The 56,685-nt window shown below is 67.4% G+C and carries 56 protein-coding genes and 1 pseudogene (1 of these 57 only partly in view); 44 read left to right on the top strand and 13 right to left on the bottom strand.

Annotated features, from left to right (window positions below; all coding sequences use genetic code 11):
- On the top strand, positions 1-514 hold the 3' end of the coding sequence (locus J3476_RS19640) for a dihydrodipicolinate synthase family protein (protein ID WP_207068039.1). It extends 674 nt beyond the left edge of the window; only the last 514 of its 1,188 coding nucleotides appear in the window; the start codon falls outside the window, past its left edge; the stop codon is at positions 512-514.
- A complete protein-coding gene (locus J3476_RS19635; protein ID WP_207068038.1) occupies positions 514-1,350 on the top strand; it encodes a sugar phosphate isomerase/epimerase in 837 nt (278 codons plus the stop codon). Before J3476_RS19640 ends, J3476_RS19635 begins: the two co-directional genes overlap by 1 nt.
- A gap of 92 nt (positions 1,351-1,442) precedes the next feature.
- On the opposite strand, the gene J3476_RS19630 is transcribed toward J3476_RS19635, so the two are convergent.
- Entirely contained in the window at positions 1,443-2,204 is a 762-nt protein-coding gene (locus J3476_RS19630; RefSeq protein WP_207068037.1) for an enoyl-CoA hydratase, read from the bottom strand.
- Between the two features lie 44 nt (positions 2,205-2,248).
- Here J3476_RS19630 and J3476_RS19625 point away from each other — a divergent pair, with 44 nt between their 5' ends.
- Together J3476_RS19625 and J3476_RS19620 are read left to right on the top strand one after the other, a co-directional pair.
- Positions 2,249-2,515 (top strand): DUF2277 domain-containing protein, encoded by a 267-nt coding sequence (locus J3476_RS19625; RefSeq protein WP_163674290.1) that lies wholly within the window; start codon positions 2,249-2,251, stop codon positions 2,513-2,515.
- 77 nt (positions 2,516-2,592) lie between these two features.
- Positions 2,593-3,147: a DUF1802 family protein gene (locus J3476_RS19620; RefSeq protein WP_207068059.1), complete on the top strand. Its 555-nt coding sequence runs from the start codon at positions 2,593-2,595 to the stop codon at positions 3,145-3,147.
- Here the strand turns inward: J3476_RS19620 and J3476_RS19615 are convergent.
- Complete coding sequence (locus J3476_RS19615; RefSeq protein WP_286183368.1) at positions 3,136-4,788, bottom strand: CocE/NonD family hydrolase; 1,653 nt, start codon at positions 4,786-4,788, stop codon at positions 3,136-3,138. The two genes, J3476_RS19620 and J3476_RS19615, sit on opposite strands and share 12 nt — an antisense overlap.
- A 30-nt stretch (positions 4,789-4,818) precedes the next feature.
- Positions 4,819-5,436 carry a TetR/AcrR family transcriptional regulator gene (locus tag J3476_RS19610; protein WP_207068036.1) on the bottom strand — a complete coding sequence of 206 codons (618 nt, stop codon included), beginning with the start codon at positions 5,434-5,436 and terminating at the stop codon, positions 4,819-4,821.
- Positions 5,437-5,476: 40 nt separating this feature from the next.
- Between J3476_RS19610 and J3476_RS19605 the strand changes: the two genes are divergently transcribed.
- Both J3476_RS19605 and J3476_RS19600 read left to right on the top strand, forming a co-directional pair.
- Positions 5,477-6,622, top strand: coding sequence for a sulfotransferase (locus tag J3476_RS19605; protein WP_207068035.1), 1,146 nt, complete (start codon positions 5,477-5,479; stop codon positions 6,620-6,622).
- Complete coding sequence (locus J3476_RS19600; protein ID WP_207068034.1) at positions 6,612-7,676, top strand: hypothetical protein; 1,065 nt, start codon at positions 6,612-6,614, stop codon at positions 7,674-7,676. Before J3476_RS19605 ends, J3476_RS19600 begins: the two co-directional genes overlap by 11 nt.
- On the opposite strand, the gene J3476_RS19595 is transcribed toward J3476_RS19600, so the two are convergent.
- On the bottom strand, positions 7,670-8,254 hold the full coding sequence (locus J3476_RS19595) for a DUF3558 domain-containing protein (RefSeq protein WP_207068033.1): 585 nt from the start codon (positions 8,252-8,254) through the stop codon (positions 7,670-7,672). The two genes, J3476_RS19600 and J3476_RS19595, sit on opposite strands and share 7 nt — an antisense overlap.
- A gap of 149 nt (positions 8,255-8,403) precedes the next feature.
- Between J3476_RS19595 and J3476_RS19590 the strand changes: the two genes are divergently transcribed.
- The 15 genes and pseudogenes from J3476_RS19590 to J3476_RS28000 all read left to right on the top strand — a co-directional run bounded on the left by J3476_RS19590 (position 8,404) and on the right by J3476_RS28000 (position 26,135).
- A complete protein-coding gene (locus tag J3476_RS19590) occupies positions 8,404-9,381 on the top strand; it encodes a metallophosphoesterase (protein ID WP_207068032.1) in 978 nt (325 codons plus the stop codon).
- Positions 9,378-10,055: a 4'-phosphopantetheinyl transferase gene (locus J3476_RS19585; RefSeq protein ID WP_207068031.1), complete on the top strand. Its 678-nt coding sequence runs from the start codon at positions 9,378-9,380 to the stop codon at positions 10,053-10,055. The genes J3476_RS19590 and J3476_RS19585 overlap by 4 nt, the downstream gene beginning before the upstream one ends.
- Positions 10,052-10,945, top strand: a complete 894-nt coding sequence (gene truB, locus J3476_RS19580) for a tRNA pseudouridine(55) synthase TruB (RefSeq protein WP_207068030.1) — start codon at positions 10,052-10,054, stop codon at positions 10,943-10,945. Before J3476_RS19585 ends, truB begins: the two co-directional genes overlap by 4 nt.
- A 727-nt stretch (positions 10,946-11,672) precedes the next feature.
- Entirely contained in the window at positions 11,673-14,324 is a 2,652-nt protein-coding gene (locus J3476_RS19575; RefSeq protein WP_207068029.1) for an Ig-like domain-containing protein, read from the top strand.
- Between the two features lie 241 nt (positions 14,325-14,565).
- Positions 14,566-17,205, top strand: coding sequence for an Ig-like domain-containing protein (locus J3476_RS19570; protein WP_207068028.1), 2,640 nt, complete (start codon positions 14,566-14,568; stop codon positions 17,203-17,205).
- A gap of 116 nt (positions 17,206-17,321) precedes the next feature.
- A complete protein-coding gene (locus J3476_RS19565; protein WP_207068057.1) occupies positions 17,322-17,948 on the top strand; it encodes a TetR/AcrR family transcriptional regulator in 627 nt (208 codons plus the stop codon).
- A gap of 138 nt (positions 17,949-18,086) precedes the next feature.
- A complete protein-coding gene (locus J3476_RS19560) occupies positions 18,087-19,277 on the top strand; it encodes a lipid-transfer protein (protein ID WP_207068027.1) in 1,191 nt (396 codons plus the stop codon).
- A gap of 50 nt (positions 19,278-19,327) precedes the next feature.
- Positions 19,328-19,768: an SRPBCC family protein gene (locus J3476_RS19555; protein WP_207068026.1), complete on the top strand. Its 441-nt coding sequence runs from the start codon at positions 19,328-19,330 to the stop codon at positions 19,766-19,768.
- Between the two features lie 11 nt (positions 19,769-19,779).
- Positions 19,780-20,646, top strand: a complete 867-nt coding sequence (locus J3476_RS19550) for a MaoC/PaaZ C-terminal domain-containing protein (RefSeq protein WP_207068056.1) — start codon at positions 19,780-19,782, stop codon at positions 20,644-20,646.
- A gap of 47 nt (positions 20,647-20,693) precedes the next feature.
- Complete coding sequence (locus J3476_RS19545) at positions 20,694-21,566, top strand: SDR family oxidoreductase (RefSeq protein ID WP_207068025.1); 873 nt, start codon at positions 20,694-20,696, stop codon at positions 21,564-21,566.
- Positions 21,567-21,568: 2 nt separating this feature from the next.
- Positions 21,569-22,819 (top strand): acyl-CoA dehydrogenase family protein, encoded by a 1,251-nt coding sequence (locus tag J3476_RS19540; RefSeq protein ID WP_207068024.1) that lies wholly within the window; start codon positions 21,569-21,571, stop codon positions 22,817-22,819.
- Positions 22,816-23,655, top strand: a complete 840-nt coding sequence (locus tag J3476_RS19535) for an alpha/beta fold hydrolase (protein WP_207068023.1) — start codon at positions 22,816-22,818, stop codon at positions 23,653-23,655. Before J3476_RS19540 ends, J3476_RS19535 begins: the two co-directional genes overlap by 4 nt.
- Positions 23,652-25,292 (top strand): AMP-binding protein, encoded by a 1,641-nt coding sequence (locus J3476_RS19530; RefSeq protein ID WP_207068022.1) that lies wholly within the window; start codon positions 23,652-23,654, stop codon positions 25,290-25,292. Before J3476_RS19535 ends, J3476_RS19530 begins: the two co-directional genes overlap by 4 nt.
- Positions 25,289-25,738, top strand: a pseudogene (locus tag J3476_RS28205) (SDR family NAD(P)-dependent oxidoreductase); the annotation flags it as partial. The gene J3476_RS19530 and the pseudogene J3476_RS28205, both read left to right, overlap by 4 nt.
- A 94-nt stretch (positions 25,739-25,832) precedes the next feature.
- Positions 25,833-26,135: a hypothetical protein gene (locus J3476_RS28000; protein WP_286183366.1), complete on the top strand. Its 303-nt coding sequence runs from the start codon at positions 25,833-25,835 to the stop codon at positions 26,133-26,135.
- A gap of 18 nt (positions 26,136-26,153) precedes the next feature.
- Here the strand turns inward: J3476_RS28000 and J3476_RS19520 are convergent, their stop codons facing one another.
- Both J3476_RS19520 and mntR read right to left on the bottom strand, forming a co-directional pair.
- Entirely contained in the window at positions 26,154-26,585 is a 432-nt protein-coding gene (locus J3476_RS19520) for an SRPBCC family protein (protein WP_207068020.1), read from the bottom strand.
- A gap of 9 nt (positions 26,586-26,594) precedes the next feature.
- Positions 26,595-27,314: a metal-dependent transcriptional regulator gene (gene mntR, locus J3476_RS19515; protein WP_207068019.1), complete on the bottom strand. Its 720-nt coding sequence runs from the start codon at positions 27,312-27,314 to the stop codon at positions 26,595-26,597.
- Between the two features lie 81 nt (positions 27,315-27,395).
- Here mntR and J3476_RS19510 point away from each other — a divergent pair, with 81 nt between their 5' ends.
- From J3476_RS19510 to bla, 6 genes are all read left to right on the top strand, one after another.
- Positions 27,396-28,370 (top strand): bifunctional riboflavin kinase/FAD synthetase, encoded by a 975-nt coding sequence (locus J3476_RS19510; RefSeq protein WP_207068018.1) that lies wholly within the window; start codon positions 27,396-27,398, stop codon positions 28,368-28,370.
- A 200-nt stretch (positions 28,371-28,570) separates the two neighbouring features.
- A complete protein-coding gene (gene rpsO, locus J3476_RS19505; protein ID WP_207068017.1) occupies positions 28,571-28,840 on the top strand; it encodes a 30S ribosomal protein S15 in 270 nt (89 codons plus the stop codon).
- Between the two features lie 31 nt (positions 28,841-28,871).
- Positions 28,872-29,375, top strand: a complete 504-nt coding sequence (locus tag J3476_RS19500) for a hypothetical protein (protein ID WP_207068016.1) — start codon at positions 28,872-28,874, stop codon at positions 29,373-29,375.
- A 303-nt stretch (positions 29,376-29,678) separates the two neighbouring features.
- Positions 29,679-31,946 carry a polyribonucleotide nucleotidyltransferase gene (locus tag J3476_RS19495; RefSeq protein ID WP_207068015.1) on the top strand — a complete coding sequence of 756 codons (2,268 nt, stop codon included), beginning with the start codon at positions 29,679-29,681 and terminating at the stop codon, positions 31,944-31,946.
- Positions 31,924-33,270, top strand: coding sequence for a pitrilysin family protein (locus J3476_RS19490; RefSeq protein WP_207068014.1), 1,347 nt, complete (start codon positions 31,924-31,926; stop codon positions 33,268-33,270). The genes J3476_RS19495 and J3476_RS19490 overlap by 23 nt, the downstream gene beginning before the upstream one ends.
- A gap of 6 nt (positions 33,271-33,276) precedes the next feature.
- Entirely contained in the window at positions 33,277-34,182 is a 906-nt protein-coding gene (gene bla, locus J3476_RS19485) for a class A beta-lactamase (RefSeq protein WP_207068013.1), read from the top strand.
- Between the two features lie 3 nt (positions 34,183-34,185).
- Here bla and J3476_RS19480 read toward each other — a convergent pair whose 3' ends face one another.
- The gene (locus tag J3476_RS19480; RefSeq protein ID WP_207068055.1) at positions 34,186-34,971 is read right to left on the bottom strand and encodes an IS5 family transposase; all 786 of its coding nucleotides are present in this window, start codon (positions 34,969-34,971) and stop codon (positions 34,186-34,188) included.
- Between the two features lie 125 nt (positions 34,972-35,096).
- On the opposite strand from J3476_RS19480, the gene J3476_RS19475 reads away from it, so the two are divergent.
- Positions 35,097-36,530, top strand: coding sequence for an RNA-guided endonuclease TnpB family protein (locus tag J3476_RS19475; RefSeq protein ID WP_207068012.1), 1,434 nt, complete (start codon positions 35,097-35,099; stop codon positions 36,528-36,530).
- A 57-nt stretch (positions 36,531-36,587) separates the two neighbouring features.
- Here the strand turns inward: J3476_RS19475 and J3476_RS19470 are convergent, their stop codons facing one another.
- Positions 36,588-37,148 carry a DUF4334 domain-containing protein gene (locus J3476_RS19470; protein ID WP_207068054.1) on the bottom strand — a complete coding sequence of 187 codons (561 nt, stop codon included), beginning with the start codon at positions 37,146-37,148 and terminating at the stop codon, positions 36,588-36,590.
- A gap of 46 nt (positions 37,149-37,194) precedes the next feature.
- Between J3476_RS19470 and J3476_RS19465 the strand changes: the two genes are divergently transcribed.
- Positions 37,195-37,569 (top strand): YchJ family metal-binding protein, encoded by a 375-nt coding sequence (locus J3476_RS19465; protein ID WP_207068011.1) that lies wholly within the window; start codon positions 37,195-37,197, stop codon positions 37,567-37,569.
- Positions 37,570-37,572: 3 nt separating this feature from the next.
- Here J3476_RS19465 and ald read toward each other — a convergent pair whose 3' ends face one another.
- The gene (gene ald / locus J3476_RS19460) at positions 37,573-38,688 is read right to left on the bottom strand and encodes an alanine dehydrogenase (protein ID WP_152516753.1); all 1,116 of its coding nucleotides are present in this window, start codon (positions 38,686-38,688) and stop codon (positions 37,573-37,575) included.
- A 105-nt stretch (positions 38,689-38,793) separates the two neighbouring features.
- Between ald and J3476_RS19455 the strand changes: the two genes are divergently transcribed.
- Positions 38,794-39,309 carry an Lrp/AsnC family transcriptional regulator gene (locus J3476_RS19455; RefSeq protein ID WP_152516754.1) on the top strand — a complete coding sequence of 172 codons (516 nt, stop codon included), beginning with the start codon at positions 38,794-38,796 and terminating at the stop codon, positions 39,307-39,309.
- A 31-nt stretch (positions 39,310-39,340) separates the two neighbouring features.
- Here the strand turns inward: J3476_RS19455 and hypB are convergent, their stop codons facing one another.
- On the bottom strand, positions 39,341-40,144 hold the full coding sequence (gene hypB / locus J3476_RS19450; protein ID WP_207068010.1) for a hydrogenase nickel incorporation protein HypB: 804 nt from the start codon (positions 40,142-40,144) through the stop codon (positions 39,341-39,343).
- A complete protein-coding gene (locus J3476_RS19445) occupies positions 40,137-40,511 on the bottom strand; it encodes a hydrogenase maturation nickel metallochaperone HypA (protein ID WP_207068009.1) in 375 nt (124 codons plus the stop codon). The genes hypB and J3476_RS19445 overlap by 8 nt, the downstream gene beginning before the upstream one ends.
- A 170-nt stretch (positions 40,512-40,681) precedes the next feature.
- Between J3476_RS19445 and hypF the strand changes: the two genes are divergently transcribed.
- The 4 genes from hypF to hypE are packed head-to-tail and all read left to right on the top strand — an operon-like array spanning position 40,682 to position 45,513.
- Positions 40,682-43,039, top strand: a complete 2,358-nt coding sequence (hypF, locus tag J3476_RS19440; RefSeq protein ID WP_207068008.1) for a carbamoyltransferase HypF — start codon at positions 40,682-40,684, stop codon at positions 43,037-43,039.
- On the top strand, positions 43,012-43,308 hold the full coding sequence (locus J3476_RS19435) for a HypC/HybG/HupF family hydrogenase formation chaperone (RefSeq protein WP_207068007.1): 297 nt from the start codon (positions 43,012-43,014) through the stop codon (positions 43,306-43,308). The genes hypF and J3476_RS19435 overlap by 28 nt, the downstream gene beginning before the upstream one ends.
- The gene (gene hypD, locus J3476_RS19430; protein WP_207068006.1) at positions 43,305-44,438 is read left to right on the top strand and encodes a hydrogenase formation protein HypD; all 1,134 of its coding nucleotides are present in this window, start codon (positions 43,305-43,307) and stop codon (positions 44,436-44,438) included. The genes J3476_RS19435 and hypD overlap by 4 nt, the downstream gene beginning before the upstream one ends.
- Positions 44,431-45,513, top strand: a complete 1,083-nt coding sequence (hypE, locus tag J3476_RS19425) for a hydrogenase expression/formation protein HypE (RefSeq protein WP_207068005.1) — start codon at positions 44,431-44,433, stop codon at positions 45,511-45,513. The genes hypD and hypE overlap by 8 nt, the downstream gene beginning before the upstream one ends.
- A 55-nt stretch (positions 45,514-45,568) precedes the next feature.
- On the opposite strand, the gene J3476_RS19420 is transcribed toward hypE, so the two are convergent.
- Positions 45,569-46,630, bottom strand: coding sequence for an AraC family transcriptional regulator (locus J3476_RS19420; RefSeq protein WP_207068004.1), 1,062 nt, complete (start codon positions 46,628-46,630; stop codon positions 45,569-45,571).
- Between the two features lie 236 nt (positions 46,631-46,866).
- Here J3476_RS19420 and J3476_RS19415 point away from each other — a divergent pair, with 236 nt between their 5' ends.
- The 10 genes from J3476_RS19415 (at position 46,867) to J3476_RS19370 (ending at position 56,224) form a co-directional block, all read left to right on the top strand.
- The gene (locus J3476_RS19415; RefSeq protein WP_207068003.1) at positions 46,867-47,427 is read left to right on the top strand and encodes a DUF1641 domain-containing protein; all 561 of its coding nucleotides are present in this window, start codon (positions 46,867-46,869) and stop codon (positions 47,425-47,427) included.
- A gap of 92 nt (positions 47,428-47,519) precedes the next feature.
- On the top strand, positions 47,520-48,485 hold the full coding sequence (locus J3476_RS19410) for a hydrogenase (protein ID WP_163674343.1): 966 nt from the start codon (positions 47,520-47,522) through the stop codon (positions 48,483-48,485).
- 33 nt (positions 48,486-48,518) lie between these two features.
- Complete coding sequence (locus J3476_RS19405; RefSeq protein ID WP_207068002.1) at positions 48,519-50,129, top strand: nickel-dependent hydrogenase large subunit; 1,611 nt, start codon at positions 48,519-48,521, stop codon at positions 50,127-50,129.
- Positions 50,130-50,205: 76 nt separating this feature from the next.
- Complete coding sequence (locus tag J3476_RS19400; RefSeq protein WP_207068053.1) at positions 50,206-50,979, top strand: hydrogenase maturation protease; 774 nt, start codon at positions 50,206-50,208, stop codon at positions 50,977-50,979.
- 5 nt (positions 50,980-50,984) lie between these two features.
- Complete coding sequence (locus J3476_RS19395; protein ID WP_207068001.1) at positions 50,985-51,248, top strand: hypothetical protein; 264 nt, start codon at positions 50,985-50,987, stop codon at positions 51,246-51,248.
- Between the two features lie 58 nt (positions 51,249-51,306).
- Entirely contained in the window at positions 51,307-52,524 is a 1,218-nt protein-coding gene (locus J3476_RS19390; protein WP_207068052.1) for a hypothetical protein, read from the top strand.
- A complete protein-coding gene (locus J3476_RS19385; RefSeq protein WP_207068000.1) occupies positions 52,521-53,381 on the top strand; it encodes a NifU family protein in 861 nt (286 codons plus the stop codon). Before J3476_RS19390 ends, J3476_RS19385 begins: the two co-directional genes overlap by 4 nt.
- Positions 53,378-54,586 carry an NHL repeat-containing protein gene (locus J3476_RS19380; RefSeq protein WP_207067999.1) on the top strand — a complete coding sequence of 403 codons (1,209 nt, stop codon included), beginning with the start codon at positions 53,378-53,380 and terminating at the stop codon, positions 54,584-54,586. Before J3476_RS19385 ends, J3476_RS19380 begins: the two co-directional genes overlap by 4 nt.
- Positions 54,583-55,410 carry a hypothetical protein gene (locus tag J3476_RS19375; protein ID WP_207067998.1) on the top strand — a complete coding sequence of 276 codons (828 nt, stop codon included), beginning with the start codon at positions 54,583-54,585 and terminating at the stop codon, positions 55,408-55,410. Before J3476_RS19380 ends, J3476_RS19375 begins: the two co-directional genes overlap by 4 nt.
- A 142-nt stretch (positions 55,411-55,552) precedes the next feature.
- A complete protein-coding gene (locus J3476_RS19370; protein WP_207068051.1) occupies positions 55,553-56,224 on the top strand; it encodes a GNAT family N-acetyltransferase in 672 nt (223 codons plus the stop codon).
- Here J3476_RS19370 and J3476_RS19365 read toward each other — a convergent pair.
- On the bottom strand, positions 56,202-56,591 hold the full coding sequence (locus J3476_RS19365) for a hypothetical protein (protein WP_286183360.1): 390 nt from the start codon (positions 56,589-56,591) through the stop codon (positions 56,202-56,204). The two genes, J3476_RS19370 and J3476_RS19365, sit on opposite strands and share 23 nt — an antisense overlap.
- Between the last annotated feature and the right edge of the window lie 94 nt (positions 56,592-56,685).

Raw genomic sequence — 56,685 nt, 5'->3', positions numbered from 1 at the left:
GGTGCGGCAGCACGCCGACAAGATCGACGGGGTGAAGGTGTCGCTGCTGGACGCCGCGCATGAGGTGGCGTTGCGCCGCGCGCTCCCCGAAGGGGTTCGGCTCTACACCGGTGACGACTTCAACTATCCCGAGTTGATCATGGGCGACGGACAGCATCATTCCGATGCGCTGCTGGGTGTCTTCGCGGCGATCTTCCCGGCCGCCTCGACTGCGCTGCAACACCTGGACGCCGGCGACAGCACCGCGGCCCGGCGGATTCTCGAGTCGACCAGCGCGCTCGGTCGGCATCTGTTCGCCGCGCCCACCTTTTACTACAAGACGGGTATTGCATTCCTGTCGTGGCTCAACGGCCGCCAGCGAGGCTTCAGTCTGATCGGCGGGCTGGCCAGCGGGCGGTCGGTCACCCACCTCAGCGAAGCCTTTGTGCTCGCAGACCGCGCCGGTCTGCTGGCCGACCCGGAGCTCGCCGCCGATCGGATGCGAACGTTCCTCGCGCTCAACGGAGTCGGCTGATGTCCGCCTGGTGCGACCGGCTGTCGTTGAACACCATGACCACCAAGGGCTGGACACTGCGGGAAGCGGTCGAGGCCACCGCCTCGGCCGGTCTGCCTGCGATCGGGGTGTGGCGTGACCGGGTCGCCGAGGCCGGCGTCGACGAGGCTGCGAAGATCGTGCGTGACAACGGTCTTCGGGTGTCCACGCTGTGCCGTGGCGGATTCCTGACCGGAGTCGAGAATTCGGGCGCCATCCTCGACGACAACCGGCGCGCCATCGACGAGGCCGCCGCGCTCGGCACCCGCGAGCTGGTGATGGTCGTCGGCGGGCTGGCCGGGCGTGATCTCGTCGGTGCCCGCGCCCGGGTCGCCGAGCGCCTCGCCGACCTCGTTCCCTACGCGGTCGACCGTGACGTGCGGTTGGCGCTCGAACCCCTGCACCCCGTCTTCTGCGCCGAACGGGCAGTCATCAGTACCCTCGGCCAGGCATTGGAGCTGGCCGCCCCGTTCCCGGCGCATGCCGTCGGCGTCGTCGTCGACACGTTCCACGTGTGGTGGGATCCCGGGCTGGCCGAGTCGGTGGCCCGGGCCGGGGCCGCCGACCGGATCAGCAGCTACCAGATCTGCGACTGGCTGGTGCCGATGGCGGCCGATCCGCTGGTGTCGCGCGGGATGATGGGCGACGGCGTCATCGACTTCGCCGCGATCAGCGCCCTGGTCGATCAGGCCGGCTATCGGGGAGACATCGAGGTCGAGATCTTCAACGAAACCGTCTGGGCCACCGAGGGCCTCGCGGTCTTGGACACCATGAAGGAGCGCTACCGGGATCTGGTCTGGCCGTCGCTGCGGAACTGAGCGACATGGCGGGCGCGTCGACGGTCGACCGGCGCGCCACGACACGCCCGCGCCTACTGTGCAGACGTGCGCCTTCGCGGTGCGAGACGGGGCTAACGCACCTGTGAGCGGCCCCGCTCGATGACCGAGCCGCGACTGGCAGCGATGTCATCGCCGCTGGTGGACTTCATCCACTCCCGCGCCGACGCGGCCTCCATCCACAGCCCGGTGCTGTTCTGGGCCTCGTCGATCTGGTGATACGACGCCATCAGCGCCCGCACCGCCTTCTGGTTGTTGCCGACGATCGACGCCGCGATCCGGCGCGCGGTGTCGAGCAGCTCGGCATGCGGCACGACCTGGGTCACCAGCCCGGTGCGCAGCGCCTCGTCCGCCGACAGGTAGTCACCGGTCATGCTCATCCGCCGGGCCATACCGACCCCGACCTTCTGCGGCAGCCGCACCGACAGACCCCAGGTCGGGAGCAGGCCGACCCGGGCATGGGTGTCGGCGAAGCGCGCCTGGTCGGAGGCGATGAGGATGTCGCAGTACAGCGCGATCTCCAGGCCCCCGGTGACGGCCGCGCCGTTGATCGCGCCGATCACCGGCTTGGTCATCGGCGGCCAATTCGGGGAGATGTCGGGCAGCTCGGTGGTGTCGCCGAGTTCCTTGAGGTCCAGTCCGGCGCAGAACACCGGGTCGGCCCCGGTGAGGATGACGACGTCGACGTCATCGTCGCTCTGAGCTTCGCGCAGTGCCGCGAACAGCCCGGTGCGCAGCGCCGCCGACAGCGCGTTGCGGGCCCCGGGCCGATTCAGGGTCAGCGTGCGGATTCGGTCGGTCGTCTCGACCAGCAGGACATCGGACGTTTCGGTCATCCGCTCACCGTATCGACACCCGTCAAGCGCCTATCGTGGAGGTCATGTGCCGAAACATCACCGAGCTGCGCGGGCTGCAACCGGCGGCCACCGCCGTGGAGATCGAGGCCGCGGCGCGCCAGTACGTCCGTAAGGTCAGCGGCATCACCAAGCCGTCGGCGGCCAACGTCGACGCGTTCGAGACCGCGGTCGCCGAGGTCACTGCGACCACGGAACGCTTGCTGGCCGGTCTGGCTCCGCGCAGGCAGCCGCCGAAAACGGTTCCACCGCTGCGCCGCCCGGAGGTCCGGGCGCGCCTCGGCCTGGCATGACCGGCGAGGCCAGGCCGATCTCCGGGCCGATGTCGGCGTCGACGCCGGCGCCGGTCTCGAAGCCGGCCTCCGGGCCGATGTCGGCGCCGACTCCGGCGCTCAAGGAGTGGAGCGCGGCCATTCATGCCCTCCTCGACGGCAGGCAGACGCTTCTGCTGCGTAAGGGCGGCATCCACGAGAAGCGGTTCGAGGTCGCCGCGTCGCGATTCCTGCTGTTCCCGACGATCGCACACAGCCACGCCGAGCGGGTGCGGCCCGAGCATCGCGACCTGCTAAAGGAGTCGGCGCGCGACAGCACCGACGACGAGGTGCTGGTGCGTGCCGGCGCCCGCGTGGTCGCCGTCGTCGAGGTCCGCCGCCCGGAGAACCTCGAACAGCTCGCGTCGCTGCACATCTGGACCGACGAGTCGGTCCGCGCCGACCGGCTGGACTTTCGCCCCCGGCACCGGCTCACCGCCGTGGTGGTGTCGGCGGCGGCGTTACGTGAGCCGGTGCGTTTGCAGCGCACCCCGGATTACCGCGGCTGCGCGAGTTGGGTCCAGCTGCCGGTGCGACCGGACTGGGCGGACCCGGTGCACGACGAGACCGTCCTGGAGGGGATCGCCGACCGGGTGCGTGGCTCAGTCGGTTGACGGTGGCCGGCTGTCAGCCGGCAGGACCAGGCGTGATTCGCCGCCGAGACGCACGGTGTGACGTGCCGTCGCCAGCGCGGTGCCGGTGGCGACGGACTCGCCGGTGCCCAGGTTGCGCACGAAACGCGGGTGCGACCCGCCCGCGATGAGCACCCGGATCCGGGCGCCTGCCGGAAAGGTGTGCGCGACGGCGTCGAGTTCGAGGCGCACCGTGCCGGTGTCGGGTGCTGAAGCCAGGTAGCCGTCGCTGATGTTCCGCGACCGGCCCTGCGCGTCCACCTGGCTGAGCCGGACGAAGACATCGTTGTTCGGGTTGGAACAGGAGTGCGACAGGTCCACGACCGGGGCGCCGACAACACACAGGTCGGTGGGTAGCGGCGCACTGGTGAAGGTCAGCACATCGGCGCGGCGCGCCAGTTCGGTGTCGTCGCGGTAACCGCCGACGGGGGACAGCAGCCGTCCTCCGACCGTCGGGGTCGGGTCGGCGGGGTTGTAGACGAAGACCTCGTCACCGCCCTGGGCCGGCGCGGCGCCGGCCAGACCACCGCCGGGCTGCAGGTAGAGCACCTGCTCGGGCATCGGCGGCGGCCAGTCCGCGAGCTCCAGCCAGCCCTGCCCACCGACATGCACACGCACCGGGCTGGGGCGTTGGGAGGGCTGATCACCCAGATGGGTACCGAGCCAGTCCAGCGTCTCGCGGATGACCGTCGGAGCGGCCTTGGTCATCATGTGTCCGTGGGTCCACGGCCCGACGGTCAAGCCGACGGGTACGTCGCGGTCGCGCAACCTGGCGAACTGGGTCAGGGTCTGTTCGAGGAACAGATCCTGCCAACCGGACAGCAGCAGCACCGGAATGTCCGTGCGCTCCAGAGCCTCTCGTAGATGCAGCCGCGTCCAGAACTCGTCGTCGGCGTCGGGGTGCTCGAGCCAGGACTCGAACCACAGCGCACCGTCACCGAGCAACGCGCGGCTCGCTTCGCCCAGCGGCAGACCATAGGACGCGCGCGTCACACGGCGTTGCGCCCGCGCCTGCCGAAGCAGGGTCAGCAGCCGGTTGGGATCCTCCTGATGGGCGACCAGGTCGCTCCAGCCGAGGAAGTCGTTGAGGCCGAACGACCCTGTGCCCCAACGTGGCCCGCTGACGTCGTGCGGACCGACCGTGATCACCGCCGCCTTCATCTCCGGTGGCGGATCGCTGAGCAGCGCCCACTGGGTGAAGCCAAGATACGACAGTCCGACGGTGCCGAAGGTGCCGGTGAACCAGGTTTGTTCACGCAGCCACGCGACGGTGTCGGCGCCGTCGGGGATCTCGTGCACCATCGGCGAGAACTCGCCGCCCGAACCGAACGTGCCCCGCACGCTCTGCACCAGCACGTGATAGCCGCGGGCGGCGTAGACCGAGCCGAACAGCGCCGCGAACGGGAAGCTGCGCCCGTAGGGGCCACGCACCAGCAGCGTGCCAGCCGGGGTGGCGAGCTGCGGCTCGTAGTGGTCGGCGATCAGGTCGACGCCGTCGCGCATCGGAACACGCAGGCCGCGGTGGACGACGACACCCGACGTCGGTTCGGGCAACCCGAGCACCTTGCCCAGCGTGCGTCCGATCCGGGCCGCCATCCCGCGAGGCGGTGTCGGCTCGGTCATAGCCGGCGTTGTCGCGTTCACCCCGACAGGCTACGCAAGAGGTGACTGCCCGCCGTCGATTGCCCGAACCATCTTGGCGATCAGCCAGCGCATCGCCTGGGACGCAGTGGAACCCTCCAGGCCCCACACCCCGACCATGCGCTCGTAGGCCTCGACGTTCCAGAGCAGGTCCAGAAGCGCCGCGGCGGCCCGTTGCTCGGTGTCACTCCACTGCGCCGCGGCGGTGGCCACCGCCGACTGCAGCGCCGCGCGACGACGCTCGTCGACGGTGTTGAACGTGGGATCGTCGGTCGCCTGCGCCGATCGCCGAACCGAGAACCGCTGCAGGGATGCGAAAATCCGGGTCGTCACTTCGTCCAAGGTGGTCAGGTCGATGTCCTCATAGGAGATTCCCGCCTCGTCTTCGAGCCGTTGCATCACCGCGTCGTGCAGCAGTTGCTCGGAGGGGAAATGGCGATAGACGGTCCGTTCGCCGACCGCGGCGCGTTCGGCCACCGCCTTGAACGTGAGCCCCTGCCAGTTCCAGCTCTCGAATTCGTGGACCAGCTCGCTACCGGCGGCCACGATCTTGTCGCGGGTCTGATCAGCTTTTTGCCGACGGCTGGTGTTGTCGTAGTTCCGCCGCGGAGGGATTGACGAACCGCTCATAATCGTGACAGCTTACTGTCACGAAAGTGGGAGGCAAACGATGGCCGCATCGCAGGTGTCGTCGGACGAGTTGCTCGGTGCTGCGATGCGACAGACCGGTCTCGCCGATTTCGGCGACGACTGCTTTCGTGAGGGTCTGGAGATCCTCTTGCGTGCCCTGGCCGCCGAGGCCAAGCTCAACACCCGGGGCGAGGCCTACATCTACGACCGCATCCGGCTGTTGCTGTGCCAGCGGTTGCAGGTGGAGGACTGGCTCGCCCGATACCCAGAGATTGCCGACCAGCCCGTGACCGCGCCGGTGTTCGGCCTGGGATTGCCCCGTACCGGATCGACAGCCCTGTCCTTCCTCCTGGCCCAGGACCCCGGCGTCCGCTATCTACGCCTCTGGGAGTCGACTCGGCCGTGCCCGCCGCCGTCCACCGTGCTCGGCGACGATCCCCGCATCCCGGCCGGGCAGCGGCCCGTTGTGGTCGGCAGCAGACACCACGTGCCCAGCGACACACACGGCCCGACGGAGTGCCTGGATCTGATGGCACTGAATTTCACTTCGCAGATCTTCCAGGCCTTCGCGCAGATCCCCTCCTACTCTCGGTGGCTGCTCCACAGTGCCGATCTCACGCCTACGTACCGCTACGAGCGCAGGGTCCTGCAGTTGCTGCAGTGGGGCGAACCCACCAGACCGTGGCGACTGAAGACGCCCGCCCACATGACTTCTGTATCCCAATTGGACCGCGTCTTCCCCGACGCGCGCTTCGTCATGACGCACCGCGACCCCACCGACGTGATGCTCTCGGTGGCCGATGTCTACGCCGACATAGTCAGCGGGTTCAGCGACCACGTCGATCGTCCTTACCTCGGTGAGCTCAATGTGGAGGTGTGGTCGACCGCGGTGGCCCGCACCATGGAGTTCCGGGCGAACGGCGGAGATGCCCGCTTCTACGACATCGACTTTCGCGACATGCAGGTCGATCCCGTCGGCGAGGTGCGCCGCCTCTACGACTGGCTCGAAGTGCCGGTCTCCGAAGAGTTCGAGCATCGGATGGCTGTGTGGTGGCACGCCAACGCCGAGAGCCAGGACCCTCACCCGAAGCGCGACCCCGGGGATTTCGGCCTTGATGTCGACGTGATTCGGCCGCGATTCGCCACCTATGTCGACACCTATCTCAGGAGTAGCGATGACCACTGACCTCGCCGGCGGAATCGACGCCGGTCGCGAGTACGTGTTCGCCGAGCGGCCGGATGACCCCGAGATGCGGGACTCGGTCAGCTTCTGGGTGTTCGACGACAGCGGTGCGGTCGGCCTGCCGCGCATCGGCATCGAGGCGGTCGCGGCGCACTGGGGGAGCCACCAGATCCAGGTCAACCTCGCCTTCCCCGATGGTCGGGTGTACCGGTTGCGCGACAACGCCCCGGCCCGTTCGCCGTTCGCGCCCGACGGCACGCCCGCGGTGCTGGGCGCGGGCCCGATCGCGTTCAGGTGCGTCGAGCCGTTCGACGTCTGGACCGTGGCCTTCGACGGTCACGCGATTCAGACCACGTCGGCCGACCTGATCGCTGGACGCAAGACCGGCCCACTGGTGAACCTGCGGTTCGCCATCGAGGCCAGGATGGCTGCACCGCCGTGGGTGCAGGGTGCGTTGCGGACTGACGCGGATACGCAACTCAAGACGTCGATCGCCGGTGACCTGATGGGCGGGCCCCGCTACGAACAGTTGTTCCGCGCTGCCGGGTCGGTCGAGGTGGCCGGCGAGTGTCACGACCTCACGGGGAGCGGACTGCGGATCCGCCGCCAAGGGGTGCGCCGGCTGGAGGGATTCTGGGGGCACTGCTGGCAGTCGGCGCTGTTCGGCAGCGGTCGGGGCTTCGGTTATATCGCCTATCCGCCCCGGCCCGACGGAGAGCCGACGTTCAACGAGGGCTATCTGTTCGACGGCGACGGACCACTGATTCCGGCGCGGGTGGTGTCGGCGCCGTGGCTGTCTCGGCTGCAATCCGTGGGCGAAGACGTATCGCTGGTCCTCGAGACCGAGCGCGGGACCGTCCGGATCGCGGGGGAGACGGTGCTGTCGAACCATGAGATCACCGACCCGAAGGATGTGCCGCCCGATGTCCTCGCCACGATGGCCAACTGGACGTTCCCGGCGTTGCAGCAGGCCGGCGTGCGGTATCGCTGGGACGACGAGGAGACGATCGGGATGCTGGAGCGGTCCATACCCCGCGAGCAGCTTGGGAATCAGTAGATGTAGAACGGGCTCAGTTCATGCGCGCGCTGCAGGTTCGTCTGCATGCAGTCCGGGTCGGGCTCGGAGTAGATCGGCGAGTAGAACAGCGATTGCTGGATGACGCCGTAGCTGGTCTTGAATGCCACCATGCAGGTGATCCACCAGCGGTTGTTCCAGTCGGTGGGCTTCATCACCCAGTACTGCGCCGCGCGATGGCCGTTGATGTCGAGTTCGACCGCGTCGGCCGGCAAGGTCTGTTCGAAGGTCCGCCAGACGAACGCCTCGACGGCCATCTGGTAGTTCCCGGCGTCGTACTTGCAACGCAGACTGTCCTCGGGCGTGGGCGGGGTGAAAGCCAGGCCGATGCGCTGGACCACGTCCAACGGGATGTCCCGGCAGGGATCGAAGGGATCCGGGTCGACGAGGTCGATCACCGGATACTTGATGGTCGTCGACACCGCCGGCAACGGCGCGCCGGTCGCACGCAGTTCGACCCGGTCGCCGGCCACCGGGCCGGCCGGAGTCGTCTGCCAGACCACCACCACCGCGGCGACCAGCGCACACAGCGCCGAGAAGAGCCGCAGTTTGGCGACCATCGCACCCCCTCGAGGTTCCGGGCCGGTGAGATGTCCGGTCCCGCTCGCATTCGTCCGTCCTGCGGGGCAGTGTAACGGCCGCCACGCGCCGGGGGACCGGAAGCCTAGAACACGTTCTAGTTGCCCGGCGAACGGGTGGCGAGCGCGTGATGGGTGCACCAGTACTCTGGTCTGTTGTGACCAGTGACGACCGACGTCCGACGCTGTGGGCGGTCAGCGACCTCCACACCGGGCACACCGGCAACAAGCCTGTGGCTGAGTCGCTGCATCCTGCCTCACCTAAGGACTGGTTGATCGTGGCCGGCGACGTCGCCGAACGCACCGACGAGATCCGGTGGGCACTGGACCTGCTGCGCAAGCGGTTCGCCAAGGTGATCTGGGTGCCGGGCAACCACGAGCTGTGGACCACCAATCGCGACCCGATGCAGATCTTCGGCAAGGCGCGTTACGACTACCTCGTCAACATGTGCGACGAGATGGGCGTCCTCACTCCCGAGCACCCCTATCCGGTGTGGACCGAGGAGGGTGGCCCGGCGACGCTGGTGCCGATGTTCCTGCTCTATGACTACTCGTTTCTGCCGCAGGGTGCGGGCACCAAGGCCGAGGGGCTGGCGATCGCCAAGGAGCGCAACATCGTCGGCACCGACGAATACCTGCTCTCGGCCGAGCCGTACTCCACTCGCGACGCCTGGTGCCGTGAGCGGGTGGCCTACACCCGCAAGCGGCTGGAAGATCTGGACTGGATGACCCCGACCATCCAGATCAACCACTTCCCGATGGTCCGTGAACCCTGTGACGCGATGTTCTACCCGGAGTTCGCGCTGTGGTGCGGCACGACGGCGACGGCCGACTGGCACACCCGCTACAACGCGCTCTGCTCGGTGTACGGACACCTGCACATCCCACGCACCACCTGGTACGACGGGGTCCGCTTCGAGGAGGTCTCGGTCGGCTACCCCCGCGAGTGGCGCCGCCGCAGGCCGTACCGGTGGTTGCGGCAGATCCTCCCGGATCCCAAGTACGCGCCCGGCTATCTCAACGAGTTCGGCGGGCATTTCCAGATCACCCAGGAAATGCGTGATCACGCAGCCAAGGTGCAACAGCGGATCGTGAGCAGGCGGGCATGATCGCCGCCACCCTGCTGGCCGGGGTGCTGCCCGGTTCGATAACCGCCCTGGCGGCCGCCGAGCTGTACACCGACCCCAAGGAACTGGCTCCGCTGCCTGAAGAGGAGCCGCTGATCGCCAAGTCGGTTCCCAAGCGGCGCAACGAGTTCATCACCGTGCGCTACTGCGCACGTCAGGCCCTGGTGGATCTCGGTGCCGACCCGGTCCCGATCCTCAAAGGGGAGAAGGGCGAACCCTGTTGGCCCGACGGCATTGTCGGCAGCCTGACACACTGTGAAGGATTCCGCGGGGCCGCGGTGGGCCGCCGCGAAGAGGTGCGGTCCGTCGGGATCGACGCCGAGCCGCACGACGTGTTGCCCAACGGGGTGCTCGACGCGATCAGCCTCCCCGTCGAACGGCATGAACTCGCCGCGCTGCCCGACGACGTGCACTGGGATCGGGTGTTGTTCTGCGCCAAGGAAGCGACCTACAAAGCGTGGTACCCCTTGACGCGACGGTGGTTGGGCTTCGAGGACGCACACATCCGCTTCGACGTCGACGGGTCCGGACACGCGGGGACGTTCACCTCCCAGATCCTCATCGACCCGGAAGCGCTGTCGGGCCCGCCGCTGACGGCGCTGACAGGTCGGTGGTCGGTGCGCAACGGGATCGCGTTGACGGCGATCGTGCTGTGACAGCGGTGCCTCCGGGCCTGGTGGTGGTCGACAAGCCCGGTGGGATGACCAGTCACGATGTCGTTGGCCGGTGCCGGCGGATGTTCGGTACCCGCAAGGTCGGGCACGCGGGCACACTGGATCCGATGGCCACCGGGGTGCTGGTCATCGGTGTGGAACGCGCCACCAAGATCCTCGGTCTGCTGACGGCCACGGCGAAGTCGTATTCGGCGACGATCCGGCTCGGCGAGACCACGACCACCGAGGATGCTGAAGGCGATGTCGTGCAACGTGTTTCGGCCGTCGCTGTGACCGACGACCGCGTCGCGGCCGCCGTCGCTGCACTGCGCGGCGACATCGAGCAGGTTCCCTCTGCGGTGAGCGCCATCAAGGTGGACGGCAAGCGGGCCTACCGGATGGTGCGCGAGGGACAGAGCCCCGAGCTGGCACCCCGGCCGGTGCGGATCGACCGTTTCGAGGTGCTCGCGGTGCACCGGGATCGCCCAGGCGGGGTCGTCGACGTCGACGTCGAGGTCGACTGCTCCAGCGGCACCTACATTCGCGCTCTGGCCCGCGACGTCGGCGCCGCGCTCGGTGTCGGAGGCCATCTCACAGCGCTGCGGCGCACCCGGGTCGGAGATTTCGGCCTCGAGCAGGCCCGGACACTGGAGCAACTCGCCGAGGCGCCGGAATTGTCCTACTCCCTCGACGAGGCGTGCCTGCGGGCTTTTCCGCGGCGCGACCTCACCGCGGCCGAGGCCATCGACGCCGGCCACGGACGTCCGCTCACGCCGGCAGGCATCTCCGGCGTCTACGCCGCGGCGGCCCCCGACGGGAGCGTGATGGCGCTGTTGCAGGACGCCGGAGCGAAGACCAAGTCGGTGGTGGTGATCCGGCCCGCGACGCTGTAACCGTCGCACCCCCAGTGGCGCGTGCCGGGTCGCGTAATTTACATACACTCCAGTTGGGAATCTGCAGTCTCACTGAGTGGCCTGGCGCGGCAATGACGTGCCCAATCCTGTCCCAAACTCGCTATTTGCGCAGCTGAGGACGTAATTCATGTAGCTATTTTATCGACACTATCGACAATTACTGTGCGTAATGCTTGCTCTGATACAGCGCGATCGGTATGTTAAATGCGATCTACAACACAGCGGCACAGCGAAGTGACCGGTACCACTGCCTGCGGTCCAACGCTCGCCGCATTCCAGGATCGGATTGAGCACCATGACCCATCATCACGAGACCGTTACCCCGAGTCCGACGTCAACCCGGCACCCGGGTGGTGACACGCGGTCGACGCTGCGCCCGTGTTCCGGGGAATCCGGTGTCGACGGTGAACTGACCGGGGTGGATCTCGGCCACGTTTGCAAGCGCACCGTTCAGGTCGGCGGTCTGGCACTAGCGGCATACGTCATGACTGCTCTGGCAGCTGGTCACGGAGTTGCCGCTGCCGACACGGGGGAGACGGGTCGAGTTGCTCCGGCGAGTAGTTCATCGGCGCACAGCGAAACGTCGAGCGCGGACAACGCCGGTAGGGGCTCGGTTGAGTCGACCTCCACCAGCGACGTCGAAGACAGCACCTCCGAATCGCCGCCGGACGGCTCGACGGACAGCGAAAACGACGCGCTCGAAACGTTGGCAGAGGCTGACCTGGCCGCCGAGCTTGACGCCGACACCGACCTCGACGCCGCGACCGAGAGTGATGTCGGCCCCGAGGTCGACCCCGATGTCGACCCCGAGGTCGACATCACCACCGACATCGATGTGGGCACCGATACGGACGTCGACGTCGAGCTCGACGATCGTTCCGGGACTGCACCAGAACCGGATTCAGATCGTGATTCCTCTGGCGACGACTACGCCGGCGTCACCGCCGAGGACCACGAGGTCCAGTCCGACCCTTCAACCGAGCCTGTCGCCGATGCGGAATCGACACTCGTCGGGGACCCCGAGGCGGTAGGCAGGCGCGCGGAAGACGACGCGGAGGTCGGCGCGGTCGATGCCACGGCCAACGCCGTCACTGCACCGACAGCGGCGCAGCCGCTCGACGCCCCGCCGGCCGAGGTCGCCCTCGGCCCAAATGCAACCCCGGAGCCGACGCCCCCGGCCCCGGCACAGGCCACGACGGACTTCTCCCTGTTCGGTTGGGTTCGGCGGACCTTCTTCAACCGTCCGCCGACCGTTCGCTACGACGCCACTCTCAACTCTCAGGACATGACCGACGGCGTGATCACCGGCAATCTCGGCGCCCTCGATCCCGACAGCGACCCACTGACCTACTCGCTCATCAGAGATCCCCGGTTCGGCACGGTCAACATCGACCCACTCACCGGCAATTTCGTCTTCACGCCCACTGCAGCTTTCGCCGAATTCGGCGGAACCGACTCGTTCACCGTCAGGGTCAGTGACAACCGTTTCCATCTGATGTCGTACCTGTTCAAGCGTGACAAAGGCAGGCCCACAGCCAGGATCGTCCTCAGCGTTGCCGCAGTGGGCGATCCTGCGTCGTCACCAGCGTTGGAGCCCTTCGTGGTCGACAAGGTCGTCGAATTCGATCTCCCCGACGGGGTCACTGTCACGGGTGCGGAACTGAGTCCGGACAGCGAACACCTCATCCTCGAGGTGGAGGTCGACGGCAACACGCACATCGCCGTCACGGACCTCGATGGCGGAGGTTACCAATGCATCTCCTGCGGGGTGGCCGACAACACCGCCAAGGCCCGGGCGTTCTACGACAACCAGAGAATCTGGTTCGCCAACACGTCGGGACAGCAATCAGCCGGTGAGCCGCTGGGCGGCGCCGGCGCGATCACCTACTCGGTGCTCGAATGCGAAGGCTCCATCTACGCCTGCCACAACCCGACGGTCAAGAAGGTCAAGTTCCCGTCGGACAAACGCCTTCTCCCCGTGCAGAATCGTGAGGCCAAGCCAGACCCGTTCGGCGAGTACGTGACGTGGACGGAGAACACATTCTTCCGCGGCCCGCGGATGAGCATTGCCAGGCTCGTTCCCACCGCCGACGGATACAAGCTCGTCGATCAGCGAATCTTCAGTCCGCAGTGGCTCGAGAATGCCGACTACGCAGAAGACTTCGCCGACGCCACCCGCTTCTACGAGGGAGCGAGTTGGCACGCCGGTGGCCGCTATCTGAAGTATCAGACCACCTCCACCGGCTTGAACTACGACATCTACCTGTTGGACACGGCTACCGGCGAGCGGCGGCAACTCACCACCGACCTCGACTACAACGAATCCGGCGACATCGCCCCGGACGGGAACTCCATCTATTTCAGCTCCGCTCGCGGTCTGGACCGCATGGACGTGTTCACCGCTCTGGAACGCCCGTCGCTGATCGACAGTGCTGCCTTCCCGCAGATCGGACGGGTGAGTCTGTGGAACAACCGCCGCTCGATGAACGAGCCCTGGCTGATGAATCTCGCCGCGGGTCAGCAGCAGGGCGGCTACTCGGGTCAGCCGATCATCGTCGACCCCGATTGGACGATCCGCGGATGGAGCTGGTTTCCCGACTCCACGCGCGCGGTGATCAACGAGCAACAGCGTCCCGACACCGTGACCCCCGGGGCGCCCGACACCCCCTGGCGAGTCAGCATCATCAGTTTTCCCACCCGCACACCGACGACCCCGCTGCCGCCGGTACACCAAGATCCTGAAGCCATCGCGCGCTGGTCGATACCGGTCGAGGACTACAACCCGATGATGGGCCGGCAGGACACCAGAGTGCTCAGAGGCGCGCATTCCGGAACCGCCACCCTCCGATACAGCGGAATCTTCGCGTGGGGAACCTACTCCGTCACCTACAAGAACTACTCCGACGATGGGAAGACGTTCATCAACGGCACCGAGAAGGTCACCATTCTCAATCCGGTGGGCAACTCGGTGTGGAGCGCTGATCTGACCAGCGAGGGCGAGCGTACCGGATTCTTGAAGGGCAGCATCAAGGTCGGAAAGAAGAATTCGTTCTCCGGAGAGGTCTCCTCCGAGATCAATGGTGTCACCTACAGCGGGGTGCCGACCCAGACCGACTTCCCGGGCGTCAACCAACCCCAGCTGGCCATCTCGCCCTCCGGCGACAGGATTCGCGTGACTGCCACGGTGGCGGAGGACAGTCAGGCCCGTCCTGTGCGCGGTGCCACGGTGACCGTGGGCTCCGTCACCATGATCACCGACGACCACGGCTATGTTCAGATTCCCTTCGGTGCAGGAGATCTCGTCATCGCCACTGCCGGCGGCTTCCAGGGCGCCAGTCATCAGGTTCCTGGTCCGTGATGACAGCCACGACCTGACGCCCCGGATCAGACGCGCAGGGTCGGTCCAAGAACCCTCGGACCATCGAGGTGACTTCGAGATCGTGAGAGCAATGTCCCTGCACAGTCGTCACCGCCATCCACCGAACGTGAGAACGCTGTTTCTCGAGAATCAGTGAAACATCCACTTCAAGTGGACAAGCCACATCGATACCGGATAACAGAATCGACCTCAGTGTCACCGACCATGTGATGGAGACAACATGTCAAACACCCCCAACGACGACGCTCCGCTCGACGGTTCATCGAAGGGTGAGCAGGAGTCAAAGCTGTTCGACACACTGGCTTTTGCGGTCCGCTGCGGTGGAATTGCGGCAGCCATGGCGATCGCAGCCTTGGTGACCACCGGCTATGGGTACGCGGGCGCCGATACATCCGTGACCGGGAGCTCCGACGCCGCGCAGACTTCCGAGCGTGCGAGCGATTCCGGGAACGCGCCCGGCTCGGGCCTCGACAACGCGGAAACCCCCGGCTCGGCCGAACAAGACTCGTCTGATCGCGACTCCGATGGCCAGGACGCCGAGGACGACGCACCCGAGATCGACGGGATCGAGGACGCCGATGAGCCTGGGGACAGTCACGAGATCGATCAGTCCGACGAGGTCGGCGACAGTCACGAGGTCGAAGTCAGTGACGAGAGCGACGACGGTGCCTCTGAGGGCGACGACACGACGACCCTCGACGATGAACCGGGGACCTCTGAGCACTCTGAAATCGTCGATGCTGTGGCGGCATACGCCACGGTCGTTGACGGGTCGGAAGTTCCTCTCGTCGACATCCCGGTGGTGTTGGCAGAGGAGGAAGCAACTGAGACCGGCGGCGGACCCACGACATTCCCCAGCCGAGCCGCACAGGGAGTATCGCCGTCCGCCGACGAAGTGCTTGCCGATGACCCCCGATCCGCGGAAGGGGGCAGTCAGTCTGACGTCGTCTCCGTCACGTACCTGACGAACCCCGGTGTCGGCGGGCCCCTTGCGAGCCAGATGGTTGACGAACCCGTGCAGACGCTGTTCGCCTGGTCGTTGCTCGGCTGGGTCCGGCGCAACTTTTTCAATCAGGCCCCGGTGCTCGACTACGACCCGTCGTCGAACGTGCAAGGGCCATTGGGTGTGATCACCGGTGATCTCGGTGCCACGGATCCAGAGGGAGACACCCTGACCTACACCGTGATTGCCCGGCCCAAACACGGCACGGTGGTGATCGACGATGTCACGGGAACGTTTGTGTATACGCCGGACCTGGAGTATGCGATGGGCGGCGGTGTCGACTCCTTCCGCGTGCGTGTGACGGACGGCAAGCTCAACCTGCTGCATTTTCTACGTCCCGACTTCGGTATGCCCCGCTTGACCGTCGGCCTCGACGTGCAGAGCATTCAGCCGAGCGCCGACCGATTCGTCGTTCCGCTCCCCGACGACGTGGTACAGCCGCAGAATCCCACCTACACCCACGACGGCACGGCGCTCATCTTCCGCGCGACGCCGGCGGGGGCCACTCGAACGGAGATCTATCGGGTCGGCACCGACGGGTCCGGATTGCAGTGCCTGACCTGCGGTCTGGCACCCGAGCTCACCGACAACCTGTCGAAACCCTTCGCCTTCGACGACGGCGAGCGCATACTGCTGAGCGCAGGGACCCAGTCTGACTCCGGTGGTGAGACAGCCGACCACTACATCCTCGAGTGTGCCGGGGGAGTGAATGCCTGCGGCGCGGGCTCCCAGCTGCTCGAGATCACGGTGCCGACCAGCGTTCCCGCGAACGTCGTTGTGATCCAGAAGCAACGGGAGCTGCGGATCGCCCCGGACGGTGTGCACGTCGGCTTCACCCAACTGCTCGGATCGGGCACCGCGACCCAGCTGGTCTCCAGTGTGGGCCGATTGGAGCGGACTGATACCGGTTACGTCATCGTCGATCCCCACGTGGTGTATGTGGGCGGAGAGCTGAAGAACTTCACCTCCGACGGCAAGGGCGTGATGGTCACCGATTTCTCCGGGAAGTACGAAGCGGGAAATGCCGACAACGTCCTGATAGATCTGGCCGACGGCACAGTCACGCGCTTGACGACCAACTTGGACTACGACGAATCGGTCGATATGTCCCCGAACGGCCGATGGCTCGCACTCGGCAGTTCACGCACCTTGGACTATCTCACTCCGATGTCGCAGATCACACGGCCGACCTTCGTTCCGGCATACGTCGTGTTTCCGACCTTCCAGGCCAAGAAGGGCTCGTTGAACCAAGCGTGGGTGATCTCGGTCGAGGACGAGCTGGCCGGTGAGAACGGCATCTTCGTGGGGGACCCGAGCGGCGCGTACAACTCGGTACCGGTAGCGAACTGGAGTGCCGATGGCACAGCCGTCACCTTCTGGGAACGCAGCAAGACCGACCCTTCCGACACCAGGTTGGTTGTCGCGACGTTGAACAACATCGACGGCGGAACCCGCCCCGCCGATGTTTCCACTCCGGACTCTTCGGGGTGGGCGCAACCTCTGTCATCGGTGGTCGTGAAGGCGACCCCCACCGAGGCGTCCCGGGCCGGCAGAGTCGGCGGCAGCGCGGTGGTGACGACATCGAAGGCCGGGAACCTCACGACAACGACGGTGACGTACACGGACTTCGAAGACGAGCAGGGCCTCATCCTCAACGGAACCGAGACGACGGTGACCAACGCGACGTTGACGAACATCACCTACAGTGCAGACATCTCGGTCACTGGTGGTGACGGCAGTGCGCGTGGCTACCTCCGCGCGGACGGGGTCAAGATCGTCAATCAGCTCTCGCTGACCGGCACCATCGAGTCGTCGCTCGACGGGAATGTGTTGGTGATGGGTTCGGCGCCACAGTGACCGCCTCGCACCGACGCGCCCGTCCCGCCGGATCGTTGGCCCCGCACCCGCCGGCATGTAGTCTGAACCAACCTTCCGGGCAGGTGGTAAGCCCGGCGGATGGGAAGGCTTGCGGGATGCCGACGGGAGTGGGGCGCACGAGGCGGACCCAGGCAGAACGCACCGCGGCGATGCGCACGCGTCTGCTCGATGCCACGGTCGAGTGCCTGGTCACCTACGGCTACGCCGGAACCACGACCCCCCGGATCGCCGAGATCGCCGGGGTGACGCGTGGGGCGCAGGTCCACCACTTCCGCTCCAAGGAAGATCTCGTCGTCGCCGCCATCGAGCATCTTGCCGAGCAACGCATCCAGACCGCGATCAGGCAGAACGGCCGGCTGCTTTCCAGTGCTGACCCGGTCGCCAGTGTGCTGGAGTTCCTGTGGGAGTCGCACCAGGGTGACATGCTGGTGGCGACCATCGAGCTGTGGGTGGCCGCGCGTACTGACGAGGTCCTCGCGCGCGAGGTCGCACGTGTGGAGCCCATGGTGAACAGCACACTGGTGACGGCTATCGATCAATTGGTTCCAGATGCTATGTCGCGCAAGAAATTACGCAATGCCATCTTCACCGCGATGGACGCGCTGCGGGGGATACTGATCGTCAGTTTCGTCGATCGTGACCTCGTGGAGGCGCGGCGGCGCTGGGACCGTGCGTGTGTCGACCTGCGCGTGGTGTTCGACGCGGCGCTCGCCGCTTCCTGACTCCAAGCAGCGCTTCCCCTCGTCTCCTCTCTGGCTACAGGCGATCCCGGCAACTGCTTGCCTACATACATGCAGGCAAGTATGTTTGTTTCTTGACGCGCCCCAGCGGCGCCCAGGCGAGTGATCGAAAGGATGAAGATGCCGAATCGAGTGTTCGTGGTCGGTGTGGGCATGACGAAGTTCGAGAAGCCCGGTGCGCGGGAGGGCTGGGACTACCCCGACATGGCGCGGGAAGCCGGCACCAAGGCACTCGACGACGCCGGCATCACGTACCGCGACGTGCAGGAAGCCTACGTAGGTTACGTGTACGGCGAGTCCACGTCGGGCCAGCGCGCCGTCTACGAGCTGGGCATGACCGGTGTACCCGTGGTGAACGTCAACAACAACTGCTCAACCGGATCCACCGCTTTGTATCTGGCCGCCAAAGCGATTCGAGGCGGACTGGTCGACTGCACGCTCGCGCTGGGGTTCGAGAAGATGCAGCCGGGATCCCTGGGTTCCACCTACGACGACCGCGCGCAGCCGATGGACAAACACTTCCTGGCCCTGGCCGAGATCTCGGAAGTGTTGTTCCCACCTGCGCCGTGGATGTTCGGGGCGGCCGGCCGCGAACACATGCAGAAATACGGCTCCACCGCAGAGCATTTCGCCGCGATCGGCTACAAGAACCACAAACACTCGGTCAACAACCCGTACGCGCAGTTCCAAGAGGAGTACACCCTCGATGACATCCTCGCGGCGAGGATGATCTACGACCCCCTGACCAAGTTGCAGTGCTCACCGACCTCGGACGGATCCGGCGCAGCGATTCTTGCCTCGGAAGACTTCGTGACCCGGCACGGCCTTGCGGACCGGGCCGTCGAGATCGTCGGCCAGGCGATGACCACCGATTTCGCCGACAGCTTCGACGGCACCTGCAAGGCCCTGATCGGGTACCACATGAATGTCGCTGCCGCGCAGAGCGTCTACCAGCAGAGCGGGCTCGGCCCGGACGATTTCCAGGTCATCGAACTGCACGACTGCTTCTCGGCCAACGAACTGCTGCTCTACGAGGCGCTGGGACTGTGCGGAGAGGGCGAGGCTCCCCGGCTCATCGACGACAAGGACACCACCTACGGAGGCCGCTGGGTCGTCAATCCCTCGGGCGGACTCATCTCCAAGGGCCATCCGCTGGGAGCGACAGGTCTTGCCCAGTGCGCGGAGCTGACCTGGCAGCTGCGTGGCGACGCCGACCGACGCCAGGTCGACGGCGTCACCGCGGCACTGCAGCACAACATCGGCTTGGGCGGCGCGGCCGTCGTCACGGCCTACCAACGCGCCGAACGCTGACGCCGCAAGCCTCATCGACAGTCACATCTCGACAAGAAAAGGAACACATCATGGGACACATCGAAGCCACTCGTGACCTGGGCGCAGCCCCCGACGAGCTCTGGGCCATCATCTCGGACCCGCAGACGTGGGACCGCTGGTTCACCGTTCACGACAAGTGGCTCGAAGAGCCGCCTGCCACCCTGACCCCGGGTGCGCGCCTGACCGCGAAGATCGTCATGCTCAACATGGCGAACAAGATCGAATGGTCGGTCAGGTCCGTCGATGCGCCGACCAGCCTTGCTCTCGGAGGAACCGGAATGGCCGGTGTGAAGGCCGATTTCACCTTCACCATCGAGCCGCTGGGCGCCGGATCGCGATTCACGGTCTCCGGAGACTTCGAGGGTGCGCTTGTCAAGGGCGCGCTGGCGAAGGCGGTGGAGAAGGACGGCATGCGGCAATTGGACAAGACGCTCACCCAACTCGACGAACTCGCCTCGGCGGCGGTGTGACTGTGACCAGCATGCAGCAGGACCTGGCGTTCGACGACAGCGGTCTCGACAGCTGGACCGAGGACGACCGATTCGAGGTGACCCGCGAGCGGATCGCGGAGTATGCCGCAGCCACGAACGATCCCATCCCGGCTCATCGCGACGGCGACATCGCCCCGCCGGTGTTCGCGATCGTGCCGGTGTTCGAGTCGATGATGATGCCGACGGTGGATGTGCTGCCGGTCGAACTCGTTCCCCGCGTCGTACACGGTGAGCAGGACTTCATCTTCCACCGGCCGATCAGACCGGGAGACAAACTGGTCTCCCGCGGCAAGATGGTCGGGTACGAGGGGCTGGACAACGGTACACGCGCCGCGATCCTTGTCGAATGCCGCACTGAAGACGGCGAATTGGTCAACGAACAGTACGTCACGTGTTTCGTGCGCGGATTCAATGCCGGTAAGTCCGTCGGTGTCCTCGCGCCGCCACACAAGTTCGACGAGGCGCTGCGCGAACAGTCGCCCGTGGCGGAGGTGATCCAGCACGTCGACGAAGATCAAACCTTCCGGTATTCGCCGGCCTCCGGGGATCCGATGCCGATCCATCTCGACGAGGAGGTGGCACGCGACGCCGGCCTGCCCGGCATCATCGCCCACGGACTCTGCACCATGGCGTTCACGTCGTGGGCGGTACTCACCGAGGTCGGCGGTTCGGACGTGACACGGCTCAGACGTTTTGCGGTGCGCTTCTCGAAGATGGTGTTGCCCGGCGACGACCTGCACACGACGATCTGGCGTAAGAGCCGAGGCGCGGGCATCACGACCTACGCATTCGAAACCACGCGAGCGGGCGGTCAGGAGAAAGCCATCACCGACGGCTGGGCCGACATCGCCGACTGAATCGAACCGACCGACAACCACTGACAACGCTGACAGGAAAGAACATCATGGGAATGCTGGATGGCCGGGTTGCTGTGATCACCGGCGCAGGACGCGGAATCGGACGCGAGCATGCGCTGCTGTTCGCCGCCCAGGGCGCCGCGGTCGTGGTGAACGACCTCGGTGGGAGCAACACCGGTGAAGGAAAGGATGCGGGCCCCGCGCACGAGGTCGTCGCCGAGATCACCGACCGCGGCGGCCGCGCCGTCGCCAACACCGACAACATCGCCGACTGGGCGGGTGCCAACCGCGTGGTCCAACAGGCGATCGACGAGTTCGGGCACCTCGACGTGCTGGTCAACAACGCCGGCATCCTGCGCGACGCATTCATCGCAGGTATGACCGAACAGCAGTGGGACGCCGTGATCAACGTCCACCTCAAGGGGCACTTCGCGATGCTGCATCACGCTGCCGAGTACTGGAAAAGCCAATCCAAGAGTGGGCAGCAACCGGTCGCATCGGTGATCAACACCGCATCGGGCTCGGGGGTGACCCTACCCAATGCCGGCCAGGCCAATTACGGTGCGGCCAAAGCCGGTATCGCTGCGCTGACGTTGATAGCAGCGGAGGAACTCGAACGGTACGGCGTACGGGTCAATGCCATCGCCCCGATCGCGCGCACCCGGCTGACGTTGGCCACCCCCGGGATGGGTGCGCTGATGGCTGAACCGGCCGACGGTGAGTTGGACCTTTTCTCGCCGGCCAACATCTCGCCGCTGGTCGGCTATCTCGCCAGTGACAAGTGCCCGATCACCGGAAAGGTCTACGCCGTTCAGGGCGGCGCGATCTCACTGCTTCAGGGTTGGCACGACGTCGACACGATCGAGACCGACAAGATCTGGGAACTCGACGACATCGCCGCACGGCTGCCGGGGGCGTGACCGTGTACGAATGGTCTGACACCGACATCATCATGCGCGACACGGTGCGAGAATTCATCGCCAAGGAGATCCGCCCCCACCTCGACGATCTCGAAACCGGCGCGATCTCGCCCTATCCCTTCGCCCGGAAGTTGTTCAGCGAATTCGGTCTCGATGTGATGGCCGCCGAGGCAGTGAAGACGATGCTGGACAAGCAACGAACGCGCCAGGCATCGGAGACGACGTCGGAGCGGCCGGCCAAGGCCGACGGCATCGGTGAGATCGGTGCACAGGCGTCGATGGCTGCGGTGCTGATATCCGAGATCGCCGGAGTCAGCATCGGCTTGTTGTCCACCATCGGGGTGAGCCTGGGCCTCGGTGCGGCGACCATCATGAGCCGTGGCACCTTGGCTCAGAAAGAGCGGTGGCTGCCGGAGTTGATGACGCTCGACAAGGTCGCGGCCTGGGCCATCACCGAACCTGATTCGGGCTCGGATGCGTTCGGCGGGATGAAAACCAACGTGAAGCGGGATGGTGCGGACTATCTGCTCAACGGTCAGAAGACTTTCATCACCAATGGTCCCGACGCCGATGTCATCGTCGTCTACGCCAAGCTGATCGACGACAGTGGCACCGATGCGCGCCAACGACCGGTGCTGACCTTCGTTCTCGATGCAGGAATGGCAGGGCTGACCCAGGGGCGGCCGTTCAAGAAGATGGGCATGATGTCGTCGCCGACGGGTGAACTGTTCTTCGACAACGTACGGCTCGGGCCGGATCGTCTGCTCGGTGAATCCGAACAGCACGCCGGCGGAGACGGGCGTGACAGTGCCAGGGCGAACTTCGCGGCCGAACGGCTCGGCGTCGCTGTGATGGCGCTCGGCATCATCAACGAGTGCCATCGGCTGTGCCTCGACTACGCGGCAAGTCGCACCCTCTGGGGCAAGAACATCGGACAGTTCCAGCTGATTCAACTGAAGTTGGCCCGGATCGAGATCGCCCGGATGAATGTCCAGAACATGGTCTTTCAGACCCTCGAGCGTCTCGCCGACGGGAAGATGCCGACTCTTGCGGAGGCGTCGGCGATCAAGCTGTATTCCTCCGAGGCCGCCACCGAGGTCGCGATGGAGGCAGTCCAACTCTTCGGCGGCAACGGATACATGGCCGAATACCGTGTCGAGCAGCTGGCCCGCGATGCCAAGTCACTGATGATCTACGCGGGCAGCAACGAGATCCAGGTGACCCATATCGCGAAGGGACTGCTCGCGGGATGATCACCGAGACCCGTCGGCGGTTCGGCGGGTTCGGGACGCGCGTGCTCGAGGTGCCGGGCGAGTCCCCGCCCGTCGTGTTGCTGCACGGTTATGCCGATTCTGCCGACACCTGGATGCATGTCCTGCGCGGCTTCGGTGAGGCGGGGCAACGCGCCGTGGCGGTCGATCTGCCCGGATTCGGCCAGGCAGGGGCACGCGCACCCGGACCCCTCGTCGACCAGTTCGACACGTTCGCTCGCTCGCTGCTCGATGACATGGGACCTGCGGTCCTGGTGGGCAACTCGCTCGGAGCCGCCACTGCGGTACGTGCAGCGAGTCGTCAGCCGGACAGGGTGGCGGGCCTGGTGGCGCTCGACGATCCGGTCAATGCCCGTCATTGGCTGGCGCGGCTGGCTCGTCTGCGTCCGGTACCCGCCTCGGTGTGGAGCGGGGTGGCCCGGATCCCGGTGCCGGCCCCGGCGGTGCGTTGGGCGACCGGCATGGCCACCAGACGGATCCTCTACGGTCCGGGAGCCGTCGTCGACCCCGGGGTGGTGCGCCGCTGGTGTGAGTCAGCTGCCGCACCCGGGGCGTTGGAAACCTTGGGCCGGTACGCCTTCCAATATGCCGTCGAGACCGACGGCGGGCACCGAGAGGTGGATGTGAGCTGTCCGACGGTGATCGTGCACGGGGCGCGCGACCGGATCATCCCGGTGCACGCCAGTCGGATTCTGCACCGACAGATCCCGGGAAGTGACCTGGTGGTCCTTCCCCGGTCAGGACATTGTCCGCAGCTCGACGATCCCGCCGCGGTCGTGCGGTTGACGATGCGATTACTGGAGAAGATCAGACGATGACTGTGGGGGAGAACATCTCCCGCACCATGGATATGGTGCGGGCGGCGGCGGTGCTGGTCCGACGGGGGATGGTGCAGCCGACCCGTCCTCGAGATGTCCTGAGAGCTGCCCGGGCGTTGCGCCGGTTCGGCACGTTCGGTGGGTTGGCCCACTACACCGCGGCACGATACGGGGCGCGTCACGCGCTGAGCGACGACACCATCCAGCTGTCCTTCAGCGAGGTGGATGAGCAGTCCAACGCGCGGGCACAGACGCTGGCGAACCTCAGGGGTACCGGCGCGGGCCCTGATGAACGCTCGCGCGAGGAGCCGACCGTCGTAGGTCTGCTACGGCGAAGCAGCGTCGACTTCGTCCTGGATCTGGCTGCGGCGAACAAGGCTGGAGTGCGGACTGTGCTGCTGAACGTCGGCTTCGCCGGCCCCCAACTGGCCGACGTCTGTGCCCGTGAGCGCGTCAGCGCCGTACTGGCCGACGACGAGTTCGCACCGCTACTGAGCGAGTTGGATCCCGGGATCGTGCAACTGGTGGGTTCCGGGATCGTCGAACTCGCGGCAGGTCGGTCGGTGTCGGCGCCGGCCCCGCCGGCCCGGCCGGGCGGCCTGGTTCTCCTCACCAGCGGTACCACCGGTGCGCCGAAAGGAGCTCCGCGAGAACGCATCAGCCCGCTGCAGTCGGCGCAGCTCCTGGATCGGATTCCGTGGCCGCGCGACAGCGCCTACGTCGTGGCCGCACCACTGTTCCACGCCACCGGGCTCGCCACCTGCTCGCTGGGATTGGCACTGGGCAACCAGGTGGTGTTGCGCCGTCGCTTCGATCCCCGAGACACGGTGCACGCGATCGACGTTCATCACGCCAAGGCGTTGGTCGTCGTCCCCACGATGCTGTCACGTATCCTCGACCTTCGCCCCGAGGTTCTGCACGGCTTCGACACCTCGTCCCTCGAGGTGGTCTTCACCGCCGGATCGTCGTTGTCGCCGGAGCTGTACCGACGGGCCACCCGACTCTTCGGCGACGTCGTCTACAACCTCTACGGCTCCACAGAGGTGGCCACCGCGGCGGTCGCCACCCCAGCCGAGCTTCGGCGTGCACCCGGCACCGTGGGTCGCCCGCCGGTCGGGTGCACCATCGCCGCCTACGACGACTGCGACCGGCGCATCACCGATCCCGACACCGTCGGCACGATCTACGTCTCCAGCGGACTGAGCTTCGGCGGCTACACCGACGGCCGGCACAAGAAGAGCCTCGACGGGCTGCTCTCCAGCGGTGACACCGGACACTTCGACGACGAGGGTCTGTGGTTCATCGACGGACGCGATGACGAGATGGTGGTGTGCGGAGGAGAGAACGTCTACCCACTCGAAGTCGAGAATGTCCTCGCTGAAGTACCGGGCGTCCGTGAGGTCGCTGTCATCGGGATTCCTGACCCCGATTTCGGAATGTGTCTGCGGGCATTCATCGTCCGCAGCGACGAAGCAGGTGCCGAGGCCGCGCCTGATGCGGATCGGATCCGCAGCGCAGTGCGATCGCGGCTGGCCCGGCACAAAGTACCTCGAGATGTGGTTTTCCTGGAGGCTTTGCCGCGCAACGAGACCGGCAAGGTTCTCAAGCGGGCCCTGGTGGATATGGAGAAGTCATGAGATGGCGATCTGGTGGCAGGGTGCCGAGACCGTCGACGCTCACCGGGCAGGTCGTGGCCATCACCGGCGCGGCGCGCGGGATCGGGGCCGCCACGGCGCGCGCCTTCGTCGCGGCCGGGGCTCGGGTGGCCATCGGCGACATCGACGCTGAACTCGCGCAGCGCACGGCCGCCGAGATCGGTGCGATAGCGGCCGGCGTCGACGTCACCGACGACCACAGTGTCGGTGCCTTTCTCGACGACGTCGAGGAACGGCTCGGAACCCTTGACGTGATGGTGAACAACGCCGGGATCATGCCGGTGGTCGGCGTGCTCGACGAGACGGCGGAGTCTGTACGCCGCCAACTCGCCGTGAACGTGGCCGGCGTGATCCACGGGACGCGGCACGCCGCACGGCGGATGGTGCCGCGTGGCTCGGGCCGGGTGGTCAACGTGGCGTCCGCCGCCGGCCGCATGGCGTTCGGGGGAGTGGCTACCTACAGCGGAAGCAAGTTCGCGGTGGTGGACCGAGGCTGCCGCGCTCGAACTTCGCCGCAGCGGTGTGGAATTCACGTGCGTGCTTCCCGGGGTGGTGAACACCGAGCTCACCAGCGGGCTCCACGACCACTGGTTGCTGCGTTCCTGCGAACCCGAGGAGGTCGCCGCGGCGACGGTGCAGGCCGTCCGGCGCGGTCGGCGCACCGTCTACGTCCCTGGTCGGCTCCGCGCGATGTCCTGGGGCTACGGGATGTTGCCCAGCGCCGCGCGCACCCAGATCATGGCGATGATGGGTGCTGATCACCAGATGCTCGACGGGGACGCCGAAGCCCGCGCCGGATACACGACCCGCATCGACACCCGATGAGTCCTGCGACGCGGGAAGTCAGCAGTACAACCGCTCGAACTCCCGGATCGACTTGTCGATGTCGCCTTTGACCGCCCGCGCCGCCGCCGAACCGATCGGTCCGAACAGCGGCGCACCACCGAGGTCCATGCGGACGGTGAACGTGCAGCCCTCGTCGGTGGAGTCGACCTTCATCGACAGCGTGTAGCGGGTTCCGCCCACACCCTCACCGCTGACCGACAGCGCCGTCGGCGGATCGAACTGGCGCACCGTCCACGTGACCCGATTGCGCATGCCCTTGGCGCCGGCCACGCCCACGACGGTCGTGCCCACCTCGATCACCTCGGGCACCTCCGAGCGCCAGCCCTGGTGCATGGTCATCCAGTCCCCGAGGCTCGACAGGTCCGACGCGTGGGCCCACGCCTCGTCGGCCGACAGCGGCAAAGAACGCGACATCTCGAGCTTGGCCATTCGAGGATGCTAGGCGATGACCCAGATGGCCTCGGCGGCTGGGCTTCCCAGATCCACCGTGGTCTCGGCCGGCTCGCCCGCACCGTCCGGGACCGGTTGCGTGACCGCGACGGAGATCATGCCGGCGAAATCGCGGCGCGCGACCACCCGCAGGTGCGCGTCCAGGCTGATCCCGACGGTGTCGAAATAGCGCAGCATCTCCGGGTCGGCATCGGAGATGCGCGCGACGGTGCCGGCGTCGCCGTCCTCGCAGACCGACAGCTGACGCGCCGGCGGGGTGGGCACCTGGCCGTCGGCCGCCGGGATCGGGTCACCATGCGGGTCCCGCGTCGGGTGACCGAGCTTGGCGTCTATCCGGTCGAGCATCCGGTCGGAGACCGCGTGCTCGAGCACTTCGGCCTCGTCGTGCACCTCATCCCAGCTGTAGCCGAGCTCGCGCACCAGGAACGTCTCCATCAGCCGGTGCCTGCGCACCATGGCCAGCGCGGCGCGGCGACCGGCGTCGGTGAGCGTCACCGCGCCGTACTTCTCGTGATCCACCAGCCCTTGATCGGCGAGTTTGCGGACCGACTCCGAGGCGGTGCTGGCCGATACGCCGAGGCGCTCGGCCAGCAACTTGGTGGACACCTTCTCGTGTGACCACTCCTGCGCGGTCCAGATGACTTTGAGGTAGTCCTGGGCCACCGTCGACAGGTCGGCGGGGTCGGCGGGACTGCCATCAGGGCTCACAACTGGAAAGTTTAGGCAATCATCACCTGATCTGGGTGGTGCTGATGGGCCGGCGTTGACGGCGGGTCGTAGGCTTTGGCTGTGCAGCGCTGGCGAGGCCAGGGGGAGATCCCGACCGACTGGGGCCGATGTGTGGTGACCATCGGCGTCTTCGACGGTGTCCACCGCGGGCATCAGGAGCTGATCGGTCGTGCGGTGAAAGCCGGCCGGTCGCGCGGCGTGCCCACGGTGTTGATGACCTTCGACCCGCATCCGATGGAGGTCGTCTTCCCGGGCAGTCACCCGGCGCAACTGACCACGCTGACCCGTCGCGCCGAGCTGGTCGAGGAGATGGGCATCGACGTGTTCCTGGTCATGCCGTTCACCTCGGATTTCATGAAACTCACCCCCGAGCGCTACGTCCACGAACTGCTCGTCGAACGCCTCCACGTCGTCGAGGTCGTGGTCGGCGAGAACTTCACGTTCGGCAAGAAGGCGGCGGGCAACGTCGAGTTGCTGCGCAAGGCCGGCGAGCGCTTCGGCTTCGCGGTGGACTCGGTGAATCTGGTGGCCGAACATCACCGCGACGAGACGGTGACGTTCTCCTCGACCTACATCCGCTCGTGCGTGGATGCCGGTGACATGGTCACCGCGGCAGAGGCCCTGGGGCGCCCGCACCGGGTGGAGGGGGTCGTGGTGCGTGGCGACGGTAGAGGCAAGGTGCTGGGCTTCCCGACGGCCAACGTCGCTCCGCCGATGTACTCGGCGATCCCCGCCGACGGTGTCTACGCAGCGTGGTTCACCGTGCTGGGCCACGGCCCGGTGGTCGGCAGCGTCACCCCGGGCGAGCGCTACCAGGCGGCCGTCTCGGTCGGCACCAACCCGACGTTCTCCGGACGTACCCGCACCGTCGAGGCCTTCGTCCTGGACACCACCGCCGACCTGTACGGCCAACATGTGGCGGTCGACTTCGTGGCCCGCTTGCGGGGCCAGGAGAGGTTCGACTCGGTGGACGACCTGGTGGCGGCGATGGGTGCGGACACCGAGCGCGCCCGGACCATCCTGTCTGCCCACTGACTCGCGGGTTCTGATGCGCGGCCCTGTCTGCGTGGCCCGCCGCGGTGTCGGTCTGCGCGGCCCGCCGCGGTCGATTCGGTGGCACCGCAATCCGCTGCTAAACTCCCTGCCGACCCGGCGCGCGCTGCAGTTCGCGGTGGCCGTGCCCCCGGAGTTCCCTCCGGATTCGTGAACGCGGACCGAATTGATGGAGTTGTTTCGTGGCGCTTTCTGCCGACCAGAAAAAAGAGATCCTCGGCCAGTACGGCCTGCATGACACCGACACCGGCTCGCCGGAGGCCCAGGTGGCGCTGCTGACCAAGCGCATCATCGACCTCACCGAGCACCTCAAGATGCACAAGCACGACCACCACTCGCGCCGCGGCCTGCTGCTGCTGGTCGGCCGTCGTCGCCGGCTGCTGAAGTACGTGGCGCAGGTCGACGTCGAGCGGTACCGCTCGCTGATCGAGCGTCTCGGCCTGCGCCGCTGACCTGGGCTGTCACCTGCGCCGGGCCCCAGCAGTGCGAGCCCTGCTCATCGCGTTCGCGACGACCGCAGCGGCAGGTCTGCTGACCGGGTGCTCGTCGTCGACGCCGGCCACGGAGCTCGTCGTGGGGGACTGTGTGCAGATGGGCGGACCCCCCGACCGTCCTGAGGCTGTCGAAGCCGCGTGTGGGTCGGCGGAGTCCAACTACAAGGTGGTGGCGGTGTTCTCCGGCTCAGCCGACACCGCCGAGGCGTGCCCGTCCGATGTCGACTCCTACTATTCGATGCGCGGGTCGTTCTCCGATTCGCGCACCACGGTGTGCCTGGACATCGACTGGGTGGTCGGGGGATGCATGAGCATCGACACCGAGAGTGGGTCGGACCCCGTGCGGGTCGACTGCGGTGACGCGCAGGCGCCCCGACGTCAGCGCGCCACCCAGATCTTGGCCGATGTCGCCAACGCCGATCAGTGCGCCAGCGGCGTCGGCTACCCCTACCAGGAGCGTGCCTTCACCGTGTGCGTGGAGGACGTGACCTGAACCGGAGGGATTAGGGGTTTGCGGTGTACCGGGATGTACCATGGGTGCGTTCGGCTGCCGCAGGCGCGAACAACCGGGTGCGGTCTTCGCAGATCCGCAGGGACCGTTCCCGCGTGACACGACAGGAACCGCCCGATCGCGCGGTCTTCGGTAGTGGCTGCCGGAGAGAACTCCGGCCGCTTCGATCGACGGCCGTCGACGCATCTGGGCTGGGGCTGCTCCGGGTTGACCCGGAGGCGGGACTTCGCGCGTGCCCACGCAAAACAGTTGAATGATGACCCCAGAGAGGCCGTACGGACGTTTATGTCTGTCGTAGAAATTGATGAAGGCGTGTTCGAATCGACCGCCGTGATCGACAACGGGAGCTTCGGCACCCGCACCATCCGCTTCGAGACCGGGCGGCTGGCCCAGCAGGCCGCCGGCGCAGTCGTCGCCTACCTCGACGACGAAACCATGCTCCTGAGCGCGACCACCGCCAGCAAGAGCCCAAAGGACCACTTCGACTTCTTCCCGCTGACCATCGACGTCGAAGAGCGGATGTACGCCGCGGGCCGCATCCCCGGTTCGTTCTTCCGGCGTGAAGGCCGGCCGTCCACCGACGCGATCCTGACCTGCCGCCTGATCGACCGCCCGCTGCGCCCCACGTTCGTCTCCGGGCTGCGCAACGAGATCCAGGTCGTCGTGACGGTGCTGAGCCTGGACCCCAAGGATCTCTACGACGTGTTGGCGATCAATGCCGCCTCGGCGTCGACGCAGATCTCCGGCCTGCCGTTCTCCGGGCCGGTCGGCGGTGTACGGGTCGCCCTCATCGACGGCCAGTGGGTCGCGTTCCCGACCGTCGAGCAGCTCGAGCGCGCCGTGTTCGACATGGTCGTCGCCGGCCGCAAGGTCGAGGAGTCCGATGACGTCGCGATCATGATGGTCGAGGCCGAGGCCACCGAGAACGTGATCGAACTGGTCGCCGGCGGTGCCGGTGCACCGACCGAGGCCGTGGTGGCCGAGGGGCTCGAGGCGGCCAAACCGTTCATCGCGACGCTGTGTGACGCGCAGGCCGAGCTGGCCGGCAAGGCCGGCAAGGAGACCGCCGAGTATCCGCTGTTCCCCGAGTACGGCGAGGATGTGTACTACTCCGTCGCGTCGGTGGCCACCGATGCGCTGTCCGAAGCGCTGGCCATCGCGGGCAAGAACGAGCGCAACGAGCGCACCGACGAGATCAAGGTCGAGGTGCTCGACCGGCTGGCCGAGCAGTACACCGGCCGCGAGAAGGAGATCGGTGCGGCGTTCCGGTCGCTGACCAAGAAGCTCGTCCGCCAGCGCATCCTGACCGATCACTTCCGCATCGACGGTCGCGGCATCACCGACATCCGCGCCCTGTCGGCCGAGGTCGCCATCATCCCGCGGGCGCACGGCAGCGCGTTGTTCGAGCGCGGCGAGACCCAGATCATGGGTGTGACCACGCTGGACATGATCAAGATGGCCCAGCAGATCGACTCGCTGGGGCCCGAAACCAGCAAGCGCTACATGCACCACTACAACTTCCCGCCGTTCTCGACCGGTGAGACCGGCCGGGTCGGCTCGCCCAAGCGCCGCGAGATCGGCCACGGAGCGCTGGCCGAGCGGGCGCTGGTCCCCGTGCTGCCCAGCGTCGAGGAGTTCCCGTACGCGATCCGCCAGGTCTCCGAAGCGCTCGGCTCGAACGGGTCGACGTCGATGGGCTCGGTGTGCGCCTCGACACTGTCGCTGCTCAACGCCGGCGTGCCGTTGAAGGCGCCGGTCGCGGGCATCGCGATGGGCCTGGTCTCCGACGACGTGGAAGTGGAAGGCGGCGGTGTCGAACGGCGCTTCGTCACGCTGACCGACATCCTCGGCGCCGAAGATGCGTTCGGCGACATGGACTTCAAGTGTGCCGGCACCAAGGACTTCGTCACCGCGCTGCAGCTCGACACCAAGCTCGACGGCATCCCCTCCAAGGTGCTGGCCGGTGCGCTGGCGCAGGCCAAGGATGCGCGGATCACGATCCTCGAGGTCATGGCCGAGGCGATCGACGAGCCCGACGAGATGAGCCCGTACGCCCCGCGGATCACGACGATCAAGGTGCCGGTTGACAAGATCGGCGAGGTCATCGGACCCAAGGGCAAGATGATCAACTCGATCACCGAGGAGACCGGCGCCCAGATCTCCATCGAGGACGACGGCACGGTGTTCGTCGGCGCGGCCGACGGGCTTTCGGCGCAGGCCGCGATCGACAAGATCAACGCGATCGCCAATCCGCAGTTGCCCAAGACCGGTGAGCGGTTCCTGGGCACCGTGGTCAAGACCACCGATTTCGGTGCGTTCGTGTCGCTGTTGCCCGGGCGTGATGGTCTCGTGCACATCTCGAAGCTGGGCCGCGGCAAGCGGATCGCCAAGGTCGACGATGTCGTCAAGGTCGGTGACAAGCTGCGGGTCGAGATCGCCGACATCGACAATCGCGGCAAGATCTCGCTGATTCTCGTCGACGAGGACGCCGACACCGAGAAGGCGGACAGCCCGGCTGACGCTCCTGTTGATGCCGCGACCGCCAGCAACTAGAGCGACAGCGCTGCGACGCGGGCGCCGCGGCGAGGACACCACCGCCGCGGTTCGCCGCACCGAACTCCCCGGCGGTCTTCGGGTGGTCACCGAGCACATCCCGTCGGTGCACTCCGCGTCGGTCGGGGTGTGGGTCGGGGTTGGATCCAGGGACGAAGGCCGCACCGTCGCCGGTGCGGCCCACTTCCTGGAGCACCTGCTGTTCAAGGCGACGCCGAACCGCTCGGCGGTGCAGATCGCGCAGGCGGTCGATGCCGTCGGTGGTGAGTTGAACGCCTTCACCGCCCGTGAACACACCTGCTACTACGCGCATGTGCTCGACTCGGACCTTGCGCTGGCGGTCGACCTGGTCGCCGATGTGGTGTTGCGCGGGCGATGCCTGGACGACGACGTCGAGGTCGAACGCGACGTGGTGCTCGAGGAGATCGCCATGCGCGACGACGATCCCGAGGACACCCTCGGTGACGTCTTCCTGTCGGCGATGTTCGGTGAGCATCCCGTCGGCCGTCCGGTGATCGGCAGCGTCGACTCGGTCTCGGCGATGACCCGCGACCAGTTGCATTCCTTTCACGTGCGCCGCTATACACCTGATCGCATGGTGGTCGCGGTCGCGGGCAACGTGGACCACGACGAGGTGGTGAGCCTGGTGCGTGAGCACTTCGGCCCGCATCTGGTGCGGGGCCGCACGCCGGTTCCGCCACGCAAGGGCACCGGCCGGGTCAGCGGTCGTCCGTCGCTGCAGCTGATCCGGCGTGACGCCGAACAGACCCATCTGTCGCTGGGTGTGCGGACGCCGGGTCGGCACTGGGATCACCGGTGGGCGCTGTCGGTGCTCAACAGCGCGCTCGGTGGGGGACTGAGTTCCCGCCTGTTTCAGCAGATTCGGGAGGAGCGGGGGTTGGCGTACTCGGTGTACTCCACGGTGGACACCTTCGCCGACAGCGGTGCACTGTCGATCTACGCCGGGTGTCAGCCCGAACGGTTCGACGAAGTCGTGCGGGTGACCACCGATGTGCTCGCCGAGGTGGCGCGTGACGGCATCACCGCCGACGAGTGCCGCATCGCGAAGGGGTCGCTGCGCGGCGGTCTGGTGCTCGGTCTGGAGGACTCGGGTTCACGGATGCACCGGATCGGGCGCAGTGAGCTCAATTACGGCACGCACCGCAGCATCCCCGACACCTTGGCCAAGATCGAGGCGGTGACGCTCGAGGAGGTCAACGCCGTTGCCCGGCAACTGCTCACGCGCCAGTTCGGCGCCGCTGTGCTGGGCCCGGTGCGCACCAGACGTTCGCTGCCCAAACCACTGCAGACCCTGGCGGACTGAGCCGGCATGACATCGCTGTCACGCCGGCGTCTGATGCTGGGCGGCTTGTCGGTGACCGCGCTCGCCGCGTGCGGTCGCGCCGAGCCCCCCGTCCGCGACGACCCCAACACGCCTGTCCCGCCCACCGACCCCCGGATCGAGGCGCTCGAGCGGCGCGAGGGGGTCATCGTCGGGCTGCACGCCGTGGACCTGCCCACCGGCCGCCGGTTCGCGCACCGTGCCGAGGACCGTTTCGCGATGTGCTCGACGTTCAAGGGTTACGCCGCGGCAGCCGTGCTCGCCCGGGTCGACCGTGGGCTGTCGGCATTGACCGACACCGTGACGATCACGCCCTCGGAGCTGGTGACGTATTCGCCGGTGACAGAGCCCCGGGTGGGTCAACCGATGACCTTGGCCGAGTTGTGCCAGGCCGCGGTGCAGCAGAGCGACAACAGCGCGGCCAACGCCCTGCTGCGCGTGCTCGGTGGTCCGTCGGCGATCACCGAATTCGCGCGCTCGATCGGGGATGAGGTGACGCGGCTGGACCGGTGGGAGACGGCGTTGAACTCGGCCGCGCCGGGCGATCCCCGCGACACCAGCACGCCGTTGGCTCTGGGTACCGGTTACCGTGCCCTGTTGGCCGGCGACGCGTTGGCCGGGTCGAGCCGTCAGACTCTGCAGGACTGGATGCGGGCCAACGAGACGTCCAGCATGCGGGCCGGCCTACCCGGGTGGACCACCGCCGACAAGACCGGCAGCGGGGATTTCGGCACCGCCAACGACGTGGGGATCGCGTACGGACCGGACGGGCGGCAGCTGCTGCTGTCGATCATGACCCGTTCGGCCGGCGAGGATCCGGAGGCGCCGAGCCGGCGTGACCTGATCGGCGAGCTGGCGGCCCTGGTGGCGACCGATCTGTATGACGGGCAGTAGGCCCTAAAGCGTGTCGAATAACTGGGTGCGGTCGAGTCGGCGTAGCAGTAGGGCGATCTGGCTGAGGTAGAGGAAGCCTTCGTGTGCTTTGAGGGTGACTTCGTAGTGGCGGTCGAGTCGTCGGCAGTGGTTGATCCAGCCGTTGGTGCGTTCGACCACCCAGCGTCGCGGTTCGACGATGAACCCGCGGCCGGGTTTCGGCCCGGACACCACGTCCACTGTGACACCGGCCCTGGCCGCGGCGCTGGTCACGGTCTGACCGGTGTAGCCCTTATCCACCCACACGTGGCTGATGGTCGGGGCGATGCGTTTTGCCTTGTTTAGCCGCGTGGGGAATGCCGCGCGGTCGGCGACGTTGGCAGCGGTGACGACGGCGGCGACCAGAACGCCGCCGGAATCGACGAGCACATGACGTTTGACGCCATCGACCTTCTTTGCCCCGTCGAACCCGCGCGGCCCGGCCACCAAGGACGCCTTGACGCTGGAGGAATCAACGACGGCCGCGGTGGGTCGTCTGCGGCGGCCGGAGCGGGTACGGACCTCGCCGCGGACCGTGGTCAGGATTCGCGCCCATGTGCCGTTGCGGCACCAGCGCAGGAAGTGTTTGTGCGCCGCTGACCACGACACGGTGAAGTCGTGCGGCAGATGCCACCACGCGCACCCGGTGCGCAGCACATACAAGATGGCGTCGAGGTACTCGCGCCACCGCTGCGGTGGGCAGGGCCGCCCACCTCTGGGATGTTTCGAGACGAGGAAGCGGGCGATGCGCGCCCACGCGGTATCGGACAGATCAGAGCGGTACCGGCGGCGCCGACCAGGTTTCGGGTCACATGACCACGAATCGTCATCACGTGTACCGACACGATTGCAATGGCCAGCGTGCTTGTCAGTCCGTCATGAGACGCTGAATGGTGATGGCGCGGCACACCACATTCCGGTTCTGTCTCGACCCGACGGTCGAGCAGCGTGACGTGCTGGCCCGCCATGCTGGCGCGTCGCGGTTCGCGTTCAACCAGTGCCTGCGGATCGTCAAAACCAGCCTGTCTGGCCGGCGAACCGACCCGGGCACCACGGTGCCGTGGACGGTTTTCGACCTGATCAACACCTTCAATGGGTGGAAGAAGACCGAGGATGCCGGCCGGGTGTTCGCTGTCGATGCCGACGGTGGCGTCGAAGTGGTGGTGACAGGCCTGTCTTGGCGGGGCGATGTGTGCCAGCAGGTGTTCGAGGAAGCCGCCGTTGACCTGGGTAAAGGGTTGGCGGCATGGTCTGATTCGCGCTCGGGCAAGCGCAAAGGCCGCCGCGTCGGGTTCCCACGGTTCAAGAAGAAAACCGGCGACATCCCGTCGTTTCGGCTGCGCAACAAGCACCCCAAGGGTAAACCCGCCGCGATCCGTATCGGCGACAACGACCGGCCCCGTTCGCTCACGCTGCCCGGCATCGGCCAGATCGCCGTCCATGACGACACCCGCCGACTGCGACGCATGCTCGCCAAGGACCGGGCCAAGATTCTGTTCGCCACCCTCAGTCGTCACGGGGGCCGTTGGTGGATCGCACTCAATGTCGAGGCCGCCGATCTGCACTCAGCTCATCAGCACCCACCCCGCCGCGACGACGGTGGCGGCTGGGTGGGGGTGGATCGCGGCCTGTCGGCGTTCCTGGTCGCCGCGACTGTAGACGGCACCGAGGTCGCCCGCATCGATGACGCCCCCAAGGCGCTGGCCGCCGGCATCGCTCATCAGCGGCGGTTGTCGAAGTCGTTGTCTCGCAAGAAGAAGGGATCACGAAACCGCAAGGATGCCGCGGCCCGGTTGGGGCGGCATCATCATCGTGTCGCCAACGTGCGCCGCCATTTCCTGCACCAGGTGTCGGGCGAGCTGGTCAAGACCCACGACCGGATTGTCATCGAAGACCTCAACGTGACCGGAATGCTGCGCAACTATCGGCTGGCCCGCGCCATCTCCGACGCCAGCTGGTCGGAGTTCGCGCGGCTGTTGCGGTACAAGCAGGCGTGGCGGGCCGGGCAGCTCATCGAAGCCGACCGGTGGTATCCATCGACCCGTCTGTGCCCTGAGTGCGGGGACATCGACAGTTCGATGACCTTGGCGGATCGGGTGTTCACCTGCGGATGCGGGCATACCGCCGACAGAGACGCCAACGCCGCGCGGAATCTGGCCCGCTGGGGCCAGGGCCACCAGCACGACACCTCAACCGATCCCCGGACCCCCAAGCAACGGGGCCGGGCCACCAAAGCCCGCCGACGGGACGGCGCTGGCCAACACCCTCGTGTTGGTGAAACCAGCCCGAATGACGCGGGAACCGACGTTCACACCGCACCCGCGGCCTGAACCGACGACGCCCGAGAAGGGCGGTGCCGAACATTCAATAGAGTTGTTCGACACGCTTTAGACGACGGGCAGTGAGTCGTCGTCGCGCCGCAGCAGGAAGAAATACGGCGACCTGATGCCGCGCAGATCCATTGCGCCCAGAATGGTTTGGTCGTCGAGCTTACGGAAGACGTCGTTGATCGGGAGCTGGTCGTAGATCATCGTCGCGGTGTCCACGCCGCGGTAGCGGGTGGTGCGCAGCCGGGCCTTGGGGCCGCGCGCCGCCAGTATCGGACGCAGCGCGGCGATTGTGCCGGCGAAGTTGCGGTTCTTCACCCCGGGAACCTTGGTGGCGACGCCCAGACCGCCGAACGCGAGAGCGGGATTCAGTGGCCACAGCGCGCTGCCGTCGGAGGTGGGGAACAGCAGGGGGTGCACGGTTTCGGCGTCGCGGAACTGCTTGCCCCACCAGCCGCTTGCGGCCAGCATGCCGTCGAGTGGGTGAGCGGTGGGTACCTCGGCACCATGCCAGGTCCCGAGCATGAACTCCGGCTCGACGACAGGCAGTGCGTCATAGCGTTGCAGCGCGTCGTCGGTGGTCGTCGGAGCGTCAGGCAGAACGTCGGCGAGCATCAGCATGTCCTCGACTTTACTTGACACCCGTCAATTGAGGCACACTGTCTGTGTGCAACCCGATGGCCCCTGTCCCTGCGGAGGCGACGAGGTGTTCGGTCGCTGCTGTCTGCCGCTGCACCTGGGCGAGCGGCAGGCGCACACCGCCGAGGAGCTGATGCGCTCGCGGTACAGCGCCTACGTCGCCGGCGACGCCGACTACCTGTGGCGTACCTGGCATCCCCGCACCCGGCCGGAGGACGTGGCAGTCGGCGCGGTCACCTGGTCGCGTCTGGAGATCGTCGACCAGGTCGGCGGAGGCGTCGATGACGACGCCGGTGAGGTGGAGTTCCTGGCCCACCACCGCGCCGGCGTGCTGCACGAGCGCTCGCGCTTCAGCCGCCGCGCCGGGCGCTGGTTCTATGTGGACGGCGACATCTCCGGGTGACGATCAGCGCAGCGCGTCCGCCGGATCGGTGAACGGCAGGTCCAGGTCTGCGGCGACCTGCTCGGACAGCAGAGCGCCCTCGTGGGTGGACAGGCCCTTGGCCAGCGCGGCGTCGGCGCGGCACGCGTCGCGCCAACCCTTGTCGGCCAGCTTGAGCACGTACGGCATCGTCGCGTTGGTCAGCGCGTAGGTCGACGTGCTCGGCACCGCGCCAGGCATGTTGGCCACGCAGTAGAACACCGTGTCGTGCACGCGGAAGGTGGGATCGTCGTGCGTGGTGGGGCGGGAGTCCTCGAAACACCCGCCCTGGTCGATCGCGATGTCCACCAGGACGGCACCGGCCTTCATCTCGGCCACGGTCGAATTCAGCACCAGCTTGGGGGCTTTGGCGCCGGGCACCAGCACCGCGCCGATGACCAGGTCGGCCTGCTTGACGGCGTCTTCGAGATCGAGCCGCGACGAGTAGCGCGTCTCGATGGCGCCGCCGTACTCGGCGTCGATCTTGCGCAGGATGTTGATGTTCAGGTCGAACACGGTGACGTGCGCGCCCATGCCCCAGGCCACAGCGGCGGCGTTGTCGCCGGCCATGCCGCCGCCGATGACCACCACCCTGGCCGGAGCGACGCCGGGCACCCCGCCCATCAGGACGCCACGTCCGCCCTGGGTGCGCATCAGGTGGTAGGCGCCGACCTGAGCGGAGAGCCTGCCCGCGACCTCACTCATCGGAGCCAGCAGCGGGAGCGCTCCGTCTGACGTCTGAACCGTCTCGTAGGCGATCGACGTGGTGCCGGAGGCCATCAGTGCGTCGGTGCACGGTTTCGAGGCGGCCAGATGCAGATAGGTGAACAGTGTCTGCCCTTTGCGCATCCGGGAGTACTCGGGCTCGATCGGCTCCTTGACCTTGAGCAGCAGCTCGGCGTCGGCCCACACCGCGTCGGCTCCGTCGACCATCTGGGCGCCGGCGCGGGTGAAATCGTCGTCCGTGATCGCCGAGCCCTCGCCTGCGCCGGCCTGGATCAGCACGTCGTGGCCGTGGCGCACCAATTCGGAGACGCCCGCCGGGGTGATCGCGACGCGGTACTCGTTGTTCTTGATCTCGGTCGGGATTCCGACACGCATGATCGCTCCTCGCGCTAGGTCAGGAAAACAGAAAAGTCCTTCAAAGTGTGAAGAACCCTCGGCTCTGACGCAATATCAATGTGGATCATTCGCTAGCATCCAGACATGCCAGCAGAATCGTCGGCCGAGGGGTCTGGTCGATCGCAGCCGCCGAAGGATGTTCGGACCGTTGCTCTCGACGACACCGACCGTCGCATCCTCACCGCATTGCACGCCGACGCGCGGATGTCCAACAGCGCGCTGGCCGAACTGGTCGGCATCGCCGCGTCGACGTGCCACGGACGGGTGCGCCGGTTGCAGGAGGCCGGCGTGATCCGCGGCTTCTACACCGACATCGACCCGGCCGCGATCGGCCTGACGCTGCAGGCGATGATCTCGGTCAGCCTGCAGTTCAACGCGCGCGGCAAGATCCGCGACTTCATAGCCCAGATCCGGGCCAAGCCGCAGGTGATGGACGTGTACTTCCTGGCCGGTGCCGACGACTTCATCCTGCACGTCGCCGCGCGCGACACCGACGACCTGCGGGCGTTCGTCGTCGAGAACCTCAACGCCGACGCCGACGTCGCCGGGACGCAGACGTCTCTGATTTTCGAGCACCTGCGCGGTGCCTCTCCGCTGTAGCCGCACTCAGGCCCCGGCGGCGAAGTCGCGGTCAGGCCCCAGCGGCGAAGCGCCGCAGCCAGGCGAACCAGTCGGCCATGCCCTCCCCGGTGCGGGCGCTGACCGCCAGCACGGTGGCGGTCGGATTCACCTGTCTGATCCGCTCGATGTAAGTCGCGACGTCGGCGTCCAAGTGCGGCGCCAGATCGATCTTGTTGAGCAGCACCACATCGACGGCGCGAAACATCACCGGGTACTTCAGCGGTTTGTCCTCGCCTTCGGTGATCGAGTACACCATTGCCTTGGCGTGTTCGCCGACGTCGAATTCGGCCGGGCACACCAGGTTCCCGACATTCTCGATGATGACGAGGTCCAGTGCATCCAGCTCGAGACCGGCAAGAGCGCGGTTGACCATCGGCGCGTCGAGATGGCATTCACCGCCGAAACCGTTGTCGGTGTTCAGCAGAGAGATCTGCGCGCCGCGTCCGGAGAGTCGCGCGGCGTCCAGGTCGGTGGCGATGTCTCCCTCGATGACCCCGACGGCGAGCTCGCCGGCGAGTTCGTCGAGGGTGGCAGCCAGCACCGTGGTTTTCCCGGAACCAGGCGAGCTCATCAGGTTCAGTGCGCGAATTCCGTTCGATTCGAACGCTTCCCGATTGATCGATGCGCGGAGATCGTTCTCGGAGAAGATGGCTTGGAGAACATCCACCCGCTCGGTGGCGGTGGCGTAGCCGCTGTGGTCGCCGTGCTGGTCGGTGCCGTCGTGCTTGTGCACGAGGTCGCTGCCGTGGCTGTGCACGATGTCGTCATCGTGGGTGTGCACGGTGCCGTCATCGTGGCGATGAAACCTACCCACGACCAGCCCCGTGCTCGAGGACCTCGTCGTGGTTGCGCACATCGATCGACGTCACCAGGAACTCCTCACCACGTATCACCTCGACGGAGCCGCTGCCGCACACTGGGCAACACACCGAGAAGCGCGACGCGATGTCCGATGTCGCACCACAGGCGCCGCACTCCACAGCGGCGGTCACCGACTCGATCTGCAGCTCCGCGACCCCAAGCCCCTCATGGTCACGCACGATGCTCCAGCAGAAGAGCAGTGAGTCCGGGACCACCTGCCGCAGCGCACCCACCCGCACCCGGACGACCTCGACCGGTCGCCCCTCGGCATGCGACGTCACGACTCCGGCGATCGCATGACACAGCGACAACTCGTGCACATCCGCAGGGTAATCCTGCGACCACAGCCTGCGCAGGGTCCACGGCCAACGGAAAAGCGCAGACCTGTCTGCGAGATTGCGATTGTTGGGCCCCCGGGGGAGGGATAGCCTTGATCGGGCCGATCTGTGTCGACAGCCCACTGACGCAGAGCTGAGGAGACCCGCGCCCCATGAGCGCATGTGCGGAAACCGACGGTGTGGCCCGCGTCGCTGACACCGTGCGTCTCCGGCTGCGCATCACCGGCCTGGTCCAGGGCGTGGGGTTCCGCCCCGAGGTTGCCCGCATCGCCGCCGAACACGGGGTCACCGGCTTCGTGCTCAACGCCTCAGGGGCGGTGCACTGTGAATTCGAGGGCCCCGGCGAGCGGGTGGGCGCGGCGCTGTCCCGACTCCGCGACGCACCGCCGCCGCTCGCGCGCATCGACGCGATCGACGTCGAAACCACCGCGCCTCAGGGCGACACGACATTCGCGATCCGACACAGCGACGACGCCACCACCCCGTCGGCGCGCACCCTGGTTGCACCCGACATCGCCATCTGCGCCGACTGCCTGCGGGAGCTGTTCGACCCCAGCGATCGCCGGTACCTGCATCCCTTCATCACGTGCACCAACTGCGGTCCGCGCTACACCGTCATCACCGATCTGCCCTACGACCGGCCCGCCACGACGATGGCGGATTTCGCGATGTGTCAGGCGTGTGCCGACGAATACGCCGACCCCACCGACCGCCGCTACCACGCCCAGACCATCGCCTGCCCGCAGTGTGGCCCGACGCTGAGTTGGCAGGGTCCGGGAGGCGGGCCGCCGGTGGCGGCGGCTGCCGAAGCGCTGCGTGGCGGGTCGATCGTCGCGATCAAGGGCATCGGCGGCTACCACCTCGCCTGCCGCGCCGACGACGACGAAGCGGTGGCGACGCTGCGTCAGCGGAAGAACCGGCCCGCCAAACCCTTCGCGGTGATGACCGCCGACATCGAGGGCGCCCGGCGCATCGCCGAGGTGAACGCTGCCGCGGCCCGGTCGCTGAGCGGACCGGCCGCCCCGATCGTGCTGGTGCCGGTGCGGCCCGGAACGCTCAGCCCACTCGTGGCACCCGGCCTGCGCGACGTCGGGCTCATGGTGGCCTATTCGCCGGTGCACCATCTGCTGTTCGCAGCGCTCGGTGGCGGTGCGCTGGTCATGACGTCGGCCAACCAGGGCGGCTCACCCATCGCGTACCGCGACGGCGACCTCGACTGGATCGAGGGCCTCGCCGACGCGGTGCTGACCCACGACCGGCCGATACACGTGCCCTGTGAGGACTCCGTTGTCGCGATCGACGACGACGGCGCCGAGTTGCCGGTACGCCGATCACGCGGCTACGCGCCGCTGCCGGTCGGGTCGGGAGGCACGGCGGGGAACCGGCCGACCGTCCTGGCCACCGGTGGCGACCTCAAGACCACCTTCGCACTGACGGGCCCCGACGGACGTGCGCACCTGTCCTCCCATCTGGGTGACATGGCCGATCCCCGGACCCAACAGTGCTTCACCACTGCTGTCGAGCACCTGGCGTTCATGACCGGACGCCACCCCGAGCTCGTCGCCTGCGATCTGCACCCCGGCTACGCGACCAGCCGGTGGGCGCAACGACGGGGCGGGCGCGTGCGCGCCGTTCAGCACCACCACGCCCACGCGGTGGCGCTTCTGGCCGAACACGGCCGCCTCGGCGACCCGGTCATCGCCGTGACCTACGACGGCACCGGATACGGCACGGACGGGACGATCTGGGGTGGCGAGCTGCTCGCCATCAGCGACCCGACCCGGTTCACCCGGGTCGCTCATCTCGCACCGTTCGCACTGCCCGGCGGCGACGGAGCGGTGCGCCAACCCGCCCGGATCGCGGTGGACCTCATGCTCCGGGCCGGGGTGACCGGCATCGACGACCTGCCGCCCGCCGCCGCGATCGGCGCTGCCGGCATGAACATCCTGACCCAACAGCTCAGCCGGCAGCTCGGATGCGTTGCGACGACCAGCATGGGCCGGCTGTTCGACGCGGTGGCAAGCCTGCTGGGGGTATGTCAGAACGTCAGCTACGAAGGGCAGGCCGCGGTCGAACTGGAACACCTCGCCCGTACCGCGCGGTGGCGCCCGACGCTGGATTTCGCGTGGGACGGCGCCGTCCTCGACCCGGCGCCGGTGATCGTCGCCCTGGCAGCCGGGATGCGCGCCGGCGCCGACCGTGCCGGTCTGGCGGCGGCGTTTCACGACGCAGTCGTGCGAGCCACCGTGCGGGCGGCCGCCGACACAGCCGTCGCAGCGGGCATCACCACGGTGGGGCTGACCGGAGGTGTGTTCGTCAACCGTCTGCTGTTGACCGGCATCGCCGCCGGCCTGCGGGCGTGCGGGCTGGAGGTGCTCACCCATCGGGTGGTGCCGTGCAATGACGGAGGTTTGGCACTCGGGCAGGCGGCGGTCGCCGCGGCCTCGTTGTCGGAGTGCGTCGAAGAGGAAAGGAGCGGCCAGTGTGCCTCGGAATCCCCGGCAAGGTGATCGAGATCTGGGAGGAAGCGGGGACGCGGATGTCGACCGTCGAGTTCGGCGGCACGACCAAAACCGTCTGCCTGGCCTACCTTCCCGACATGCAGGTCGGTGAGTACACGATCGTGCACGCGGGTTTCGCGATCACCCGCCTCGACGAGGTGTCGGCAAACGAAACGTTGCAGATGTTCGCCGACCTCGGCGTGCTCGACGAGGAGCTGGCCGGTGAGCAGCCCGACCGTCACGACACCCCGGGGAACATGAAGAGGAATTCGGCATGAAGTACCTCGACGAGTTCCGCGATCCGGCGGCGGCCAAGACCCTCGTCGACGCCATCACGCGTCGAGCCACCCGGACCTGGACGGTCATGGAAGTATGTGGCGGGCAAACCCATTCGATCATCCGCAACGGCATCGACCAGCTGCTGGCCGGAGCCGTCGAGTTCATCCACGGCCCGGGGTGCCCGGTCTGCGTCACTCCGCTGGAGATGATCGACCGCGCCCTCGAGATCGCGGCGCGCGACGACGTCATCTTCTGCTCGTTCGGCGACATGCTGCGGGTTCCCGGCAGCCGTCGCGACCTGTTCGGGGTTCGTGCCCGCGGAGGCGACGTCCGCATCGTGTACTCGCCGCTCGACGCCACCCGGGTGGCCGCCGACAACCCGGACAAGCAGGTGGTGTTCTTCGGGGTCGGGTTCGAGACCACCGCGCCGGCCAATGCGATGGCCGTCGTGCACGCCGAGCGGCTCGGGCTGACGAACTTCTCGATGCTGGTGTCGCACGTCCTCGTGCCCCCGGCGATGAGAGCGATCCTGTCCTCGCCGACGAACCGGGTGCAGGGCTTTCTGGCCGCCGGTCACGTGTGCTCGGTGATGGGCACCGGCGAGTACGGTCCGTTGGTCGACGAGTTCGGCGTGCCCATCGTGGTGACCGGTTTCGAGCCGCTGGATCTGCTCGAAGGGGTCCGACAGGTGGTCGAGCTGTTGGAGTCGGGCACTCCCGAACTCCGTAACGCCTACCCGCGTGCGGTCAGCGCACAGGGCAACACGGTGGCACAGCAGACGCTGGCCGACGTCTTCGCCGTCACCGACCGGCAGTGGCGCGGCATCGGATTGATTCCGGCATCGGGATGGACCCTATCGCCGCGTTACGCCGCCTTCGACGCCGAACGCCGGTTCGGCGTCGGCGACATCCGGGTGGCCGAATCGGACCAGTGCCGTAGCGGAGAGGTGCTGCAGGGTCTGCTCAAACCCCACGAGTGCCCGGCGTTCGGCCGGGCGTGCACACCGCGTACACCGTTGGGCGCCACCATGGTCTCCAGCGAAGGCGCGTGCGCGGCCTACTACCAATTCCGCCGGCTGGCGGCGGCCGAGAGCGCGGCATCGCCGACAGCGAGCGCCGCGCATGCCTGAGCAGCCGGTCACCGTCGACCCCGCCGACTGGGTCTGTCCGCTGCCGCTGCGCGAGACCGGGCGGGTCGTGCTGGGCCACGGCGGCGGGGGAGTGCTGTCCGAGGAGCTCATCGAGAACCTGTTCATGCCGGCGTTCGGATCGGCGGCCGGCCCGGCCCGTGACTCGGCGCTGCTGGACGTCGGTTCCGGCCGCGTCGCGCTGACCACGGACTCGTATGTGGTGCAGCCATTGTTCTTCCCGGGGGGCAACATCGGCCATCTCGCGGTCCACGGCACCATCAACGATCTGGCGTGCAGTGGCGCGCAGCCGGTGGCCCTCACCGCGGGTTTCATCCTCGAGGAAGGACTCGAGCTCGACGTGCTCGGCGCGATCGCCTCCACCATGGGGCGGGCCGCTGAAGAGGCCGGCGTGTCGATCGTCACCGGCGACACCAAAGTCGTCGGAAAGGGCAGCGCCGACCAACTGTTCGTCAACACCGCCGGCGTCGGCGTCGTACCGCCCGGTGTGCACATCGGGCCCGAACGTGCCCGCCCCGGTGACGTGGTGATTCTGTCCGGCCCGGTCGGCGAGCACGGGGTGGCGATCCTCAGCGTGCGTGAGGGCATCGACTTCGGCACCGAGGTGCGCACCGACAGCGCGCCGCTGCACCGGCTGGTCGCGGCGATGCTCTCCGGTGCGACCGAGGCGGGCGACCCGGGGGCGGTACACACGTTGCGTGATCCCACCCGCGGTGGGCTCGTGGCGTCGCTCGTCGAGATCGCGCGTGCCGCTGCGGTCGGCGTCGAGATCGACGAGGCCGCTGTGCCGGTGCCCGATGCCGTTGCGTCGGCCTGCTCGTTTCTCGGGCTGGACCCCCTGCAGGTCGCCAACGAAGGCAAGATCGTGGCCTTCGTCGACCCGGCCCACGCAGACGCGGTGCTCGCCGCGATGCGCGGCCGACCCGAAGGCGCCCAGGCAACCGTCATCGGCCGCGTGGTCGGCGACCATCCGGGCATGGCCGTGGCGCGCACCGCCTTCGGCACCACCCGGGTCGTGGAACGCGAGCTCGGCGAGCAGCTGCCCCGCATCTGCTGAGACAGCGTGTCGTCGGCGACGCTCGTCAGCGCCGCAGTGTCGTCGGCGACGCTCGTCAGCGCCGCAGTGTCTCCGAGGGGGCCTCGCCCCAGCGCTTGCGATACTCCACGGCGAAACTGCCCAGGTGGTGAAAGCCCCAGCGTTCCGCGACCGCCGTCACCGTCACCCCGTCGGAGGGGATGGCATCGGTGAGTTCCTCGTGCACGCGCTCCAGCCGCCGCTCGCGCACGAACGCCATCGGGGACATGCCCAGCTCGGCCCGGAACCCCTGCTGGATGGATCGCACGCTCATGTGCACTTCGCGAGCCAGCGACTCCATCGTGATCCGTTCGGCGAGGTGGCCGTCGATGAAATCCATCGCCTGCTGGATGACGGTGCGCCGCGGATCCGCCGACACCGGTTGGGTGAGGTCGGCGTGGTAGTTCGATGGCTGGAGATGCAACAGGCTGCTCATCACCAGTTCCTCGACCGAGCTGATACCGCGTCCCTTCTGGATCAGTGAACCCGCGTGGTACACCTCGGTGTGCACCAGCTGCACGGCGGCATGCCAGCGCATCGCGGCCTCGGTGGCCAGGTCGAAGTCGGGATCGAACACCAGCGGCCTGACCAGGTTGCGGCCGATCAGCCGGGTGACGTGGGCGGTCATCGCCTGCTGCTCGATGCGGATCAACAGCTGCGGGGCGTCGAGCCCCAGCTCGATCCGTAACGGTGTGCCCGGGCTGGAGACCAGCGAGCGCATCGTGTTCGCCTGGAAGGTCGCCGCCGGATGGTGAACGGTGGCAACCCCGTTGAGGGGCATGTGCACCGCGAAGTACCGACCGGACTCGGGGATGTCGATGGTGGCCGGCACGTGCAGGTCCAGGTAGAGCATGCTGACATTGCGCAGCCGCACCCCGTGCATGGTGGCCGCGAAGCCGCCGGCGTCGGCGGGGTCGACCGTCAGCGTCAACGGCGTCAACGCCCGCCCGAGCAGCCGGGCGGCTTTGCCCACGTCTTCGGTGTAGAAGATCTCATGGGCGGTGAGCGCCGGCGGCACTCCGCGCGAGCGCACCTTGCGTCGCACCGGATCGCTGGTCCGACGGATGTCGATGTAGCCCAGCCGCGTCAACCGAGACATCAGTGCGACCGCGTTCCCGCCCGAAGGTAGGGAAGGCTAACTTTGGTGGCGGGGAACCGAATTCGAGGCGGCAACACAAGGCTCCTGACGGACGGGCTCGTTTCAGCGTAGCCATCTCTGCGCAATCCTGATAGCTGTTGCGCGAAAGCGATAGGCACGGCGCCGCCCGCGCAGTACGTTGGGCGCAACAGCCACATCCCCCGCGCAGCAGGGGATCCCGCCCCGGGAGGTATCGGATGGGCGCCAGCGGTCCGGCAGCAACACCCGTCCTGGATTCGGTGAACGGCGCCGGTCCCGCCGACTCCGTGCGCGACCGTCTCGATGATCCGCGCGTCGCCGAGGCGCTGACGACGTTGCTCGACCACGCCGACCTGCTGGCGGTGCTGGTCAGCGGTCTGGACGGATTCGTCCGCCGCGGTGACGACATCACCGCCAATCTCACCTCGGCGTGGGGGGAACTCAGCGGCTCCAGCGAGCAGATCCCCGGCCTGGCCGCGCTGCGCGAGGTCGACCTGACCGAATTGTCGGCCAGCCTGGCCGTGCTCACCGGTGGACTGGTGAAAGCGACCCCGGCGATCAACACGCTGCTGAGCTCGTCACTGACCGACCCCAGGGGCGCCGAGGTCGTTGCCGCCCTGGGAGATGCGCTGGTTTCGGCGCGCTCATCGGTACCCGCGCCGCCCCGTGGGCTGCGCGGGCTCTGGTCGACGCTGCGCGGTGCCGCGAAAGACCCGGACGTGACGCGCGGGCTGGCATACCTGATCGAGGTCGCCCGCGCCTTCGGCCGCAGGGTCTGAGCTTTCCGGTCACTGAAGTGACCCCCCGACAACCGAATTGACAGCCCACCGCACCGGAGGCCGACGCCGCCGGTGAGTCGAGAGGAGTCTCCATGGCATCGGTGCTCTGGTTCCAGGGCGGCGCGTGCAGCGGCAACACGATGTCGTTTCTCAACGCCGACGAGCCCAACGTCGTCGACCTGATCGTCGACTTCGGTCTCGACCTGGTGTGGCATCCGTCGCTGGGTCTGGAGTTGGGTAAGAACGCCCAGAAAGTCTTCTGGGACTGCGCCAACGGCGAGCGACCCCTGGACATCTTCGTCTTCGAGGGGTCTGTCATGGAGGCCTACGACGGGCGTACGGACATGTTCGCCGACCGGCCGATGAAGGACTGGGTCACCGATCTGGCCGCCGCCGCGCAGATCGTGGTCGCGATCGGAGACTGCGCATGCTGGGGCGGCATCCCGGCGATGGAACCCAATCCGTCGGGGTCCACCGGTCTGCAGTTCCACAAGCGGGAGAAAGGCGGCTTCCTGGGGCCGGATTTCCGATCCAAGATGGGCTTGCCGGTGATCAACATTCCCGGTTGCCCCGCCCACCCGGACTGGATCACCCAGATTCTCGTCGCGCTCGCCACCGGCCGCGCCGGTGACATCACCCTCGACGACCTGCACCGGCCGGAGACGTTCTTCAAGACGTTCACCCAGACCGGCTGCACCCGGGTGCAGTTCTTCGAATACAAACAGTCCACGATGTCGTTCGGCGAGGGTACCCGAACAGGGTGCCTGTTCTACGAATTCGGCTGCCGGGGACCGATGACGCATTCGCCGTGCAACCGCATCCTGTGGAACCGGCAGAGCAGCAAGACCCGCGCCGGCATGCCGTGCATCGGCTGCACCGAACCGGAGTTCCCGCACTTCGACCTCGCGCCGGGCACTCTGTTCAAGACCCAGAAGGTCAGCGGGATGATCCCCAAGGAAGTGCCGGAGGGTACCGACCACCTCACGTACATGGGCCTCGCCGCGGCGGCCCGAATCGCGGCGCCGCAGTGGTCCAAAGAAGACATGTTCGTCGTCTGAGGCGATGGTCTCCAACAGAAAAGGACTCCTTGAATGACCGATCAACTCGATCTCTTCGTCAGCCCGCTGGGGCGCGTCGAGGGTGACCTCGACGTCCGCGTCACCATCGAAGACGGTGTGGTGACCTCGGCGTGGACCGAGGCGGCGATGTTCCGCGGCTTCGAGATCATCCTGCGGGGCAAGGACCCTCAGGCCGGGCTGGTGGTGTGTCCCCGCATCTGCGGCATCTGCGGCGGCAGCCACCTGTACAAGTCGGCCTACGCCCTGGACACCGCGTGGCGCACCCACATGCCGCCCAACGCCACGCTGGTCCGCAACATCGGCCAGGCATGCGAGACGCTGCAGTCCATCCCGCGGTACTTCTACGCGCTGTTCGCGATCGACCTGACCAACAAGAACTATGCGAAGTCGTCGCTGTACGACGAAGCCGTGCGCCGGTTCGCTCCCTACGTCGGCACGAGTTATCAACCGGGCGTGGTGTTGTCGGCCAAACCGGTCGAGGTGTATGCGATCTTCGGCGGCCAGTGGCCCCACTCGAGCTTCATGGTGCCCGGTGGAGTGATGTGCGCGCCCACGTTGTCGGACGTGACCCGATCGATCGCGATCCTCGAGCACTGGAACGACGCCTGGCTGGAAGGCCAGTGGCTGGGCTGCTCGGTGGACCGGTGGCTGGAGAACAAGACGTGGAACGACGTGCTGGCGTGGGTGGACGAGAACGAGGCGCAATACAACAGCGACTGCGGTTTCTTCATCCGCTACTGCCTCGATGTCGGGCTGGACAAGTACGGACAGGGCGTCGGCAACTATCTGGCCACCGGCACCTATTTCGACCCGACGCTGTACGAAAACCCCACCATCGACGGACGTAACGCCGCACTGATCGGGCGTTCCGGGGTATTCGCCGACGGCCGGTACTACGAGTTCGACCAGGCCAACGTCCGCGAGGACGTGACGCACTCCTTCTACCAGGGGGACCGGCCGCTGCACCCGTTCGACGGTGAGACCATCCCGATCGACCCCGAGCAGGGTCGCAAGCAGGGCAAGTACAGCTGGGCCAAGTCTCCGCGCTACGCCGTCGGCGACCTGGGCAACATCCCGCTGGAGGCCGGTCCGCTGGCCCGGCGGATGGCCGCCGCCGGCCCCAATCCCGCGCCGCACCAGGACAACGACCCACTGTTCGGCGACATCTACAACACGATCGGGCCGTCGGTCATGGTGCGGCAGCTGGCCCGCATGCACGAGGCGCCGAAATACTACAAGTGGACCCGGCAGTGGCTGGACGCCCTCGAACTCAAGGACAGCTTCTACACCAAGCCCACCGAATACGCCGAGGGCCGCGGGTTCGGCTCCACCGAGGCGGCTCGCGGCTCGCTGTCGGACTGGATCGTCATCGAGGACTCCAAGATCAAGAACTATCAGGTCGTCACCCCGACCGCGTGGAACATCGGGCCGCGCGACGGCTCCGAGACGCTCGGCCCCATCGAACGGGCCCTGGTCGGTTCGCCGATCGTCGACGCCGAGGATCCGGTCGAGCTCGGTCACGTGGCCCGCAGCTTCGACTCGTGCCTGGTGTGCACGGTGCACGCCTACGACGGCAAGACGGGACGCGAGCTGAACAAGTTCGTCATCAACGGGATGGTGTGACCTGCCCTCACCACGGGTGAACCCCACGACCAGCAACCCGGCGGCTACCCTCCAGCCGCCGGGTTGCGACGTCGTGATCATCGGGTGCGGCAACCTGCTACGCGGCGACGACGGGGTGGGACCCGTGCTGGTCCGTCACCTGTGGGAGCGCGGCGTACCCGACGGCGCGAAGTTGGTCGACGGCGGCACGGCAGGCATGGACGTGGCGTTCCAGATGCGCGGGGCCGGCAGGGTGGTCATCATCGATGCCGCGGCCACCGGATCGGCGCCGGGCACGGTCTTCCGCGTACCCGGTGAGGAATTCGCCGAACTTCCGCCGCTGCAGGGTCTGCACACCCATTCATTTCGCTGGGACCACGCGATCGCATTCGCGCGCTGGGCACTCGCCGACGACTGCCCGAGCGACATCACCGTCTTTCTCGTCGAGGTCGCCGGCGTCGAGATGGGTGCTGAACTCTCCGAACCGGTCGCCGCGGCCATGGAGCAGGTCATCGACGTCGTCGAGCGGGATTTCCTGGCGCCGCTGCGTCCGGCCGGGCACGCTGCGGCGACCGTCGAGTTCACCGCGGACGGATATCTGCGCCTCGATGCCGCGCTGGCGGCGGCGCGGTTCCCCTCCGACGCCGTGACGGCCGTGGTGCGCGACGGCACGTTCTGGCTGATTCCGCTGCGCGGGCCCCGCAGCGGGGGATTGCTGCTCAAACAGCGCAATCCCGCCGGGGACCGGTCGGTACTCGTCAGTGAGCTGCTGAGGGAGACCTCACTTCAGGGCGTTTTCCAGGCATTCTGGGACGATGACCACGCCGCGCTGCGCATCCCGGTTTCCGGCGACGAGGAGCGGGAACGGTGATCGCCATGAGTGATCACCAAGACCCGTCTCCGAACAACAGGCCGCCGACCACGGTCCGCGGCGAGAGTTCCGCCGATGAGGCCCGCGCCGTGGACACCGTGGTGGTCCACGAGCGGGGGCACTGGGCCGTCGACATCGTCGTCGTCTTCGACGACGGGGTGGTGCGCAAACGGATCGCCACCCACCGCACCCGGGGGCGGGCCGAGCTGGCCGCAGACCTGATCAAACGCGCCGCCGAGCGCGACCTCAAGGGACCGTTATCGGGATGAATCTCGTGGGAGGGCCGTGACCGACACCGTCGCCGATGTGTCCGAGGACACCGGCACCATGCTTGCCGCGCGTCCGCAGCCGCTGGGCGCGTTCGGCCTCCCCGCCGGATACCTGCTCATCCCGGCGGGCCACGACACCGAAGCCGCCCGAACCGCGCTGGTCGATGGCCGGCTTCCCGAGCAGTGGCCGGATCGGCTCGAGGCGTACCGCCACGCCCTCGCCGGTGACCGGGACAGCGCCCTGCACGCACTGACCGGCGAAGACCCGGTGTCGCGCTACAACAGATTCGTTCTCGATCCCGACCAGGCCGACCCCGCCGCGATCCGCGCCGACCTCGGAGAGTTCGCCGTGCTGGTCGACGTGGTGCTTTTCGCCCTGGGGCGCACCGACTCCGCGCCCGAGCTCGACGGGCACGACGGAGAGATCGCCGCGATCGTGCTGGCCGCGCAGGCCTCGGCGGCGCTGGCTGACGGCAACCCCGCCGCGGCGGTGCCGCTGCTCGACCGCGCCGCCGAACTCGCGGCATCGGTGAGCAGACCCCTGGCCGGCGTGCTGGCCGGTGCCGCGGCCGGGGTGTGCCGCGACGTCGAGGACCCCTCGGCTCTGCAACGTCTCGAGCGGGCTCTGAGTCTGCTCGAGGACGCCGATGCGTTGCGTGTCGCGCGCGCTGAACTGCATCTGAGCGCGGCAGGGATCCTGCACGAGCGCGCCGCGCAGCGCCCCGAGCTGCTGCCCGCCACCGTTCCGCACTACCACTCCGCGCTGCACTTGATCCGGCGTGAGGACGCACCGCTGTTGTGGGCCTCCGCGCACGCCGATCTCGCCACCGCCTACCTGACCATGCCGATGGTGGAAGCGTCGAGCCAATTGAGGTTGGGCATCGCCGCGCAATCCCTGCGGCAGGCGCTGACCGTATTCACCCGCGACGAGCATCCGCAACGCTGGGCCAGCGTGCAGCTGAACCTGGCCAACTCGATGGTCTACACCCCCTCCAAACACCGTCAGGAGAACTTGGTCGAGGCGGTCGAGATCTACGAAGCGGTGCTGCAGTCGCGCGACCGCGACGGCGATCCGCTGGGCCGCGCCCGGGTGCTGGCGAATCAGGGCAACGTTCTCGCGCATCTGGGCCTGTTCGACCAGGCCAAAGCGAAGCTCTACGAGGCCCGGTTCCTGTTCGAGGACGGCGGCGACACCGACTCGGTACGCACGGTTCGCGACATCCTCGACGAGGTGGCCCGCCAGACGGCCCTCGATCGCGGCGAGGAGGCACGATGACCGACCTGCAGGAAGGGGCCGACCTCGAGACGCTGGCGCGCCGCGTCGACGACGCGCTGGCCGCCGTCGCCGGACTGGATCCCGCCGCCCGCACAGCCGCCGAAGAGCTCAAGGCTGCGCTGGAGGAGATCCACCGGGCCGGGCTGGTCACCATCGTGACGCGAATGCGCGCCGACGACGCGGCGCGGCCACTGTTGTTCGACCTCGTCGACGACCCGGTGGTGCGCATGCTGCTCACGCTCCACGGCATCATCCGCCCCGACCCGGTCACCCTGGCTGAACGGGCGCTGGCCGCGGTACGTCCCCAACTGCACAGTCACGGCGGCGACGTCACGCTCGACCGTGTCGCCGACGGCGTCGCGTTCGTTCGTCTGGAAGGCGCGTGCAACGGCTGCTCGATGTCCTCGGTCACGCTCCGCGAACTGGTGGAGAGTGCGCTGCTGCAGGCGGTTCCGGCGATCAGCACGGTCGAGGTACTCCCCAACGAGCCCACGCCGACGATCATTCCGATCGAGTCGGTGTCGTTCCGCCGCGCCGCCGACCCGGAGGCCGAGGGCTGGGTGCGGGTGGCCCGCGCCGACGCGGTCCCGGTCGGCGAGGTCAGTGTGCACGGCCCCGATGTCCTCGTCGTCAATGTCGATCAGCGGCTGTCGGCCTACCGCAACGAATGTGCTCACGAGGCACTGCCCTTGGACAATGCCGTATTGGATGTCTCGGCCGGGACACTGACCTGTCCGTGGCACGGGTTCTGCTACGACGCGTCGTCCGGGGAGTGTCTGTCCGCCCCCGGTGTGCAGCTCGAACAACTGCCGCTGCGGGTCGAGGATGGAGATGTCTGGGTGCGGGTCGGCCCATGAGCCGGTACACCGTGCGCCACAGCGTGAATGGCCGTGCAGGCGGACGGACGGGCCCAGTCGGCGCGCTCGCCGTGCTGACCGATGAGCACAGCGGTGGATGGGAGCCTCGTACCTGGCTGGGCGCGCCCGCGCCCGGCGGGTTGGCGCTGCCGCAGGCCTCCCCGAGCATGGCGTGGATGTATTCGCCGCGCGGGGTGTTCCTCGACGACTCTCATGTGGTGGTGGCGGACTCGGGCAACCATCGGGTGCTGATCTGGCACGGTGTTCCCGAGTCCGACGAGCAACCGGCCGATGTGGTCCTCGGCCAGCCCGACGGGACGTCGGAAGGGCGGGCCGCGGGCGGGCGGGGCCCCGAGCGGGGGATGAACCTCCCCACCGGAGTCGCCGTCATCGGTGGACGTCTGATCGTGGCCGACGCGTGGCATCACCGCATCCTGGTCTGGGACGAGGTGCCGCAGCGCAACGACGTAGCACCCGATGTCGTTCTCGGACAGGCAGATTCGAGTGCGGTCGAGCCGAACGCGGGCGAGGAGTGTTCGGCGTCGACGCTGTACTGGCCGTTCGGGTTCGCGCTGCTGGGGCAGCGGTTCTGGGTGGCCGACACCGGTAACCGCCGGCTGCTGGGCTGGTCCGGCGGAATTCCCGAGCCCGGCCAGCCCGCCGACATCGTGTTGGGTCAACCCAGCGAACACGCGCGGGAGGAAAACCGCGGCGAGGCGGTCGGACCGGCGAGTTTCCGGTGGCCGCACGCGGTCACCGGCACCGACGAACTGCTGTTGGTCGCCGACGCCGGTGATCACCGGGTGCTCGGTTGGTCACCGCATCCCGGCGATGACGCACCGGCTGATTCAGTCCTGGGGCAGCAGGACTTCTCGTCGGCCGACGAGTGGCCGTACGGCCCCCACAGCGGGGACCGGTTCCGGTTTCCCTACGCCGTTGGACTCGACGACGGGCGGCTCGCCGTCGCCGACACCGCCAACAACCGGGTGCTGCTGTGGGATGAGCTGCCCTCGGAGCCACTCGGTGGGCGGCCCGCCGACCATGTGCTGGCGCAGCCGGATTTCAGCTCCAATGGAGAGAACCGCTGGGCGCTGGTCGGCCGTGACACGCTGTGCTGGCCCTACGGATTGAGTCTGCACGGTGACCGCTTGGCGATCGCGGACTCAGGCAACAACCGCGTGATGGTGTGGGAGCGGCGTCGATGAGGCCCCGAATAGTCCAGACCGACGACCAGATCGGGTTCGCTTGGGCGACGGTCGACGGGCGGCCGACGTCGCTGCTGGAGCTTGTCGAGGCCGACGAGGAACCGGACCGTCTGGCCGCCACTCACCTGTCCGCGCTGGACGACGCCCTCATCGATGCGGCGCGCCGGTTCGGCGACGTACTCGGGGGTGGACGGCGGCCGTCACCGGTCGAGCGTGACGTACTCGCCGAGCTGTACTGCAGCCTCGACCGGCTGTGCCTGGACTACGCGCGGGCCGCCGACAGTATGGGGTTGGTTCCGGATGTGCGCGCCGGACAGATCGTCGGCACCGCCGCGCTGATGTCGATCCTGGCCCGTCAACCGCTGGGCCTGCTGGGCCCCGCACCCCTCGACGGTGAGCTCGACGAGCCGACACTCGGGGTGGTGGGCGGCTTCGGAGACATGGTGCAGGTTGATCCCGCCCGCCCGTGGAAGGGCGGACGATGGGTGCTGCGCACCGAGGACGGCGCACGGCTACCGCTGACTCTGGCCATGCTGTTGTTCGACAGTTCGGGCGTGAACCGGGACGCCGCCCGCCGCGAGCACGCTGAAGCGCTGGCGCGGGTCACCGCAGCCGCGGGCGATGCGCAGGCCGACCGGTTCGACATGGCCTGCGCGTTGGACTGGCTGCTCTACGACTGGCTGATGGCGCACCGCGTGGACGCGGACAGCGCCGAGGTCGTGGTCCCGAAGGACCGGGAAGACGATGCCGCCGTCGTCGTGGCAGCAGTGGCCGCCTCGGTCGCCGCCCGGGCGACTTTCGACCCCGCGTTGGGCGGTCGATGACGGTTCGCGGGAGATAGCGAACCGAGGGCTGAAAGTTACCGCGGGCGTGACGGACGGCGGCCGATAACGGACCGTTGGCGATAACCGACCGCGGGCGATAATCAGTTCAACTACCGGGGCGCGGTGTGTTGCCGTGGCTGTCATGGTGTCGACGATTTGGCCTTTGGCGGGCCTGGAAGTGAGGACGCCCTCGGTGACGCTGCGCTACGTCACCGACGATCTGGGGTTCGCACTGGCGGAACTGGCTGCGCAGGGCGTTCATGACTCTGCGACCATGCCGTTCACCAGGCCCTGGACCGACGTCGCCGCGCCGGAGCTGCAGCGCAACACCCTGCGGTACTACTGGCGCTCGCGCGCTGAAACGACTGTCGATCATTGGGATCTACATTTCGCGGTGCTCGTGAGTGCTGTCGTCGTCGGTATGTGCTCCATCGCGTCTGACCGCTTCCCAGTCCTTCGCAGTGCCGAAACCGGATCGTGGATCGGGCGCGCGTATCAGGGGCGCGGCATCGGTCGCGAGGTGCGTCAGGCAGCGCTGCACATGATCTTCCGCGGGTTGGACGCAGACCACGCGACCACCGGCGCCTGGCACGACAACGTCGCGTCGCTCGCGGTCACCCGGTCGCTGCCCTATCTGCAGACCGGCACGTCAGTTCAGCCCCGGCGGGGGTCGCCGGACCGCATGCTGCATTTCGCGATCAGCCGTGCTGATTGGCAACGCGTCGCTCGGGACGACATCGAACTCGTCGGTATCGATGCCGTCCGCGCGCAACTGGAAACGAGGCGAAGCGTCAGGGGAGCGTCGTCAACGTGACGTTGTGCAGCGCGATCGCCACATCGCTGGGCAGGATGTCCACGAAGGTGGGAGCGTCGCGCTGCGCGGCACCGGTACCGATGATGTTGCCCGGAGACGTTCCCGCACAGGGGAAATCACTGCAGCGTAGCCAGAATCCCGGGGGACTCTGGTAGGGCTGCATGCTCGGTGACTGGTCGACCCGGTATCGGCCGGGCGGGATGAAGGACGTCGCCCACCCCTCTCGCGGCTGAGTGGTCACGCCGAACACCCCGTTGCTGCCGTATACCGGTACGGCAGCGGCCGGCGCCGCGGCGAACAGCGCAGTGGTGAGCACGCCGGCTCCCAGCACGGAAAACGACGTCGGCCACCGGTCATCAATACGCATGTTCTCGAGGTTAGCCGCGGCTACGGGTCGTCGTCCGCGTCTTCACCGTTCGTGCTCTCGCTTCCCGCACCTTTGTCGTCGTTTCCCGCGCCTT

The sequence above is a fragment of the Mycobacterium sp. PO1 genome, assembly GCF_017312405.1.
GTDB lineage: Bacteria > Actinomycetota > Actinomycetes > Mycobacteriales > Mycobacteriaceae > Mycobacterium.
This window is presented reverse-complemented; position numbering and strand designations above follow the sequence as displayed.

Excerpts from the sequence above, each read along its gene's own strand:
- hypE (WP_207068005.1), top strand. The coding sequence starts at position 44,431 with ATGCCTGAGCAGCCGGTCACCGTCGACCCCGCCGACTGGGTCTGTCCG.
- J3476_RS19560 (WP_207068027.1), top strand. The coding sequence starts at position 18,087 with ATGCCGAATCGAGTGTTCGTGGTCGGTGTGGGCATGACGAAGTTCGAG.
- J3476_RS19565 (WP_207068057.1), top strand. The coding sequence starts at position 17,322 with ATGCCGACGGGAGTGGGGCGCACGAGGCGGACCCAGGCAGAACGCACC.
- J3476_RS19555 (WP_207068026.1), top strand. The coding sequence starts at position 19,328 with ATGGGACACATCGAAGCCACTCGTGACCTGGGCGCAGCCCCCGACGAG.
- J3476_RS19365 (WP_286183360.1), bottom strand. The coding sequence starts at position 56,591 with ATGCGTATTGATGACCGGTGGCCGACGTCGTTTTCCGTGCTGGGAGCC.
- J3476_RS19420 (WP_207068004.1), bottom strand. The coding sequence starts at position 46,630 with ATGTCTCGGTTGACGCGGCTGGGCTACATCGACATCCGTCGGACCAGC.
- J3476_RS19375 (WP_207067998.1), top strand. The coding sequence starts at position 54,583 with ATGAGGCCCCGAATAGTCCAGACCGACGACCAGATCGGGTTCGCTTGG.
- ald (WP_152516753.1), bottom strand. The coding sequence starts at position 38,688 with ATGCGTGTCGGAATCCCGACCGAGATCAAGAACAACGAGTACCGCGTC.
- J3476_RS19635 (WP_207068038.1), top strand. The coding sequence starts at position 514 with ATGTCCGCCTGGTGCGACCGGCTGTCGTTGAACACCATGACCACCAAG.
- J3476_RS19585 (WP_207068031.1), top strand. The coding sequence starts at position 9,378 with ATGATCGCCGCCACCCTGCTGGCCGGGGTGCTGCCCGGTTCGATAACC.
- J3476_RS19495 (WP_207068015.1), top strand. The coding sequence starts at position 29,679 with ATGTCTGTCGTAGAAATTGATGAAGGCGTGTTCGAATCGACCGCCGTG.
- bla (WP_207068013.1), top strand. The coding sequence starts at position 33,277 with ATGACATCGCTGTCACGCCGGCGTCTGATGCTGGGCGGCTTGTCGGTG.
- J3476_RS19455 (WP_152516754.1), top strand. The coding sequence starts at position 38,794 with ATGCCAGCAGAATCGTCGGCCGAGGGGTCTGGTCGATCGCAGCCGCCG.
- J3476_RS19600 (WP_207068034.1), top strand. The coding sequence starts at position 6,612 with ATGACCACTGACCTCGCCGGCGGAATCGACGCCGGTCGCGAGTACGTG.
- hypD (WP_207068006.1), top strand. The coding sequence starts at position 43,305 with ATGAAGTACCTCGACGAGTTCCGCGATCCGGCGGCGGCCAAGACCCTC.
- J3476_RS19590 (WP_207068032.1), top strand. The coding sequence starts at position 8,404 with ATGGGTGCACCAGTACTCTGGTCTGTTGTGACCAGTGACGACCGACGT.
- J3476_RS19405 (WP_207068002.1), top strand. The coding sequence starts at position 48,519 with ATGACCGATCAACTCGATCTCTTCGTCAGCCCGCTGGGGCGCGTCGAG.
- J3476_RS19605 (WP_207068035.1), top strand. The coding sequence starts at position 5,477 with ATGGCCGCATCGCAGGTGTCGTCGGACGAGTTGCTCGGTGCTGCGATG.
- J3476_RS19625 (WP_163674290.1), top strand. The coding sequence starts at position 2,249 with ATGTGCCGAAACATCACCGAGCTGCGCGGGCTGCAACCGGCGGCCACC.
- J3476_RS19415 (WP_207068003.1), top strand. The coding sequence starts at position 46,867 with ATGGGCGCCAGCGGTCCGGCAGCAACACCCGTCCTGGATTCGGTGAAC.
- J3476_RS19630 (WP_207068037.1), bottom strand. The coding sequence starts at position 2,204 with ATGACCGAAACGTCCGATGTCCTGCTGGTCGAGACGACCGACCGAATC.
- J3476_RS19610 (WP_207068036.1), bottom strand. The coding sequence starts at position 5,436 with ATGAGCGGTTCGTCAATCCCTCCGCGGCGGAACTACGACAACACCAGC.
- J3476_RS19615 (WP_286183368.1), bottom strand. The coding sequence starts at position 4,788 with ATGACCGAGCCGACACCGCCTCGCGGGATGGCGGCCCGGATCGGACGC.
- J3476_RS19530 (WP_207068022.1), top strand. The coding sequence starts at position 23,652 with ATGACTGTGGGGGAGAACATCTCCCGCACCATGGATATGGTGCGGGCG.
- J3476_RS19490 (WP_207068014.1), top strand. The coding sequence starts at position 31,924 with ATGCCGCGACCGCCAGCAACTAGAGCGACAGCGCTGCGACGCGGGCGC.
- J3476_RS19385 (WP_207068000.1), top strand. The coding sequence starts at position 52,521 with ATGACCGACCTGCAGGAAGGGGCCGACCTCGAGACGCTGGCGCGCCGC.
- J3476_RS19370 (WP_207068051.1), top strand. The coding sequence starts at position 55,553 with ATGGTGTCGACGATTTGGCCTTTGGCGGGCCTGGAAGTGAGGACGCCC.
- J3476_RS19620 (WP_207068059.1), top strand. The coding sequence starts at position 2,593 with ATGTCGGCGCCGACTCCGGCGCTCAAGGAGTGGAGCGCGGCCATTCAT.
- J3476_RS19520 (WP_207068020.1), bottom strand. The coding sequence starts at position 26,585 with ATGGCCAAGCTCGAGATGTCGCGTTCTTTGCCGCTGTCGGCCGACGAG.
- J3476_RS19595 (WP_207068033.1), bottom strand. The coding sequence starts at position 8,254 with ATGGTCGCCAAACTGCGGCTCTTCTCGGCGCTGTGTGCGCTGGTCGCC.
- J3476_RS19470 (WP_207068054.1), bottom strand. The coding sequence starts at position 37,148 with ATGCTGATGCTCGCCGACGTTCTGCCTGACGCTCCGACGACCACCGAC.
- J3476_RS19390 (WP_207068052.1), top strand. The coding sequence starts at position 51,307 with ATGCTTGCCGCGCGTCCGCAGCCGCTGGGCGCGTTCGGCCTCCCCGCC.
- J3476_RS19475 (WP_207068012.1), top strand. The coding sequence starts at position 35,097 with ATGGCGCGGCACACCACATTCCGGTTCTGTCTCGACCCGACGGTCGAG.
- J3476_RS19550 (WP_207068056.1), top strand. The coding sequence starts at position 19,780 with ATGCAGCAGGACCTGGCGTTCGACGACAGCGGTCTCGACAGCTGGACC.
- J3476_RS19410 (WP_163674343.1), top strand. The coding sequence starts at position 47,520 with ATGGCATCGGTGCTCTGGTTCCAGGGCGGCGCGTGCAGCGGCAACACG.
- J3476_RS19545 (WP_207068025.1), top strand. The coding sequence starts at position 20,694 with ATGGGAATGCTGGATGGCCGGGTTGCTGTGATCACCGGCGCAGGACGC.
- J3476_RS19380 (WP_207067999.1), top strand. The coding sequence starts at position 53,378 with ATGAGCCGGTACACCGTGCGCCACAGCGTGAATGGCCGTGCAGGCGGA.
- hypF (WP_207068008.1), top strand. The coding sequence starts at position 40,682 with ATGAGCGCATGTGCGGAAACCGACGGTGTGGCCCGCGTCGCTGACACC.
- J3476_RS19570 (WP_207068028.1), top strand. The coding sequence starts at position 14,566 with ATGTCAAACACCCCCAACGACGACGCTCCGCTCGACGGTTCATCGAAG.
- J3476_RS19535 (WP_207068023.1), top strand. The coding sequence starts at position 22,816 with ATGATCACCGAGACCCGTCGGCGGTTCGGCGGGTTCGGGACGCGCGTG.
- J3476_RS19395 (WP_207068001.1), top strand. The coding sequence starts at position 50,985 with ATGAGTGATCACCAAGACCCGTCTCCGAACAACAGGCCGCCGACCACG.